This window comes from Bradyrhizobium sp. CCBAU 45321 (genome assembly GCF_028128975.1).
GTDB lineage: Bacteria > Pseudomonadota > Alphaproteobacteria > Rhizobiales > Xanthobacteraceae > Bradyrhizobium > Bradyrhizobium yuanmingense.
On sequence record NZ_LFKZ01000113.1, the window covers coordinates 1 to 53,309 of the forward strand.

At 58.0% G+C, this 53,309-nt stretch carries 35 protein-coding genes and 4 pseudogenes; 24 read left to right on the plus strand and 15 right to left on the minus strand.

The annotated features are described in order from the left end of the window. The first annotated feature begins 177 nt into the window (after window positions 1–177). Window positions 178–378, plus strand: a complete 201-nt coding sequence (locus tag ACM43_RS38625) for a hypothetical protein (protein ID WP_333919220.1) — start codon at window positions 178–180, stop codon at window positions 376–378. 23 nt (window positions 379–401) lie between these two features. Here ACM43_RS38625 and ACM43_RS38630 read toward each other — a convergent pair. Further along, a pseudogene (locus ACM43_RS38630) lies at window positions 402–560 on the minus strand (phosphoenolpyruvate phosphomutase); the annotation flags it as partial. A 719-nt stretch (window positions 561–1,279) separates the two neighbouring features. Here ACM43_RS38630 and ACM43_RS13655 point away from each other — a divergent pair. The 3 genes and pseudogenes from ACM43_RS13655 to ACM43_RS13665 all read left to right on the plus strand — a co-directional run. Further along, window positions 1,280–1,477 (plus strand): annotated as a pseudogene (locus ACM43_RS13655) (response regulator transcription factor); the annotation flags it as partial. 780 nt (window positions 1,478–2,257) lie between these two features. Beyond that, the gene (locus ACM43_RS13660; protein ID WP_036030656.1) at window positions 2,258–2,464 is read left to right on the plus strand and encodes a cold-shock protein; all 207 of its coding nucleotides are present in this window, start codon (window positions 2,258–2,260) and stop codon (window positions 2,462–2,464) included. Between the two features lie 820 nt (window positions 2,465–3,284). After that, window positions 3,285–3,569: a DUF4102 domain-containing protein gene (locus ACM43_RS13665; protein ID WP_036030658.1), complete on the plus strand. Its 285-nt coding sequence runs from the start codon at window positions 3,285–3,287 to the stop codon at window positions 3,567–3,569. A gap of 2,641 nt (window positions 3,570–6,210) precedes the next feature. Here the strand turns inward: ACM43_RS13665 and ACM43_RS13670 are convergent. Next, a complete protein-coding gene (locus ACM43_RS13670) occupies window positions 6,211–6,603 on the minus strand; it encodes a hypothetical protein (RefSeq protein ID WP_141697715.1) in 393 nt (130 codons plus the stop codon). A 71-nt stretch (window positions 6,604–6,674) separates the two neighbouring features. Here ACM43_RS13670 and ACM43_RS13675 point away from each other — a divergent pair, with 71 nt between their 5' ends. Continuing rightward, a complete protein-coding gene (locus ACM43_RS13675; protein ID WP_225115078.1) occupies window positions 6,675–6,878 on the plus strand; it encodes a hypothetical protein in 204 nt (67 codons plus the stop codon). Window positions 6,879–8,160: 1,282 nt separating this feature from the next. Continuing rightward, window positions 8,161–9,288 (plus strand): glycoside hydrolase family 28 protein, encoded by a 1,128-nt coding sequence (locus ACM43_RS13680; protein ID WP_271540649.1) that lies wholly within the window; start codon window positions 8,161–8,163, stop codon window positions 9,286–9,288. Between the two features lie 175 nt (window positions 9,289–9,463). Here ACM43_RS13680 and ACM43_RS13685 read toward each other — a convergent pair whose 3' ends face one another. After that, window positions 9,464–9,637: a hypothetical protein gene (locus ACM43_RS13685; protein WP_157786052.1), complete on the minus strand. Its 174-nt coding sequence runs from the start codon at window positions 9,635–9,637 to the stop codon at window positions 9,464–9,466. A 75-nt stretch (window positions 9,638–9,712) separates the two neighbouring features. Between ACM43_RS13685 and ACM43_RS13690 the strand changes: the two genes are divergently transcribed. Then, entirely contained in the window at window positions 9,713–10,717 is a 1,005-nt protein-coding gene (locus tag ACM43_RS13690; protein WP_271540651.1) for a pectinesterase family protein, read from the plus strand. Between the two features lie 464 nt (window positions 10,718–11,181). Continuing rightward, a complete protein-coding gene (locus tag ACM43_RS13695; protein WP_141697714.1) occupies window positions 11,182–11,547 on the plus strand; it encodes a hypothetical protein in 366 nt (121 codons plus the stop codon). 295 nt (window positions 11,548–11,842) lie between these two features. Here the strand turns inward: ACM43_RS13695 and ACM43_RS13700 are convergent, their stop codons facing one another. Then, window positions 11,843–13,672: an NEL-type E3 ubiquitin ligase domain-containing protein gene (locus tag ACM43_RS13700; RefSeq protein WP_036030724.1), complete on the minus strand. Its 1,830-nt coding sequence runs from the start codon at window positions 13,670–13,672 to the stop codon at window positions 11,843–11,845. 704 nt (window positions 13,673–14,376) lie between these two features. On the opposite strand from ACM43_RS13700, the gene ACM43_RS13705 reads away from it, so the two are divergent. Further along, window positions 14,377–16,095, plus strand: coding sequence for an NEL-type E3 ubiquitin ligase domain-containing protein (locus tag ACM43_RS13705; protein WP_036030727.1), 1,719 nt, complete (start codon window positions 14,377–14,379; stop codon window positions 16,093–16,095). 1,272 nt (window positions 16,096–17,367) lie between these two features. Continuing rightward, window positions 17,368–19,617, plus strand: coding sequence for a hypothetical protein (locus tag ACM43_RS13710; RefSeq protein ID WP_271540654.1), 2,250 nt, complete (start codon window positions 17,368–17,370; stop codon window positions 19,615–19,617). A 959-nt stretch (window positions 19,618–20,576) separates the two neighbouring features. On the opposite strand, the gene ACM43_RS13715 is transcribed toward ACM43_RS13710, so the two are convergent. The 4 genes and pseudogenes from ACM43_RS13715 to ACM43_RS13730 form a co-directional block, all read right to left on the minus strand. Next, window positions 20,577–22,175: a carbohydrate porin gene (locus ACM43_RS13715; protein WP_271540656.1), complete on the minus strand. Its 1,599-nt coding sequence runs from the start codon at window positions 22,173–22,175 to the stop codon at window positions 20,577–20,579. A gap of 1,650 nt (window positions 22,176–23,825) precedes the next feature. Further along, window positions 23,826–25,161: pseudogene (gene hemN, locus ACM43_RS13720) on the minus strand (oxygen-independent coproporphyrinogen III oxidase). Between the two features lie 1,749 nt (window positions 25,162–26,910). After that, on the minus strand, window positions 26,911–27,636 hold the full coding sequence (locus ACM43_RS13725) for an outer membrane protein (protein WP_036030669.1): 726 nt from the start codon (window positions 27,634–27,636) through the stop codon (window positions 26,911–26,913). A 481-nt stretch (window positions 27,637–28,117) separates the two neighbouring features. Then, the gene (locus tag ACM43_RS13730) at window positions 28,118–28,363 is read right to left on the minus strand and encodes a hypothetical protein (RefSeq protein WP_036030671.1); all 246 of its coding nucleotides are present in this window, start codon (window positions 28,361–28,363) and stop codon (window positions 28,118–28,120) included. A 663-nt stretch (window positions 28,364–29,026) separates the two neighbouring features. On the opposite strand from ACM43_RS13730, the pseudogene ACM43_RS13735 reads away from it, so the two are divergent. Both ACM43_RS13735 and ACM43_RS13740 read left to right on the plus strand, forming a co-directional pair. Next, window positions 29,027–30,114: pseudogene (locus tag ACM43_RS13735) on the plus strand (IS5 family transposase). Beyond that, window positions 30,114–30,458: a hypothetical protein gene (locus ACM43_RS13740; protein ID WP_036030673.1), complete on the plus strand. Its 345-nt coding sequence runs from the start codon at window positions 30,114–30,116 to the stop codon at window positions 30,456–30,458. Before ACM43_RS13735 ends, ACM43_RS13740 begins: the two are co-directional and overlap by 1 nt. A 418-nt stretch (window positions 30,459–30,876) precedes the next feature. Here the strand turns inward: ACM43_RS13740 and ACM43_RS13745 are convergent, their stop codons facing one another. The 7 genes from ACM43_RS13745 to nodD1 all read right to left on the minus strand — a co-directional run bounded on the left by ACM43_RS13745 (window position 30,877) and on the right by nodD1 (window position 38,362). Next, window positions 30,877–31,239 (minus strand): hypothetical protein, encoded by a 363-nt coding sequence (locus ACM43_RS13745; protein ID WP_036030678.1) that lies wholly within the window; start codon window positions 31,237–31,239, stop codon window positions 30,877–30,879. 1,514 nt (window positions 31,240–32,753) lie between these two features. Further along, entirely contained in the window at window positions 32,754–33,215 is a 462-nt protein-coding gene (locus ACM43_RS13750; protein ID WP_271540659.1) for an ABC transporter substrate-binding protein, read from the minus strand. A gap of 172 nt (window positions 33,216–33,387) precedes the next feature. Further along, the gene (locus ACM43_RS13755; protein ID WP_271540661.1) at window positions 33,388–33,891 is read right to left on the minus strand and encodes a branched-chain amino acid ABC transporter substrate-binding protein; all 504 of its coding nucleotides are present in this window, start codon (window positions 33,889–33,891) and stop codon (window positions 33,388–33,390) included. A gap of 299 nt (window positions 33,892–34,190) precedes the next feature. After that, complete coding sequence (locus ACM43_RS13760) at window positions 34,191–34,895, minus strand: MerR family transcriptional regulator (protein ID WP_271540678.1); 705 nt, start codon at window positions 34,893–34,895, stop codon at window positions 34,191–34,193. 124 nt (window positions 34,896–35,019) lie between these two features. Continuing rightward, window positions 35,020–35,229, minus strand: a complete 210-nt coding sequence (locus ACM43_RS13765; RefSeq protein WP_036030681.1) for a hypothetical protein — start codon at window positions 35,227–35,229, stop codon at window positions 35,020–35,022. A gap of 556 nt (window positions 35,230–35,785) precedes the next feature. Then, on the minus strand, window positions 35,786–36,778 hold the full coding sequence (gene nodD2 / locus ACM43_RS13770; protein WP_036030685.1) for a transcriptional regulator NodD2: 993 nt from the start codon (window positions 36,776–36,778) through the stop codon (window positions 35,786–35,788). A 639-nt stretch (window positions 36,779–37,417) separates the two neighbouring features. After that, the gene (gene nodD1, locus ACM43_RS13775) at window positions 37,418–38,362 is read right to left on the minus strand and encodes a transcriptional regulator NodD1 (RefSeq protein WP_271540664.1); all 945 of its coding nucleotides are present in this window, start codon (window positions 38,360–38,362) and stop codon (window positions 37,418–37,420) included. 832 nt (window positions 38,363–39,194) lie between these two features. Here nodD1 and ACM43_RS13780 point away from each other — a divergent pair. From ACM43_RS13780 to ACM43_RS13835, 12 genes are all read left to right on the plus strand, one after another. Beyond that, window positions 39,195–39,827 carry a NodA family N-acyltransferase gene (locus ACM43_RS13780; protein ID WP_036030691.1) on the plus strand — a complete coding sequence of 211 codons (633 nt, stop codon included), beginning with the start codon at window positions 39,195–39,197 and terminating at the stop codon, window positions 39,825–39,827. Further along, entirely contained in the window at window positions 39,824–40,483 is a 660-nt protein-coding gene (nodB, locus tag ACM43_RS13785; protein WP_271540667.1) for a chitooligosaccharide deacetylase NodB, read from the plus strand. The genes ACM43_RS13780 and nodB overlap by 4 nt, the downstream gene beginning before the upstream one ends. A 17-nt stretch (window positions 40,484–40,500) precedes the next feature. Next, a complete protein-coding gene (nodC, locus tag ACM43_RS13790) occupies window positions 40,501–41,877 on the plus strand; it encodes a chitooligosaccharide synthase NodC (protein WP_036030696.1) in 1,377 nt (458 codons plus the stop codon). 11 nt (window positions 41,878–41,888) lie between these two features. Continuing rightward, window positions 41,889–42,518 carry a nodulation methyltransferase NodS gene (nodS, locus tag ACM43_RS13795; RefSeq protein WP_036030699.1) on the plus strand — a complete coding sequence of 210 codons (630 nt, stop codon included), beginning with the start codon at window positions 41,889–41,891 and terminating at the stop codon, window positions 42,516–42,518. Window positions 42,519–42,531: 13 nt separating this feature from the next. Beyond that, window positions 42,532–44,241, plus strand: a complete 1,710-nt coding sequence (nodU, locus tag ACM43_RS13800) for a nodulation protein NodU (protein ID WP_036030702.1) — start codon at window positions 42,532–42,534, stop codon at window positions 44,239–44,241. A 1-nt stretch (window position 44,242) separates the two neighbouring features. After that, on the plus strand, window positions 44,243–45,163 hold the full coding sequence (nodI, locus tag ACM43_RS13805; RefSeq protein WP_074448273.1) for a nodulation factor ABC transporter ATP-binding protein NodI: 921 nt from the start codon (window positions 44,243–44,245) through the stop codon (window positions 45,161–45,163). Between the two features lie 3 nt (window positions 45,164–45,166). Then, window positions 45,167–45,955, plus strand: coding sequence for an ABC transporter permease (locus ACM43_RS13810; protein WP_036030707.1), 789 nt, complete (start codon window positions 45,167–45,169; stop codon window positions 45,953–45,955). A gap of 302 nt (window positions 45,956–46,257) precedes the next feature. Beyond that, window positions 46,258–46,815: a carbamoyltransferase N-terminal domain-containing protein gene (locus tag ACM43_RS13815; protein ID WP_271540672.1), complete on the plus strand. Its 558-nt coding sequence runs from the start codon at window positions 46,258–46,260 to the stop codon at window positions 46,813–46,815. A gap of 145 nt (window positions 46,816–46,960) precedes the next feature. Further along, window positions 46,961–48,073 (plus strand): nodulation protein NodZ, encoded by a 1,113-nt coding sequence (locus ACM43_RS13820; protein ID WP_081493063.1) that lies wholly within the window; start codon window positions 46,961–46,963, stop codon window positions 48,071–48,073. A 721-nt stretch (window positions 48,074–48,794) separates the two neighbouring features. Beyond that, on the plus strand, window positions 48,795–49,631 hold the full coding sequence (locus tag ACM43_RS13825) for an SDR family NAD(P)-dependent oxidoreductase (protein ID WP_036030714.1): 837 nt from the start codon (window positions 48,795–48,797) through the stop codon (window positions 49,629–49,631). 250 nt (window positions 49,632–49,881) lie between these two features. Then, window positions 49,882–51,630 (plus strand): nif-specific transcriptional activator NifA, encoded by a 1,749-nt coding sequence (gene nifA / locus ACM43_RS13830; RefSeq protein ID WP_420886580.1) that lies wholly within the window; start codon window positions 49,882–49,884, stop codon window positions 51,628–51,630. A gap of 497 nt (window positions 51,631–52,127) precedes the next feature. After that, window positions 52,128–52,991, plus strand: coding sequence for an electron transfer flavoprotein subunit beta/FixA family protein (locus ACM43_RS13835; protein ID WP_036030720.1), 864 nt, complete (start codon window positions 52,128–52,130; stop codon window positions 52,989–52,991). Window positions 52,992–53,309: the final 318 nt, after the last annotated feature.

Genomic DNA, 53,309 nt, shown 5'->3' on the forward strand with positions numbered 1-53,309 from the left:
GCCACGAACTTCTTGGCTGCCGTCCATCTCGCCGCCATCGTTGCCTATTGGATCAATTGAGTCCGAGCCCTAGTACGCCGAGCAGATCGGGCAGGGACTCGTCGGCCGGGCCGGCGACCTGGTGCGACGCCTGGATGCCCTACTGCGGGACGGCAGGCACCACAAGGCGACAATCGAATGGAGCATGACTTCGTTCAATCCGTGACGAATCAGCGCCGCGATCCTGGCCACGAGAACAAGATTCTCGGCGACTGCATCTTTTACAGCCTGCAGACGACCGCAGAATTCATCCAGGCGAGCGGAGGCCGCTCACCAATGAGCGAGTTCAGCTTCGGGAAGCAGCTGTCCTCAAGCGAGACGCGCGCCGCGCCAGCCTGACGAAGTTTGCGTGCGAGGAGGCGAGCATTGTTGAAACTGCCGAAGCTGCCATCCCCGTCAACGAGCACAGCTAGCTCTGTCGAGTCCACCATACGTTCGACGCTCTGGACGAGCTGGCTCCATGAAGCTTCATTGGCATCACGATAGCTCAGCGAGCTGGCAATCGACCGACCAGAGCCCAGAGCCCCTTAAATCCTGAGCGCTGGGCGATTGTGGCGGAAGGGCCATCATGGGCTTCTATCAAAACGAGAGCTTATCATTCGAGCAGTCCTGGGCACGAAGCATTTCCACAGGCGAGGGCCGCGCGCGTTGTTGACCTGCGGTGGACCGAACGCCTCTGGCTTGATGCTGCATGCCTAGATCCTGTAAGCCGACCTAGATTGCCACCAACGTCGCTGCCCATATTTTTTCGGGTGATGCCGCTCAATGAACAGCATTGGTAGTTTATTGGGACCGCAAAGGCTTGCATGATCGCCATAGGAGGCGCGCCGAACGCAAAGCTTTCGCTATGGGTTGATTGACATCGCGCCTAAGGCTGGCAAGAAGGGCTTTGGATGCAAAATGAATGACCTGGGTTCGCGAGCCCGTGCTACGCCTCGAGAGAGAATTCCCACAGTCCTTCGGGGGAGGAGTGCTTAGGGAAAGGGTGATATCCGGCTCACATAGATTTAGACGAAAATATCGACAGCCACGGATGTCGTAATGCTGCCGTCGGATTGACGACAATGTCGAAAGCCCGTCGATAGGGCTACAGCAGGATGGCAGCCTCGTGCGAATGGAGCGGCAATCGCCGAAGAACTTGTCCTGCCTCGCCGCCAGTTTGCTGGCGCCACTGAGTGGTATGGCATTTGCTGATGCTTTCCTGTTCTCTGGACTACAGGAGAAATTCATGGCGGATAGGCAAGAGGTTGTGCTGTCGGAACGGGAAAGACAGTGTTTGCGATGGGTCGAGGAAGGGAAGTCATCCTGGGCTATCGGAGTGATCCTGAAAGTGAGCCTGAACACCGTCAACTTTCATGTCAAGAATGCGATGCGAAAGTTGGAAACGACCAGCCGGACGCAGTGCGTCGTCAAGGCGCGGCGTTTGGGTCTTCTTTAAGCCGCGGTTTCGGTGGCGCTGTGGCGAATACAAGCAGACGTCGCGTGGCAAGTGTACAGCGATGATAGAGGTGCTGACACTATGAACAGTGCGTGCTTCCATGTCATCGCTGATTGCGACGGTGAGGCGCAACGTGGACAAGGTAATCAAGCCAACGGCGCACGCGCATCACACTCTTGAAAGCTGGACGGTCGGTCGAATTCCAATGTCCGTCCTCCCCTTACCGGCGTAGCGGTTCGATATGTGTCGGAAGCTGAAATCTGGTGATCATAGCGGCTGACGTGCTGAAATGGTGATCACCCAAACGCGGCTCGGACGGCGCGGGCCGCACCCTAAGACGGCAATGATGGTCGGCAGACGCATTTCCAAAACACGCTGCTGGTAGAAGTTGGACGAACTATGACTCTGCGCGCTCAACCAACGTTCGGGTGATTCCTCCCGAAACGTTGCTGGCTTAGTGACCGATACTTCGCGGACCATCAATGCAGACGTCGTGTTGTTGGATTATTGGGGCGTGTTCGATGCGTGCAACTCTCTTGTGAACCGTTCGCCGCGGCAACTGAAGCGAAGGTCAAATCGCCATCCGGGACCACAGGAATGGAAGCGAAGTGCGGTCGCGTCAGGGGCTTTCTATCGTTTGCATATTGGGCGACAGCTAGGCGATCGGACAGAAAAATGAGACGAGATCTTCGCATTCATGCCGCGATGTTTTTTGCCGCTGCTCTTGATGGCCGGAAGACTCTTCGCTAGATCACAACGGTTCACTATGGAGGTGCCGAGGTGGCAATGGGTATTGTGAAGTGGTTCAATCCGACCAAGGGTTATGGATTCATCAGGCCCGAGGATGGAGGCCCCGATGTCTTCGTGCACGTCAGTGCCGTGGAAAAGGCCGGTTACACCACTCTCGAAGAGGGGGCCCGCGTAAGTTATCAGCCCAAGGCGGGGCGTACGGGCAAGATCTCAGCTGAAGATCTCCGGGTTGGCTGATCGAAAGACGAATGACGCCTTGGACGAGAGCGGGGTCTCTGTCTCGGGTTGATGAGGATAGTTGTCAGGTAATGGTGAGGTCTTGCTGACGTGACCACTCCCCTTCTCAGCTGAAGCAACATAGCCGAGGCGTACGCCGTCCAGGCATTGGGATTGCGACACCGGTGAAGCGCTGCTGGCGCAGAGCCGTCAGTCCGGCCACAAATAGTTCTTGATGCGGGCTGGTAGAGATTGTGGTTCGAGTGCGGTGAATGTTTCATCACGAGAGCCGAGCTAAAAAGGCGCGTCAGCATAGCGCCGCACCGTCCTCTGCCGCAGAGTCTGGCGCGTCTGCTCTGCCTGAACTGCCTACTGAAGATGGTCCGGAATTTATTGCCTGGCATGCGCCGCCTGAGGCACGAACTCGTCCTGGACCTCCATCAAAGCCGTCAGGCTCGACGCGGAGGATTGTCTACGCTCTGCTCCTTCTTTCAAGGACAGCACCGCTACACCGGAGACCTCGCGAGAAGCTGACGGGCTTTGCCGCCGGCTGCAAAAAAGGCGACGCGCCAGTTGCCGCACTCGATCTTGCCGATCACGGGCTGCCATAATCCTAAACGCAATTGTTCAGACCACTGCCGCCAGCTTGCGAATCGATTGTGAAGCCACTCCACCATTCCACAGAGTGCCCGTGAACCGCGTTTCGTGGTGGTTTACGCGAATTCGACCCAAATATACTTCGGGATGGCTGCCCGCCTCAGCCCACGTGAGAGGCGTGCCAGATCGTGCCAATTCTTGGACTCACAGATTTATCGTTCAGTCACTGAAGCCCGGTTTGTATATGGACGGGAAGACGCCGGCCTTTGCCTTGCGCGTCCGCAAGAGGCGAAAAGCCTGGTCGTTGTCAAACAACCGCACCAAAGTTCGGCTGGGTCACTATTCTGACTTGAAACTTGCTGAAGCACGCCGCCGCGGCTTTGCCGCTCTCGGTACTCCCGTTGGGGAAAATGAAACGTCAATGACCTGGGTCAAAAACATGCTGCTCGATTTGAGGAAGCCGATCGCTAACGCAAGCGCCAAGGAGGGGAGAGACATCGAGAATGATGAGGGGCTAAGGCGCCCATGAACTCATTTTCGTGCTTTGCGTTACGACACGGATTTGCGCCTGCAGCATGATCGTACCATACGCTACTACCTTGCGAGTAATCAGCGGAATTCGGTTTATGCGCGCCGCGAATCGTCGCCCCTCTTGAGGCAGTCACTCTGCAACCTTAAGGTCCATTAGGGGTACAAAATTCCACTGCTGAGCAACTGACCCTTTGAATTGGTAGAGCCAAGTAGGATTGCCATTTTTCCTGACGCGGCTTTTGTTGTCGATGCACGGCTTAGTGTCGACGATACTCAGAATAGCAATTCCCATCGCTGCTTGGGATCGGCAGGGTTGTAGACTGCAAGCGTCAGCGCTACTTCCGGAGCGATGCGATCGCCTTCCTGTGCGATTGCGAGCTTACCTGCGCTTGAGTTCAACGTTGATGCGCGAATGTCGGCTTGCAAACGTTTTGCGTCCTGACGGACATGGAGACAGAACAAAATAGGAGACACTTCACAAGTATACACAGCCCAAGCGAGGTACAGCAGCCTTTTGGAAGAAAGGCACGGTCCTTGCTTGGGTGCAGTGAGCGTCACCGGTCTTGCAGGGGCTGTGATGCTGGGGCGGGCCTGATATGGTTCAAGACCATTTCGGGTCCGCCCCGTTACTGCTCGCGAGGCAACATGGAGCAACGCATTCGGGCGGCTTCAGCGGCTATCGCGTTCGCTCATGCGCTCGGTCGCGAAGTCCTCAGCGTGTACGAACATGAAGGCCGCAGGTACAATAGAATCAGAGTCCGCGTAACCGGGAGCATAACAAACGGTTACGACTTCGAAAGTGAATGCCACATCGCCGGTGCGCTACCGAGTGTATATCACTTCGGTGCGGAATCGCATTGGCTACTGAGGCCCAAGTGCCCAGGAGTCTACAGCGGTCTTGATTATTGCACCTCAACCTCCTTCTCCGTGAGAGTGACAGACAATGGTGTCCAGATAGTCGATTGGCGGAGGAATTCCTTCACATACAACGTCTGGTGGGTGGTCCGCGCAATAGAAGGAAGCCGACGATGGAAATTGTGCTAGCAATTGGCGCTGTACTCGTTTTCACCGCAATCACGGTCGCTTGCCTGTGGGCGCTTGGAGCCCGGCGTGGCTGAGTATCTTGGTGAATGAGCCCGATGGAAAAAGGGTTGTCACCATGCCGCTCCTTCTCGTTGAATTTCTGTGCGGTCCGGATTGGGCTGACGGACCCCCAAGCGGTCGTGCTGTTGTGGGTGTTGATTGTGTGCGAGTGCCGCCGGAACAAACGGGTGCGGACTGCTCGAAAGCTATACGGCTGCGTGGCCTAACTCGCGGCCCGCTCTCAGGGCCGCGCGTTTTTGAGCGGATCACTCTGGAAGCTTAAGGTTCAATTAATTCGGAGAGTAGGGCAGGTCAGCGGTTGGCGTGACAGCACCGAAACGCCCATCTTGAAGGCCATGATCTCACCGGCGCTTCCTTTGTAGAGTCACCATAGCTCAATACGTGCGCTAGATTGCGTCTATTCAGTGGAAGGGGCGCGCCGCTGACTTGAATACGCCGATGGCTGTCTTCGCGATGCTTTGTGATGCGCGTGATCTGGCGAGGTGCCATCTGGCTGACTCTGGTTAACTTCCAAAATCTACAGTTCGTCAGAAAGACGCGACACTCCCAGCTTAAGTAGGCCATTTCCCAATGGACCGCGAACGCGTGCGTTATTCTCGCTTGCTGATCGTCCCATGGAAGAACGGCAGGCAGCCACGACGGGCGGTCTCGCCCCAGTGATCATCGTGCGATTGCTCTCTCGTCGGTTTTCCTCGGCTGCTGATCCCACCAACTCTCCCGCTCGTTTTATCAATTCGAGCTAAGCCGCGGATAAAGGATTATGGATTCCGCTACCGGGTTCGCTGTCGGCTACAATTGCCTCCCTCAGTTCTTCGTCAGTGAAGAACTCGGGGACAAAAAATCGCGATCTGTTCTTTGACGGACGGTTGGCGTGCGCGACTTATTCCGCGAGACATGGATCTTCGGACGGCGGTCTCGCTCCCGCAATGAGCAGCTCCACCGTGCTCGCGAGTATCAATTGCGGGAGATTTCGGAGGTCTTGAGCCTCTCATCGGGCAAGCAAGCGAGAACGCGCGATGAAGAGTGAAACCGAAACGCTGTTGACATTCGAACATTGTCCGGGCTCCAGATCGGCTTGAGCTTGGCATATTCGGACGCGAGTGCTTGACTCACTCTAGGCTCAACCGTTCAATCTCCCACGCCATCCAAGATGCCCATGCTGACTGAAGGTGCGACAGTCCGTTCCGAGCGGCGCAGTTGCGTAGCATCGCGACGTAGGATGCAAGCGGGCCACGAACTGATCTTCGACCAGGCTGGGCCAAACGCGGCTTCGGAATTCAAGCGTGAGATCAGTATCGTGAACAGCCGTGGCACCAGATTGCGAGGAGCCTCCAACGCTCTTCTGCATTGGGGATCGACTGCCGATCGGCCGCACAGCACCGTCACTCTGGCGTTAACGCTCGCCACTGTGGCTCACGCCACAACGTCGTGCGCAAAAATGGTGGGAGCACTCTGGCCGAAATGGCTGCCGGAGTGAGCGCCGCTACAGGCTCGTGGTTGCGGCTTTCGCTGTCTTGCTCAAGACATCGGTTGTTTCAGTCGCGACAAATATTATTGCCGGCAGCCAGATGGCGCGAAAAAACTACATAATTCTGTCTATGAAAATGCTCGAGGGCATTGGCATGCCGGTTGCTTGAATGTGTGACGGCACCAATTTGGCCATGATATTCGTTCAGCACCCGATCCAGGTATTCAATGAAACGTGCCCACTTCATCGACGGCAGACGTCTCCTGATGCACGTTCCAAAACGGGCGCCAGCATCGCGAACTCCGCTACCTTCGGATTGCCGTTTGCTTTGCCGGCCAGAGTCCGACTGTCCTGCAACGGGCTCGCGACCAATGGCGGTCCTCAACAAGATGGCGCACACCGGGGTTAAGACGTTACGCTTCTGGACGATCGTTTGCGCCACCTTTAAGCCCTGGCTCAAGCGCCCGTATCGGCGAGATGCCAAGCCTGGGTTCTTGGAGCTAAGCGCCGGCCTTGCATCAGTGGTCACACATGGTAAATGAGCTGTTGCAGGACGATTGGGATGCTGAGAACATAGTCAGGCAGAAGGACGAGCTCAAGGTCAAGCTGCTTCGTGCCCAATCGGTCGTCGCCGAATGTAAAGCAGGATTGGCGGATTTGGAGCGGAGGCTTGAGGGTCGAGCGATCTCATTGCCGATCGATGAACGCCACCGCAACTCTGCGGCAAACAATTGAATACGTGACGCGCTACCGCGCGAACCGCGAAGCATCGATGATCCTGTTGGCTAGTGCCGCCGTGGCGTTTTCCAGGCGATCATGAGACCATTAAAACTGCCGTAACCCACGTTAACGGCGAGAATACCGACCGGCTTGGGAGGCATCATTTTTACGGACCGGGGCGCGCGAACTGGCGGCCTGCCGTTATGCGGGGCGTTTTGGTGATCGCGGTGCGTTGGGCCGGCGGATGGGGCGCGGAGTAACACCACATGCGGGACGTCTCCCTGCGGTGTTGACTAGAGCCTCCTATCTGGAGGGCTGCTCACGCACATGTCTGGATTGAACGTCAAGAGCTGTCCCCCTTACTCAGGGCCAGTTCGGTCGTTTTATCCATCTTCCCGGCCGTAGCCTCGTCAGCTTTTCGAAAGCTTCTCCGAATATGGATAAACCCATTGATCCTGGACGGTAGGCGGGCGTGCACTCGCACAATTTCGACTATCCAGTGCTGCCCCTCCACCATCGGTACAGCACGCCGGACTAAACGATCAGCAGCCGAAACTGGCGGAAGAAGATGCCTTTGAGCCGCAACTGAATACAGCGCGCGTGGCAGGCCTTGCCACGATGCCGCGGTCGCAATCCGCCGTCGAATGGTCTCGCGCGCGGATCATGATTACATTCACGAGATGGTGAGCGGTCCCAGTACTCGTCGGAAACTCTCACCATCTACGGCTGAGAAGTATCTTCAGATGCTTTAAGGTGGCGGATTTTCCCGGCGAGGGCGGCAGTCGCTCCAGGCCAGTGGTGACAGTACACTAAACCAGCTCGCCAACACGGTGTTCAAGGAGAACAAGCACGCAGGTTGGCTTTCCGGACGCTTCAAGAACAGCGCGGAGGGTCAGTAGCAGCAGTCGGGGTCAGGCGCGCGTCAGTGCCGCGGACTTCGGCGGGTACTGGGCAAGCACCAATTGCTCCCAGTGAGGCTGATGCGCCGCTTATCGAAATCGTTATCAAGAGCGAGCACTGGGCGCCGACGACTTTCTAGATGCAAAAAAGCCGAATCCGGCGACCCGCTTGATTGGCGTGAGAAGGCCGACCATTGACGAAGCTGTCGGATTTTGAACATGACGCTTCCTGTTTTTTGCGCATCTGCAAAGTGCTGCTGCGCAGGTGCACGGTCCGGGCCTCTGCTGCGTCTTATAAATGTCATCTTGCGCGCGCCAGTGACGCGCGCGGCTGCTAGATCGAGCCAGCGGCTCGACACCGATGGGGCGTGGATGCCTGACAAAGCACGAGGAGGTCGATGACAAAGCGTTTTCGCAACTTGGCCCTATTGTTCATACTCACCTCCATCGTTGTCTTCCCCACCGCGAAAGCGCAAGACCGCCGGACTATCACTGAGCCTGTTGCACCTCATACGGTGTGCGAACGCCTCGTGCCGTCTGGCAAGCAAGATACGACCACGTTGCAAAATGCCATCGACCAATGTCCTTCCGGGGCCGCCGTGTATTTAGGGCGTGGCGAGTTCCGGTCGGGCCCACTCGAGATGAAATCGGGTGTGACGTTATGGGTCGGACGCGGGGCGGCGCTGATCGCCATCCCCGAACCTGCTGCTTACGACAAGGGCCTCGGACAATGTGGTCGTATTGCGGAAAACGGCGGCGGTTGCCGGCCATTCATCAGCTTTTCCAAAACGAGCGGCGGTGGCATCTACGGAGAAGGCATCATCGATGGTCAGGGCGGCGCAATAATTGGCGGCGGCGCGGAAACCTGGTGGCAGCTAGCGCGCCGCGCTCAAGCCCAGGGCGGCAACCAGAACGCCCCGCGCTTGATCCAAATCGATCATGCGCAGGACATCACTTTCTCTGATGTCACCTTGCGCAACGCTCCCAACTTTCATGTCGCGATGAACCGGGTCCAAGGTGCCACGTTTTGGGGCCTCATAATCGATTCACCGGCGGATGCGCGCAACACTGATGGCATCGATCTTGGCGCGAGTCAGGATGTGACCATTACCCGCAGCTTGATCCGTACGGGTGACGACAACGTCGCAATCAAGGCCGGCGACAATGGCTCAAGCAGCCATATCTCGATCATTGATAATTATTTCGGCTGGGGGCATGGCATGTCGATCGGCAGTGAGGTGAATTCCGGGGCCAGAGACATATTGGTGCGTAATCTGACGCTGGATGGTACGACGTCCGGCCTGCGCATCAAGAGCGATGTTAGCCGAGGCGGTCTGGTCGAGAGCGTGACTTATGAGTACGTGTGCCTGAGGGGCAACCGGTGGCCGCTAGCTTTTGATACGAAATATGATCCGCGCGCACAAGGCACCGAGAATTCCGGTCTATCGGCGAATCGTTCTCCGTCATGTGCATGGCGACACCGGTGTGTTGCTGATGCGCGGCGTAGACGAGGAGCATGCACTTGACGTGACACTCGAAGATGTCCGATTTGCCGATTCCGCCACTTGGCAAGTTGAACATGCGAACGTCACCGCAAATAACTCTGACGTATCACCGCCGCTGCCCGGACGAGCTGCAAAACCGCTGCTGCGCGGCTCGGAGGTATGTTCCAGGACGTTCCGCAACAGCAATCGGTAAGCACTACATCCGGCGCCGAACTCGGGTGGTGAGTTCAGCATCTGGGCCAAGATTACTGGTGTTGACGAAGGTCAGCCTCATGTCCGGACTTGTTTGCAATTGTCTGACGGTTTGCAGGGCCAGGAATGCGAAGGTGACGTGGAGGTTCTGATTTGGCGCGAAAAATGTGTTGGCCATGCGCGGCGGCTATCCCGCCGAGAGAGGCTCTGTCGACTGCGTCGAGGTGCCGCTGACTCAACGAAGTGTAGGATCATGCGTATTTTCGTTCACCCTGCTGCACTTCTGACGGGATGTTTCTGCATCTCGTCAGCATACGCTCAGCCACTGTTCGTGTCGCATGCCGTAAATGCCGACTATCACTCGGTGCAGCAAGCCATCGACGCATTGCCGGCGGAAGGCGGAGATGTTCGGATCGCGCCGGGTATCTATCGTGAGAAGGTCAAAATCTCCAAATCCGGTGTTCATCTCTCAGGCACTGGTAGCAAGCCGGAGAATACCGTCATTGTGTATGGCGATGGCGCGATCAATGTAGGAGGAACCGCCCGGTCGGCGACGCTGGATGCCACTGGCGATGACTTCCGGCTCGAGAATTTGACCATCCAGAACGACTACGCTCTCAACCCGGCCAATCCACCCTCGCAGGCGGTTGCATTATCCCTTACCGGAGACAGGGACGTCGTTACGCGCGTCCGCCTGCTCGGCGCCCAGGACACGCTGCTTGCCGGCAAGGGTCCAAACGGCAGAATGTCACGTCAATACTTCTCGAACTGCTACATCGAAGGGCATGTCGATTTCGTATTTGGCAACGCCAAGGCCTGGTTCCGGAAATGTGAGTTGCACGGCATCGCCAATCAAGCGGTCGTCTTTACCGCTCAGAGCAAGGCAGCCCCTGACGAGGACAGCGGCTATGTTTTTGATCATTGCACTCTAAGTGCCGACCCTGCCGCGCGCGATATCGCGCTTGGCCGCCCCTGGCGGCCGTATGCCACAGTGGTCTTTCTGTCGACAAAGATAGATGCCCAGGTCATTCCGGAGGGCTGGCGCGAATGGGATAGGGGCAAGACCAACAACTTGAGCACGAGCTATTATGCCGAATATAGATCCTTCGGGGTCGGGGCTAACCCCTCAGGCCGCGAACTTTACTCCCATCAACTGACAGATGGGGAAGCCGCGAGATGGTCGCTGACAGCGTTCTTCGGGGGTGCCACGGATTGGCTGCCCGCGGAACCATATCGATGGAAGACAAAACAACGCTGACGGTGAGGGAACGACTGCGATCCTCGGATGAATGACGGAGAGAGCGGACATGATGGAGAGTGGTGTCCAGCAACCAAACTGCCAGGGGCGTGAGAGGGGCAGGGCTTCGGCTGACACTCCACGCTTAGAGGAGCTCGTTAAGACGCTCCATCGCTCGCGGCGGGATGCGATCATCCGCTTATCCCGCCCTTATTGGCAGCCTGTCCAACTACCCGTCGAAGATTGGTGCCAATGGGCGTAAATCGAATGTGAGGCCAACATCGCAGCTCGATTTAATCGAATGCACCAGCGAGCGCAAAAGGTCATTCTTCAGGCTCAGATGAAGGCAAAGTCGGCATAAATTTCTTGTCAGGCGCCGGTCGTCGGCATTCAAGATAACACGGTCAATCGACTCCTTCTTATGTCAAGTGCCGCGCAACATTTCCAAGTGTGCCGATGGCCTTTTTTCTTCTAGGAGAGCCCTGATGCAAGAGCATGCCTTCATCACGGCAAGCAGACCTGCATGGCGCGGTGACGGGGTTGTAGCGGCTCTTCCGTCGTCGGCGGGCTTGCCCAGCGAACCGATTCAAATGGCTCCGATAGCCGGGCACCGCCAGCGGCATATTGCTGCGGGCGTCTCGCGCGATCCGCGATGGCGTCTTTACGGGCGTACGCAAAGCGCTGTCGGCGGTGCCTTGAAGCTTGTTCCCGAAGGAAGGTCCCGAACCGTCTTGGAGCAGGATTACCAGCACATCGTTGATGACGGGCTGTTGTTCGATGTGCCGGACACGTTTGACGAATTAATGAGCCGCTGCGTGGAGATCGAAACGCGCGCGAATAAGCCAGCTTGAACTCTCATTGCAGGCGTGTCCGATAAATGTGTACTGGCGTGCTCCGCATGGAGAGTTGGTATGACTGACGATCCAGTCGTTGCGTATAGGATCCTCAGTAGAGAGCTAGCAGCCAGTCTACTCCAAGCCTCGACCTGACCTACATCAAACGGCAGCATGAGCGACAGGAGCAACGCCCGGTCTCTCGATCGGCACTCCGCTGCATTCGCTGCGCATTACGCGTTCCTCTCGGCCACCAACCGGCGCACCAGAGGAACGGCAGCAAAATTAACAGCATCCTACGGCAAAGGGGCCTTCAGAGCGCGAGGCCGTGCTCATTGAGCACCTTATCTCTTAGGGCGCCCTTGATCTCACGGGCGATCTCTTTGCGAATTGCGGCGCCCAACACTCGCTTGGCATCTTCGAGGAGGCCAGCTTCAGCCCCGGTCAGGCCTTGATCGGCGAGCTGTTGCTCCATTCGGCTGTCGAACTCCTTTCCCATTGCACCAATGAGCTGGTCCTGCGTCTTGGCATGCTCTTCAGGTGCGATGCGGCGAATCACATCCTCCCAAGGCTGCCAATCCATTGCCAAATAGTCGGCAAATTCGGCCGCCTCCCTCTCCCGCACGGATGTCTCTGCCCTGTCAACGTCAGAGTCGGTGACGCCGGAGACCTCAAAGAAGCGCATGTCCGGCGCGACGTGTTGTAGTCCCAGCCGCTCGCGCAGTTTGTTCTGATAGGCAAGAAAGACTTCAACGGCGTCGATGTCTTCTACGTTGTCGACCGAGGCGAGCGAGTGAGCCTTATCGCGCGCGATCGCCTCGAGCGCGTCCATGCGGAACATGACGCGCCCCAATTCGATGAGATCGGCAAGCCGTGCCTTGTTGTCATAGAGGCCGTTCTCGACTTCCGCGATGAGGCGCGCGGTCTGCATTCCGTTCCAGGTTAATGTTCTGCGGTCCTCGCAGCTCTGGTTGGCATCCCATGCCAGTTGAAAGTACTGGGCACGCAATTGCGGGTTTTTTGCCGCCTGACGCAGATCATTGGCCACCGATTGCCGGAACCCTTCATTGCCAGAGCTGACGGACTCGAACAGCTTGGCGAGGAAAAGCCCGTATTCCCGAGCGCCCGGCTCTTCTGCAAAGTTCTGCCAAGCGGCAAGCACCTCCCGATCGTCCTCCTGTGGATTGCCCTTCAGCCATTCTGCAACTGTTTCAGCGAGAGCGTCCGCCTGCTCATCGTCTGTCGCGGACGATTCACTTTCGTCGTCGTGCGAAAGGTGGACAGTCGGGCCGACATAACCCTCCGCGCCTAGGATTGTACTGAGGTTCGCCAGCACCTGCTCAGATAGCGGATTTTCAGTCAGAACTAGGGTGCCACCATCGCCCAAGGCGGTCAGCAGGTTCTCGGGCAGACTGTTCAAATGGTTTTGGCTTACGTCGAGAAACCGGAGCGAAGCTGGGAGAGCCGGCGGCAGATCCGTCAGTTGATTTTGGCTTACGTCGAGAAACTCGAGCATAGCAGGGAGCGCCACCGGTAGACTCGTCAGCTGATTATCGCTGACGTGGAGAAATTGGAGCGAAGCAGGGAAGGAGTCGGGTAGGTTCAGCAGCCGATTGTGGTTGGCGGAAAGAAATTGGAGCCCGGCAGGTAGGACGGCAGGTAGGCTCTCCAGCCGGTTCGAGTTCACGTCGAGGCCTCTGAGCCCGCCCGGGAGCGCGGGCAGGCTGCTCAACTGATTGCCACTAACATCAAGACGCTGGAGCGAAGCCGGAAGTTCGTCAGGCAGATTGGTAAGCCGATTGAAGGGCACATCGAGCACGACGATCTCGCTTGGAAGTCTGGGCAGACTGGTAAGGGACAGCGACTGGAGATCCAGCATGGCGTCTTCACCCAGAGCATTGACCCGCCTTGCCGCTTCGTCCCGGTCCTCGAGGAGACCCACGTGCTGTTCAGAAGCCCAATTCTCAAGGGTCTCGTCTGCTTCGGTCACCGCATGAGTTGAATGCCCGGAGTTTGCTGCGAAACCCGTCACGAATGCATCCCACTGTGCCGCCCCCCGCCCGTCTTCCGCCCCCTCTTGTTGGGAAGATGCAGAAGGAATGCCTCCGTCAGGCCGAATTTGCCCTGTCTCAAAAGGATCCATTTCACCTCCCTTACCACACCGGGCCAACTCAGCCCGTGACGACACCATCTAGGACCTAGGACACTACTCTTTCGACAAGCTGACGGCCCTATCGCAGTTACCGCAGCGATGGCATCGAAGCAGGCATAATTTCGGTGCAACGATTTGGAACAGTGAATCCATGGCGGTCCGTTAGCTCCGCCTACACGTTTCCGCACCGACGCGGCAGCGGCTTAAACATCGAGCCCGGGGCGCGGCAACGGTGCGTTACGTCAATGGCAGGCAGGGGTCCCTTTTCGGCCGAGTCCGTGAAGAACGACGAGCGGCAGGCGCTCGAATACTCACCTCCGCGGCCGCCCTTTCACTTGCCAAGGCAATCGGTGCAACGCTGGTCTTTGCTACGGGTGGCAAACCGAGTGACTTGGGCGTTTTTGCAGCGAGACTCGTCAGCTGATCGACAGGTGGCCGTGCTAGCGGCAGAACGCTTTCACGTTAGCGGTCCTCTGGATCTATCGGCCAACGGAATGGCAGCAAACGTTGCAGCAGCAGCGATCCATTCGCCGCCTCCAAATCGTGTGAAGCTGAGCCGCCTTCGACCAGGGCGGGCCGCCGCGGGCGCACGTGCGCCCGCTCGAATGATTATTGCGCCAGCGCGCAAACTCCTGCTCCGCGGCCTTGCGCAGCGGCACGCGGATTTCTTAGTTTCTGACGAGGGAGATAAGGTGATGGACACAGGACAGGCACAGCGGAGCGCAGGTTCTGCCCCGGATAATTTTGAAGAAGGGGAGCGGGAAAGCTACCTCGGCGGCTTCAACCGCGCCTTGGCAAATTTGGTCGAAAGCTTGACAGGGTATCGGACCCCCAGCTCCGCGCGCGCGCGGATCCTGGACGAGTGGGTTGGCGAAGAGGGGCAGGGCTCAGCGGAGAGCCGCGGACAGGGGCGCTCGCGAATCAGGGCTGCGGACAACATGCGCTCGCACTTGGTCGATTTGTCATCCCTGTCCTTAACCGCTTTGCCCGACGCCCTGCCGCCGAGACTGCTGAACCTCCGCGCCATGCACAACGAGCTAGGCAGCCTGCCCGCTAGCCTCCCACCTGGTCTCCACGAACTTTTTATTAGCCACAACCGGTTGACCAGTTTGCCGGACGCTCTTCCGGCGAGCCTCTATCGCTTAGAGGTGAGCGATAACAGGTTGACGAGTCTCCCAGATAGCCTCCCGGCGGAGCTGGGGATCCTGAACGCAAACAACAACCGACTGACTAGGTTGCCCGACGCTCTCCCGAGCAGCCTCACCTCGCTCGAGGTTAGTGGCAATCAGCTGACCGAACTCCCCGAGTCTCTCCCTTGGCGGCTCGTTGAGCTCGATGTCAGCAGCAATCAATTGGCCAATCTCCCCGAAACCCTTCCGAGCTGGCTTGAATCGATCGATGTCAGCGGTAACCGGCTGACCAGCCTGCCCGAGGATCTCCTACCGGGGAGTTTGAGCCATCCGCTGCAGAACGTCGAGTTCGGTAATAACCCATTCCCGGACGAGGTCCGCGCTCACCTAGCAGCACCCCATCTTGAGCAACTGCCTCTGGACGAGGCTGCCGCGCACTGGCTCGGGGACGATCCGACGGCGCTAGCCGAGTGGCAGCACTTTGCGGATGAGCCTGGCGCCCAAGACTACGCCCGGTTCCTAGAAAGGCTACGTGGGACCGTCAACTATGGCAATCACGAGTTTCGGCAGGCCGTGGCGGACGATCTGCGGCAGGCGGCGACCAATCCGAGATTGCGCGAGCAGTTTTTCACACAGGCTTCCGAAGCCAACGCGAGTTGCGAGGATCGTGTTACTCTGCACTGGAACGGTATGCGGACCGCGCGCCTTAATGCTGACGTCGAGGAGGGGTTGTATGATGATAGGCTCGGCCAACTCATCCAGCGCGGCCGCGTTGCGTTCCGCCTGGACGCGCTGGAAGGCATCGCGCGCGACAGGGTCAACGCGCTCCTCACTCTCCACCCGGACTTAGACGACGTTGAAGTCTACTTGGCCTATCAAAATCTTCTTCGCGAGCCGCTGGAGCTGATTCACGTCGCCCCTGACATGCGCTTTCTGACGGTTTCTCACGTGACATCCGATGATGCGGCGCGCGCACTGGACTCGGTTCGCGAGCAAGAAGCGAACCAGTTTACTGACTACATGGCAACCCGCTGGCAACCGTGGGAGACGGTGCTGAGGCGAATCGCTCCTGATGAATATGAAGCGATGCAAGTCCGGCTCGTCGAAGCCATGGGCGAGGAGTTTCAAACCCGCTTGGATCAGCGACTGGCCGAGCACGGTCTTCTAGGCGATCCGGATGCCGAGCGGGTGCTCGGAGCTCAAGTCCGAAACGAGCTCGCCAGCGAGATCAAACGCGATGTCATGCACCGTGTGCTGGCCGAGCGTGGCGGCCTCGAACTCTGAGGTCTCCTCACGCCGGAGATATATCTATCAATGCTCTGTGGCGGAGCCAAAAAGTCGATCGTCAAAGCCTCGCCAATTGCCGCGAAGGTGCTTTTGCAGGTTGGAAAATGCGGGCCTTTCGGTCTTGCCGAGCGATGAAAACGCGCGCGCAAGGCGAGGCATATCTGCGTCAGCTCCACAGCTCCTCGGGACCAGAGCTCCGTCAGTCGGAAGTTATTGAGCAGACCAGACAGGCCGCTGCGCCGGCCAACCAGCTGGTTTGACGTGGGAGTTAACTGTTCGTCAGATCTAGTTGACTTCGAGTCCTTCCAGCGAGATCCATCTGGGCAAGCAGTGTTGGAGTACCGTATTCGCAGCTTACGATGGCCAATCCGTCATGCGGGCGAAGTCCTGCACGCGCTTGATCGAGGCGCTTCCGAGACTGCACGACAAGCCTTGCGGTTCCGCAGTCAAGGGACGAATGAAGCCTGCCGGATTTTCATTTGCCGAGCTGGCCTGCCAAGCTCAGCCTCGAACTGCGCTGCCTGTCCGCTCCCGAGCGCCGAGAGGCGCTCGGGATGACTGCTGAGAACTCAGGACAACCTGCACATCTTCTTGAAAAAGCTGTCTGGGCGATTTGATATCTGAACCCGCTGTTCCTCTCGTCTAGGCGACTACGCTCCCTCAAGGGCAGCCCTATGTGATCCACGTCTTCCGGAAAGCGGGGGATACGCCGTAAGCCTTCGAAAGGGACGTTCTGCATTCGAGCGAAAGCGCCGGACCTCGTAAACCGCAGTAGGCCAATTCGGTCCCTCACAAGCGCAGCCGAAAGCAACAAATGGAAGTCCAGGTCACCAGAACGCCCCCGGTCTGCGTCAAGGAGAGGTCGCTGTCCGCCGTTGAAGAGCACCCGCAGGATAAGCTCAGCGCCAAAGTTGATGCGAAGGAGGAGAAGATGCTCGTCACGCATGACCTTAGACATTCTTAGCGGCTGAGTGAGTTCCGGGCCTGATGCTTGAATTGCTCACACGATCGACAGGACGATCCATTGGTATCATCGGCTTACAAAATTCGCCGACTGGAACAGGCCGGGCGAAGAGGTGCGAAAAAATTGGAGCGCCTGTCGCCAGGCGGTGGCCGATGCGAGGCCGTCAATCGCGCAGCAATGTCCTGATCTCGTCAGCTTTTCGAAAGGCTGCGGCTACAACAATCCACAATCTGTTTCTTGCTAGACGATCTGCTACGAGGCCGTACCGATTGCTGTCCGGCCTGTACAAACATGAGGAGAGCAGGGTGGATCCGGTTGACCCATTCTTCGATTCAGGAGCCTGGATGCGGGAGTACGCCGCCCTGCAAGAGCGGACCGCGCAGCGAGGAGACAACCAAAGGGAGCGCCGTGGTTTTGAACGGCGGCTGGAGGATTTGAGTCTCGATCCGTCAGATGAAAGCAACTCAAATTCGCCTGATCGGGCTCCCGCAGGAGGGGGGCGAGCAGTCCGGCGGGAGGATTTCGGCGGTTCGATGCGGGTGCCGCCGGACTCCGCTTTTAGGGAGAGTGCGCTGGGCGGCACGCGCCGGAGCGTAGACATTCCCAGCTTCCAGCTTCCCGCTTCGGCGCAAGTGCCGCAGTCCGGCTTGCGAGATGATCCGTTCAGCAGCGCGCGCTACAGCTTTCCAGACGCAGAGTCTGCCGCGTCGGCCAAGAGCGGAAAGAGCGGCGGATTATGGTCACGCTTCAAGTCGGGAATCGGCAAGGCTTTTGGCGGGAGCAGCAGCGAAAAGTACTCGCGCAATGCGGGACAGGGGGATGCCTTTTCCACGACCCTTCGCATTGACTATGCTCGCCAGCCAGGCCGGACGCGCGCTGTCCCAGAGGAGGACGAGGTGCTGATAAGAGATTTCAGAAACAAGGCGGCGGGTAACCTCACCGACGGCACGATCAAGAATGCCGCAGCCGATTTGCGCCATTTGAGCGCGCGCCTGAGCACGGCCGGAAGGCCCTCAATTGCGGATCGAATTCAACGGGAATCAGAAAACGCGCAGCAGGACAACCCGGAGGTGGAAAACCGTCAGCTGGAAGCTGAGCTGGATGAGGATGTCGATACCTACGCAAAGGACAGAAGCAGACGCATCAAAGCGGCCTTGAAGAAGCTCCGCGAGGTCGGTGCCGGAAACGCCCTGGCGCCTGATCTCCGCCGACTGGCCCCTCACCGCGCGGACGCAATCCTCATCGACATGTGGTCGGCGGCGGAAAAGGCGGCGCACAGGATCGAGCCGGAGACGATCGACAGGCAAGCTCGCCGCATGTATAGGCTAAGTGAGTGGCTGCAGACGCATGATCGGCCGGCAATGGCTGGCAGACTTTCCACCCCAGCGCTTGACCGGGACGTCGAGGAATACAGGCGCGAAACCAAGGACGGCAAGATCAAGCCTGATCTAGTCAAGCTTGGCCAATACGAGCAAATCCTGGAGGCGAACAGGGCGCTTGGATTGCGGCCTCCTGACGATCCGGGCCAGCCTTCTTGGGAAGCTGCTCGACAGCCGCACTCAATGCAGGAGCCTCCTGCAACGCCAGCCACCCCGAGCGCGGGAGCCTGGGATTGGCTTGGCGAGCAGATCCACGGGCCCACCACATCGATGCGAGCGCCTAGCGATTGGCAGGCCGGTTCGTCGCAACAGCTTCCCGCAGCCCCGGCAACGCCGAGCGCGGCAGCCCGGGATTGGATTGGCGAGCAAATCCACGAACCCGCCTCACCAGTGCCAGCGCCGCACTGGGCCGCGCAAGCTCATCCGCCGCTCGAGCTTCCTGCTACTCCGGCCACCCCGAGCCAGGGAGCCTGGGCCTGGCTTGGGCAACAGATGCAAGAACCCGCATCGCCGTCATCGGTAAGGCCCCGATCGTCAAACATCTACGGCGGTCTCGACTCCTTCGTTGATCTGGATCCACCCACACCGCACGACTTGCGTGACGATGCGCGCTCTGCGCCAGCACCTGAATTTGCAGTCACCTCGTGGTTCGCAGGACCGCCGGGGCCGGCTCCGGAGCTGCGGGATATCGGAGCGATCGTTGGCGCCGACTGGCGCCACGGCTCCCAGGCGGCTTCAGACGTGTTGATCGATGTCTTGAGCAATATCAATCTGCTGCCAAACCAGTTCGGGCCAAGTCAGTTTGCGATCAATGGGGAGCACTATTCCGCGACTGTCGGGCCGGAAGGCCCCATGGATGTTCGCCTGATCCACCACGCGCGCGCTGGCGGGATAAACGAAGCTGGCCCATCGCAGCCCCTCTATCGTCCCCCGCAGATCGTCAGGGCCGCGCGACCCGACGAAGGTACAGTCGATCTTGGGTACTTGATTCGGGGCGGATGGGAGCACCGGGAGCGATTCCTGCCCGATTACCTTGTCCGCGTCCTTGAAGGGCAGCGCATCATGCCCGAAGTTGGGCGCCCGACCTATTTCGATATCCGTGGAGTGCCTTATAGGGGCGAGTTGGTGGAAAGCGAGGGACGCCGGCGCGTTCGCGCCTATCCCGAACGTGGCTGAAGAATCAAACTTGGCTGCATTTCCAATTGCTCGGCGGGCAGTTCGCGCGCGGCCTTCGCTCACGTCGCGCTTGATGGGCCATGCAGCCAGTCGATGTAGATTGCAGAGCTGAGGCGTGACGTTGGCGATGGTGCTGGCGGTCGGTTTATCGTGCTACAACTTCAATGCTCGTACTCAGACACGAGGTTGGTCTCGAAGACGACTGTCTCTCGCCAACGCCGTGTGCACCCCGATCGATAGGGCCCTCCCGCAACGCTTACCCGAGGGTTCCTCCCGAGAGCCCTGCTCTGCGTCGATCCCCCCTCGAGAACTGCTCCTCATCACAGTAAACTCTTCTGGATCAACGAAGAACGAGAGGCCAAGGGATGCTTCCATTGCCGCTGAAGCTCGTCACGTAAGTCCTTTCGAGCTGCTGAAGCTCCTGCGAAGGGACGGAACACGGCAAGGGTATGGATTGGTCGCCCAGATGATCCAGTAGGCAGCGAAGCTGCTCTTAAGAAGCTGCTCTGGACCGACAAGGACCTGTCCTTCGTGGAGAGCCGACGGTACGGGCGTATTATCCTGCCCACCCTGATGCTCCTCTTGCCGATTAGCCTCGTGCGGCGCGCGGTCCTGCACAGGGGCGCCATCGATCCGTGTCCGTGGGTGTGGCGTCCGGATTGATGAGAGTCCGGTTCTGTGGGGGAAGGATTGAGATTAGCGCGAGTGCGCCTTGAACGCACGATGGGCACGACGCCCCCGTCGAGCGAAAGGTCCGTAGATACTTTAATGCTTCAACGAGTCTGTTGCTATTCGCGTCCCCGCTGAACTCGCGCACGTCACCGCCGGGTCAGCGACTTTCCGTCAAGCCGAGCAACAATGCCTGGCTAGCGCAGATGCGGCGGATCCTTTCAAAGAGATCGCCAAGCTCAAGTCCCTCGGGTCACGAGGAGTTGGTAGCACAATGGCGGTTGCGATGATCAGAAGAATATTAACGTAGATAGCAACAGATTGAGCGCGTCTTTAGTCTGGGGTGTGTGCGTGATGCTTGTCGGGTTATGAATGTATGACAGTCCGACCCCTGCATATATTCCCGGAGCGAGATGGGCGGTATATGTTGCGGTGATTGCTGTTGTGTCGCGATGCGCAAGCTGCCCTTTGGCGAGGGCAGCATCCACCGCAAATTTGCTCCAGCTCGTGTTGCTAGCAACGAGTGCAATCAGATCACTGGGCCGACTGTCAAATGCTCCCCTCGCGTAAAGACGAAGCTCAGAATACCGGCTGATCCTGTTCAGGTCCGGCGGAGCTTCCATGATGGAGAAGCCGCCATAGATGCCGCGAGATGGGATCCCATCGGGGTCGTTCTGCCAGAACTGCCTGTCCGCAGCGATGTAGTGAAAGTTATTCCCGCTTTCCCTCCCTCGCTTGGGATCCGTCAAACTCGTGTACCGGCTGGTGTTGAAACCAACGCCCGCCCGCAGCCACGTATCGGGTACGCCGGGAGCTGCCTTGCTCTTGTAGCCGGCTTCATCAATGAGAAGAATGCCTGCATGGGGCGTGCTCCAGTTCAAGCCCGTGGGATTCTCCGTTATCTGGACATAGGGACCATCTGGACTAACTGAGCGCTGGACGGAGACCTTGTTGTACAAGCCACGGTCAAAATTGTACTTCAGGTTGACCGCGGGCGTCGGTGCGGCATTAGTGCTCATGCCCCCCTGGAACAAGGCAGACATGTTCGATCCTGTAATCCCTCCGAACAATGTGCCGGTGAATTCATTTTGGTTTCTGAGATAGCCGAGTTTAAGCTCTAGTGTCTTGTCGAAGAAAGTCTGGTAGTAGGCGAGCGTATTGAGCCCCACTCGATCTGGTCCCGGGCGATCCCACGTCCAGTGTTGCTGCTCGGCCCCTATGACAATTTGTCCGTCGGAAATGCCAAGCCGGCTGAGATCGTAGGTGACGATCATGAAGTTTGCCGACGCGAAGGTCGGATTCTGGCCCATATAGAGCTGGTTTGCGATAGTACTTCTGGCGGCATTCGGCAGCAGGTTGTTTGCAAAGCTGTTGTGTGTCCAGCCGATGTAACCGATGCCGACATCTGCAAGCGCCGATCTAACGCCGCCCTTGTCCTGATCGATCGTGTCCACAGCGCCGGGTATGTTGAACCACACTCCTTTTTCACGCAGATTGTCGTACCGTGCGAAGGGATCGACCGTCTTTTGCGTTCTAGTCTGAGTAGCTCTGTCCGCACGAGCGCGCTTTTCGAAAGGCGCGCCGGGATTTGGTGCTGGCGCCGGGGCACGAGGGCTGGTTGCCAGGCCCATCCGGAGCTTTTCGGCCGGATCAGAAGCCTTTCGTCTTTTGCTGGCCTGATCCACAGGGTGGCTCCTAGGATCAAACCCGCTGGCGGTTTGTGCCAGTACGGAATTGTCGACCAGATAAGCTGCGAGCGAAACTGCGATAACAAGCCAATGTTGCTTTCCTCTCGGCTTTAAATTAAAGGAAAGTGCTTTGGCCGCCGGGTATCCCCACGGCAAACTCGTCTCAAGAAAGCGATCACGCACGGCGCAGCTTGCTTTCATCTTTCCCGGCCATGAATAGATTGCGCTGCGGCCTGATTGGCGAACGGTAAGCTCTCAGGGTTTTCTCGTTCGAGGGCGAGGACGGCGAGCTGGATCTCGATTGTTCCGACAAGAACCATCCACGCCTTGTAAAGCTGTTAGCTCGCGACGTGATGATCCGCTTCGCAACCACGGCTATGAACGAGGCCGGTGCGCCGAGAGCCAGCCCCGAGCGTTGGTTCATCAAGATGCTAATCACGAGCGCGCAGCGCCTCGCTGCAATGGGCACGAAAGCGTTGCGAATCTCCACTTTGCTCACCGTGAGTCAGCCGATTTGGCGGTGAGACCAGGCTTCACGAAGCGCTTCATCGGCATCGTTGTCACGGAAAGACGAGACAATCGCCAAGCTCGCCGAGGCGCGCCTTTGAATTTGCGCGTCCGGCAATCACACCAGAAGGTCTAACCGGATGGCCCAGGAGGCCGGAGGGAACAGCCATACAGCGGCTTTGCCGCCTATCTGCGAGCACGTTGCTGGCTCTGTTACCGCGGTTGTCAGTGCAAAATCTGTGTTGCATCGGAGTCCATAACGTGCGCGGCGTTCGTTGGTCACGCTTGCCATCTATCCGTCATCTCAAGCAACCCGCCGGAATTGGGAGTTGAACAGTTTGCAATGATAGCTAGTCCGATCGGCCATTGCGGGTCGGCCGTTCAGCCGTTGTGCCTATGTGGCGTGTCCCGGATGAAGTTTGTGATGTCGTCAAGGCCTGAGGCGAGGCTGCTCTATCCAACACAATGCAGGAAGCCGCGGACGATTTGCATTCGTGCGACGCTCGAGAAAATCTGCAAGATTCTTCTGAATGAGCAAAATGCTGGGCCATCGCCATGGCCAAACGACGACCACCAATGCTCGCTGCGGGACTCTATCATGGAGAACGAGCGCAAATTGTCGAGTTGCTGAAGGGGATAGCATCGAAAGCAGGAGCAGCCGATCGGGAAGGTGGCCGAAATTGCTTATTGTGGACGCTAGTAGCCCTTAGAAGCGCGTCAGCATCGTAGGCTCTCACGTCGACAAAGAAACCTGCTGGGAGGGATGTTGAGGGAGGAGCAATGGAGTCGATTGCTCAAGCGGCCGGTTCAGACGTGCGGCCGCTCCTGCATAGGCCGTCAAGACGGAATCTCGCGGTTTTGGTGCTGCCGCTTGTCCTCGTCGGCTCGCTTCTGGCGCGTGGCTTTGGGCCATCTTGAATAATTTGTCGAGTCGCCAGAAGTGCAGGAGGTCGCTTCAAAGATGAGCCCGTCACCACGGGAGACAGGTTCAGTCCGAGATAAGGGAGGCGCAACAGAAAGCTGACGATGAGATCGCGGAACTCAAGCGCCGGGCCGTTGCCCAGCGTGATGACCTGAAAGGGATCCTGGATCAGATCACGATCCTGACCTCGCGAATCGACTCGCTGCAGAGTTTAACTCCTCTCCCATCTGCTGCTCCCGCGACTGCTTTGTCGGCAGCCCGGGCTGTTCAAGCAGCGCCAGGAAACCCTTCGGCCGGTCCAAACCAGAAGGGCCTGTTTCTCTCGGAGGCGCGCCAATGATCGCAGGACCGAAGAAAGCCGAGCCTTGAGGCCGAGACTGCTGCAGGTGTACTCGAGTCTTCAACTCCGCTCGAGGCGTGGCTTAGCTAATGGGGGTACGGTCGAGATAAGTGTCGAATGCGGCAGCAACCGCACGAACGACGAACCGATGCTCCTGCTTGACCCGAATTAAACCCCCTTCAACGTCCACTATCCCGTCTTCGGCAAGCATTCCCAGCCGGCCTGCAGAATTGAGAAGAGGAATCGGATCAAATCCGTGAGCAGCACAGATCGCTGGTATGTCGGCGTGCAAATCGCACATTAGACGCTCGATGATTGCGGCGCGGAGGCGATCTTCGGTCGACAGACAATAGCCTTTTGAGGTTGCCAGGCGGCCGGCTCGAACGTGTTCGTGATAGGAAGTGGTTGCGATCTCGTTCTGCACATAACCCTCACGCAAACGGCCGATCGCGGAAGGACCTAAGCCGATTACGGTTTTGCAGGTATCAGCCGAATAGCCGAGGGAGTTGCGGCGCAGTCGACCAGCTTTCTGCGCTAGGGCGAGCTCGTCGTTGGGCAGGGCGAAATGGTCGAGCCCGATCTGGTGGTAGCCGGCCGAGACCAGAGTATTTGCAATGGCCGCGGCTTGCTCAGCGCGGGCAATATTGTCCGGCAGCGACCTCTCATCGAGCTGGCGTTGACGTTTCATATAGGAGGGGACGTGAGCATAGCCGAAAACTGCAAGCCGGTCTGGCCGCATGGCCAGAGCTGTCCGCGCGGTGTCCACGCAGGACCGCACCGTTTGATGCGGTAGTCCGAAGAGAAGGTCGAAATTGATGCGGTTTATCCCATGCTGGCGTAGAGTTTCGACGACAGAAGCCGTCAGCACCTCGCTCTGCGCGCGGTTGACCGACCTTTGAACTATAGGATCGAAGCTTTGCACGCCGATGCTCGCGCGGCTGACCCCGGCCGCTTGTAACGTTTCGACCATCTCGGGCGTGACCCCACGCGGATCGATTTCTATGGCGATGGTAGCTGATTTTTTGAACGCAAAGCAGTGGCGCAGGAGTTCCATCAAGGCGAGAAAATCGCTCGGTGCAATGGTCGTCGGCGTCCCGCCGCCAAAATGCACGTCGCTCACCGGCAGAGCGCGCGGCACTTGCTCTGCGACCAAGCCTATCTCCTCTCGCAACTGCCAAGTAATTGCGGACCGGTCGCTCGCTGCGAGTGAGGCTTGTAGGGAAGCCGCGATACCAACAGATAGAGCGACAGAACGGAACGTGGATGTAGAGCGATACGGGCTCGTCGGGCGGCAGTCGCCTCAGCCATGTCTCACAAGTCTCGGCACCGACCATCGCGGAGAAATCCGGTACGGTTGGATAGATGGTGTACCAAGGCAGGCGAGCATCGCAATACTTGTTCAGAAGGGAGGTCTGCAAGTCCTAACTTTCCAATGCTCAGGCCAGCATAAAGCTGACGAATACCCTCTCTAATGTCTTTGCGATATGTCAAACCCGCCTAGTGGTTTCTGAGATCTGGTCCCGTTTTCGATGTTACTGCAAACGCGGCTTAGGGGCAGGGTGAGGGAGTGAGAGTCGCTCGTTGGCGGCTATCTGAACGTTTAGGATATGAATTTCTCATGCGAGCACGGTCGAAGCGACTAGACGTGCCCGACGAGCCTGCGCAACGTTCAATCGCTCATACGAGGGCACGTCGTTTCCGCATTCGCTGAGGGCTGCTCATTCTGCGACGAAAACAGGGATTGCAGGTCTCACCAGAAGCAGCTGAGCTGGCGCAGATTTTCAAACCGGTTTTTCCAAGCAAAAGCCGATTTGGTTGCTCACAGGGTTCAAAGGATGCCTCCCGTCAAAGGCCGGCGTGCCACGGAAAGACAAGTTGCTTGCTGGATGAGAGCGAGAGGAGCGCAATAGTACAACGTGACGCGACGTGCGATTCAAGTCTGTCGGCGCAGCCGACGAAAGCTCGCTTTGATCTCTAGTATCGAAGCATAAGCCTCAATTCCGCCACGCTGCTTGTCTCATTGCCACAAGCATCATCACGGATGTACTGATGATGTTGGGGCGAACCCGGCGCACTTTCAGCCCCCCGGCCGAGTGCGTCGGGGCGCCTTGGTTCGGCGGCGTCTGGTTCCTGTCTAATGCAGCTCACCAACTCACAACGGTTGTGGACGTTCTGCTGATGGCAAAGCGAATTCTGGCCAGATACATCAGATGTAACACTATCTGTATGGTCTATTCTGCGTGACCAGCTGGGTAGTTTTCTTTGGAACATAGCCTTTGCAGCTATCGATCGCTGCCAGACGCGCATATCTACTCCGTTAGCCTTCATTCGCGTCGCGTCGATGTGATGCACCTGCAGCTCTCAGTGTCACATAGGGCGCCCGGTCAGGCGTCGACCATCCAGTCACTATGTTCTCGATGCTGCGAGCTCGAGCCGTCTATGCAGGATCGGGGTGGAGAGCTTGCGGCTTTTCATTGCATGAATGCGTTCCCATCCTGGTATTCCAGTCCGGTCACAATGGATTGAGGAAGTTTGTGGTTCGGTAGACCAATCGAGCCTGCAGATGCTCTTGCGCGAATGCGAGCTGAGCCTACCCAGGCGTCGAGGAGATTGCGGCAACCGCTTGATCAGGCGAAAGTGGGTGCCCCACCCGACCTCTGTTGTACAATGCAGTGGCATACCAACGAAAGTTATTAGCAACAGAAATGCAGTACCACCCGCCTCACCAACGCTCGCATAGAGCAGCGAGATGATCGCGAAGAGCGGAGGCTAAGCTCTTGGCCGTTTTCCACCGAGCCCTTCATAAGTTGTGCATCAGGTGCGGCCTAGTTGTGTTCCGCAAGGGGCTTAAGTGGGATGGCGCGGCCGGAGCTGCAGTCAGGTCAAGGTCCTTAACGAGCGTCGTGTGTAGACCGTCCCATCAACTGCCGAACTTTGTACTTGACTGGGCTGGAATAGGGCTGCGCTTTTGGCCCTGAGAGGGCCGGACTCGAGGGGCCGCCGAGGTAAGCTGCATTTCTTGCTGTAAGTCACCTCGTGTCCCTGCTTCGCAAATGGTGCTGTCGCCTTCCCTACCAATGTCATGATTGCCGTTTTTGTGGGATCAACTCGCGAAAGAACCCCGACCGCAGGCCGGGGTTCCGATTCACGCAGCCGCGTGGAGGTCTCTATCTAGCAAAGGGCGAGCCAAACTTGTAATTGAGCCGTGCCGTGATGAGATCGACATCCTGGTGGACGCGATCCGTACCAAGAGCCGCTGGGAAGCTGATGTTGCTGCGCTGCATGAACAAGTGGTTATACTCGACGCCAGCTGACCAGTTCGGCGTGAGGCTGACTTCGGCACCGGCGCCCAGCACGCCACCCCAACGCACATCACTGCTTTTGCCAATCTCGGTGCCAGTAGCCAACGAGTTGACCTGATAGGTGTTGCTGGTCACCGCAGCACCACCCTTGCCGTATAGTAGCACGGCATTGAACGCGTAGCCGATATGGCCCGTGAGTAGACCGAATGCATCTGTCGTGGTGCCAACGGTGCTTGCCGGAAAGGCGGTGCTGATATTGGAGCCGCTGAAGTCGGCCCAGTTGCCCTGACCTTCGATGCCGTAGACCATGTTGAAGATGTGCCAACGATAGCCAATCTGGCCGCCAATGGTCCCGCCGGTCGAATTATGGCAGCCCTCGGGAGTGGCGCCATTAAAATCCCAGCAATTGTGGCTCGTTCCCCAGCCGCCATTTGCACCGATATAGTAGCCGGACCAATCTGTAATCGGGGCCGCGGCCGGCAGCGGTGCCGCTTTGACCTTGACAGGCTGCCCGGCCAAGTCCGTGCCGAAGGAGGGAGTGGCCGCAACGAATGCGCCGATGCTTGCAGTCAGAATCAGAATGTTTTTCATTCGAGTGTCGTTTCCTTTCGGTGCCCCCCGGCGCCGTGCGTTTATCAATATGAACGCGAATTGCTGTAACTGCCGCACAACATGTCTTGGAAAGAAATGTGTCCAATCGTACGCGGCGTTAGATTGCGGAGCGCGCAAAATGCCGCTGCTCCACATCCATCGAGACGCTGCGGCCCGGCAGTGGTGCCTCGCGGGGCCCTTCTTTGGACACGAGCCGTTCATGATGACGTCGATGCGACTGCAAAGTTGGGAGGTGCTTGGCTCCTTCTGTTGCAAACCGGCAAACCGAGGCCGCGCTTACACACTTCGTGTATGCTGACGGCTCAGGCAGATCGGTAATGAAGGCCTTGATTGCAGGCGCGCCGGGCAGAGCCTCAGTAGAGGAAAGTCTGCTCGACCACGCTCTGACCCGATTTCTACGCATAGACCCGTTAGATGTGTTTACCCAGCCAGACGCTCCCAGCGGTACGGCTGCAAGCGCTCATTGCTCCGTCGACGGCGCGAGTTCAGCACGCAAGTTGCGTATCGCCTCATTTGCCAGATTGAGAGTATTCCGTTCGCCTTTTCTTATCGAACACTCAAGGTAAGTGCGCAATCGTCTATGAAGGACGGCCTTGAGATTATGTGCCAGCAAGGGATCCTTCTCGACAAAGCCCCAAGCCTTGTCAAATGCGACGCTCACGACAGCATCTGGCACCTGCACTTGGTCGGAAGAAAACTGATCCATCTAAAACACTCCTCGACATCCTGACACAAGGGAGTACCCTCCCAAAAGCTAACCGAGATTTCGTGACGTGTAGCAAGCAAGACATCAGCGTGCAGACCCCCCATCGAGCTGCTCTCGGGCTTCAGGGAAGTTTATAGATCGTTGTTGAAAGTCGGATGACCGAATGTCGTATTGCCAGGCGCAGTCGAATAATTCTGAAAGGAGTAAAACGCAGGATTCGAGCGCGCTTCTTTACCGTAGTGCGCTGTTGATTGGCGTCGACAATAAATTGTGGATATTCGTCCTGCAATCGGAAGATCCGCGCCAGGCCAGTCACGACTAACCGGACGTGAGCGGCCCAACCGCAATATGGTGATCTCGGAAGCTATGTGAGGTTCTCGGATACGGACAGGTGGTGCGCGCCGCGTCTCAGCGCCACCAGTGCGCGGCGGACAATATCGTGGTGCCTCGCGGAAAGATTGCTAACGTGCGGAGAGGCTGATCGCCCTGTTCCGAGCATTAGCTTTGAAGGGTACCACACATCCAACATGTCGTAGCTGCCTTATCTGGTAGATCTTGATCGGAAGAAGAAGCACCACATCCCCTAGCAGGCCGTTGAAAAAGGCGCTCGCCGCCGACCGGCGGCCGTGATTCATTGGCTCCGACGAGATTCGGAGATGGTGCGTGCGCGGCGGCGACTATCGAGCGGGCGAGCTGTTCAGCTACGTCGACCTGGAGGCGCGGGTGCGGGATAATCATCCGCTACGAGCGATCCGGACGATTGGGAACGAAGCGCTGTCGGCGCTGGAGCGCGAGTTTGCCGCGCACTATTCGCCGATTGGGCGGCCGTCGATCCCGCCGGAGAAGCTGCTGCGGGCGATGCTGTTGCAGGCGTTTTATTCGATCCGCTCGGAGCGGCTTCTGATGGAGCGACTGGAATACGACCTGCTGTCCGTTGGTTCGTCGGAATCGGCCTTGACGACGCAGCCTGGGACCATTCGGTGTTCTCGAAGAACCGCGACCGGCTGCTGGAAGGCGACATCGCGGCCAAGTTTCTGGCGGCGGTGCTGGCGCAGCCCAAGGTGAAGAGGCTTCTGTCGAGCGATCACTTCTCGGTCGACGGTACGCTGATCGAGGCCTGGGCCTCGATGAAGAGCGTCAAGCCGAAGGATGGCTCCGGCGAGCCGCCAGCGCCCGGCGGCGGGCGCAATGCCGAAGCGGACTTCCATGGGCAGAAACGCCCGAACGACACCCACGCTTCCACTGATCCCGATGCCAGGCTCTATCTCAAGCGGAAAGGCAGGGAGACCAAGCTGTGCTTCATCGGGCACGGGCTGATGGAGAGCCGCCACGGCCTGCTGGTCGACGCTTGCCTGACGCAGGCCGACGGGCATGCCGAGCGAGTGGCCGCGCTGCACATGATCGAACCACATGCCGACCGGCCGACGGCGATCACGCTTGGCGCCGACAAAGCCTACGACGCAGAAGACTTCGTCAACGAACTGCGCTCGATGAACGTGACGCCGCATGTTGCACAGAACACCAGCGGCCGTAGTTCCGCGATTGACGGACGAACGACCCGGCACGGCGGCTATGCCGTCAGTCAGCGCATCCGTAAGCGCATCGAGGAGGCATTCGGCTGGATCAACACGGTCGCCGGGCAAGAGAAGACCAGCTTCCGTGGCCGTGATCGCGTCGCATGGGCCTTTACCTTCGCTGCCGCCGCCTACAATCTGTTGCGACTGCCCAAGCTGATTGCGGAGACCGGCTGATGGCCAAGGTGCCCGGCTTCGCCAAGGCCTGTGTCGGCCGCTGGCGCATCGTCGAGATGGACGTCTGGGACAGCGACTTCCTTGATCTTGTCGAAGAGGCGCATCTCACCTTCCAGGGCAAGTCCGATGGCGAAATCGCCTTTGGGGCTCTCAAGGGCTTCCTGGACGTGCGCTACGGCACCCGCGACGGATCGGCCTGCGCCGAGTTCTCATGGGAAGGGCACGACGAGAATGATCCGGCCTGTGGTCGCGGATGGGCTATAATCGGCACTGCGGGCAGGCTCGTCGGCCACTTCTACATCCACAATGGCGACGATTCAGCCTTCGTTTGCGAACGCGGCTGAGTTCTTCAACAGCCTCCTATGGCTGCTTTGGGAATCGTATCTGATACATGTAGCGAGTTCGAAGGTCGGCGCAGGGAGCGGTCGGAAGCGGCGATAGCCGTCCGGTGTCTCGAACGTATGTGTTGGGTTGCGCTTCCGCGCTACCAGCTCTTGGTGGCCACAGGCGTCGAGGAACAGCAAGGTCTTGCTAGATCCGAACGTAATTGCGTCGTCCGCGGCGCGAGATAAAGCGAGCCTTGCTCTCGAACGTCGTCACGAGCAGTTGCGATATAGAAAGCCAGCGGAAGCGACCCGCTTGTGGGACGGGGAGCCCATAAGCCGCATACCTCCATCTGGTGCGGACGACATTGGCACGATTGTCAGTCCAGCGATAAACGTTCGGTCAGCGCCCTCAACCCAGAAAAAGCCAAATGAAAGTTCAGTCCGCCGCCGCACGTGAAAAAATCAGCTTGGCGATCGTCATTCGATTGACGGAAGTTCGGAGCGCTGCCGGTAATGCTGCCACAGTCTGATCGAAGAGGCGTCCCAAGAACTGAAGGTCCTCGGGCTGGTAAACGCCACGGTCTCGAAACAGTCGCATTCGTCCGTCACCGGTGCTCGTATCACCACGCTGGCCGAGCTCCAGCTCCGCCGTAATCATTTGGCCTATGAGTGCATTGAGCAGTCGGATCGCTTCGAGCTCGTTGCCTTCTTCGCGCATGAGCGCGGCCACGATGTCGAGTTGCAGGTCGATGCGATCCTCGAGATCCTGTATGCGTGAATTGGAAGGGTCAAGTTTCACGGTATTTCTCCAAAGTGGTGAAATGCAAGACAGGCGGAATAAGGGTAGTCGTTTCCCGTTCGCCAGACGCCGGATGCGTCGGCCGACAAATCGCTGTTGCACAGGAGGTGCGCACGCTCCCCAAACAGGGCGGCACACATGTCCCGCGACAGGATCGCAAAGGGGAAGTGGGCGTATATGGAAAAGCCGACAAGCGTTGTAGATGGCCCGGAAGTCTATTGGACCGTAATCGAGCCGTCCGGCGTGTCGGATAACTGCAGTGACTCCAGTCGGGGTCACACAGGTGGTTGTACTGCCTTGCTTGGAGCCGCGGCGACCCGGCTGGATTGTTGATGCTATCGGCTCTGGTCAGAGCGAAAAGTCCGGCCCGCACCGGTGCAAAGGACAGTTCACCTGCCCGAGTTCTATGCTGCGGACGCATTTACCTTCGCCGAACAGTGCGCGTGAAAGCTGTCTTCTTAGAGCCGCCAAGTATCATCGCAAAGGCGAGAGACGACAACGTGATAGGCTGCGCGCCCGCCTGCGGTTGCTCATCGCACTGCATTGGTGCCCCGCGTGTTTCGCTGTCAAACATTGCGTGATGCAGCCACGACAGACGCGAATTGAGCTGCGACCAACCTGCAAAGAGCCATTGTCACGAGACATTCGTGGACTGTTCTTTCCGTAATCCGGCGTCGACTTATGCGGTGTTTGGGTTGAATTAGTACAATCGAAAGTGTTGATGGGATGCATCCAGTTCGTTGATAGCGCCCGCGAGCAGCCTCACCGCCTTCATGGGAGCCGGTTAACTGGTTTTTCCCGCGGTCTGGGCTCAGAGCATAAGGGATGTCGGGCAGGGTTGCTGATCCGTTGATCACCGATCATGATTGACAAAGAAAAGTCGCAGGGCTGCACGTTTGCGAATAGCTTTGAAATGGAGCCGAAGAAGCTCTGCCGTAGTCCCGAGCCGAAGAGACAGACATGCAATCTCGGCGCCGACGATCCACCAGCTGTGGTTACCCGCAATACCCGGCTATAGCCTATGTAATGGGCCCTGATTGCTTCATGCCGTCCCGCTCTCTCTTCCCTGCGTGGATCCGAGCTTGCGCGATATGATCGGTACAGGAGAATGCGTCAATGGCGATCCGGCTATCAGTTTGATCGAAGTAGCGAACGCGGCCCCCATCTGAGCCATTGCGTGACTGTAAACTCGTTGGCTTCGCGTTCCTCGTCCTGAACCTTCAATCGCTTGGCGCAGAAAGGTCATGCCTTCAGACCCGCCAGAACTGTAGTCGACCGCTCAGCGGTCCTGTGCTGCCGGACGGATCAGGACAACGGGGCTGCTAATTGTCTATCATCGGACGTAGCACCTCCGTCAGCTCGACCCTAGCTAGCTCTGCGAGCGCCGCCGCGAACGCGAAAAACGCTCCGAAAGCAGCAAGTATTAAAGAGCTAGCGAGTATCGCTGCGATAACGTTCTGAGGGCGTCTCGTCATTCGTGATACATTGCGTTTGGAGCCGGCGGTGCGTGCCAATCAGTACTTCTTGACACGTTCAACACGGCCGTCGCGCCAGCGGTAGACCAAAAATCCAGAAGCCGAGTTGTCTCCCTTTTTGTCGAACCGGACCGGGCCAATTACGGTGTCGACCGGCCGTGAACGAAGTGCGCTGGTGACCCGCGTAGCATGGAAGGAGCCGCTCCGGTTCACCGCCTCTGCCCAGGCTTGCACAGCTGCATAGGCGTATAGTGTGTAGCCTTCACCGGACAGGCCGGAAGCTTTGAGTCCGGCGACCACGCCGGCCGCCTTGGCACTCCCGGCGGGATTGGGCATGAAGGTAAACAATGTGCCATTCCCAGCGCTGCCGGTAATCGCCCAGAATTCAGAGGTCATCAGCGGATCGTTTGCCATGACTATGAAGTCTGCTTTTGAATCTGATGCCTGGCGCACAAACAATCCGATTTCCGTATGATAGCCGCCGATATAGGCGACGCGCACTCGATCTTTTTCATTCTTGAGACTAGCGCTCTGAAGTCCCGTTCACCTGCAACATAGCTTTGCCGACTGACTTGTCGTCCGAATCGATGAAGCTGGGCTTCGACCACGTCGGCAATGCCCTTTCCAGCAGTGCTCTTGTCGTCGAGCACCGCGATGTTCTCGTTGGGATGGTTCACGTGAATGTACTCGGCGGCACTGTTCCCTGTTGGTCGTCGCGGCCGGAGATCCGAAAGACAGTCTTAAGGCCGCGCTCTGTTAGCTGAGGAGTTGACGAGCCTGGTGACACCTGAACGATGCCTGCTTCAGCGTAGATGTCGGAGGCCGGGATCGACGAAGAGGAACAAAAATGGCCAACCACCAACAGGACGCGCTCTGTCGCGAGCTTATTCGCAACTGCGACAGCTTGCCTTGGATCGCAGGCGTCGTCAGCGACCCTCAATATAACTTTGGCATTATCCGGAAGTAGGCCCCAAGCGTTCAAGTCCTCAACCGCCGCAGCTGCACCATCGCGCATTTGCGCGCCGAACGCGGCGCTGCTTCCAGTCATTGGGCCAGCCACGGCGATCTTTACTTCAGAACCGCGCGCAAGCGGGGCGGCGAGAGCGCAGAAGAGAATCGCCGCACTTGCAACAGAAGCGCGCTGCGTATTTGCAATTGTATAGCCTTCAATGCTCACTGAAGTGATCCCAAGTGGTTGTGATCAGACACCCCTGCAGGTCAAGGCTGCTCCAAGCCGAACGTGCGTTGGTTCGACCAGCTTCCAATTTCCGTAGAGTCTACAATTTGACGTTACGTGCGGATCAAGCCGTTTTAAGGGGCATGGGTGCGTCAGGAGCGCGCATCGGCGGGCCATGACCATTTGTTCGCTTAAGCTCGTAAAGCTTTCAGCCCGCATCAGAGCGCGGCCGATCAACCTAGCATTGTCAGGTTGCCTTCAACCGACGTGTGGAAACGGCCATGAACGGGTCAGTACGGCTAATCCTCCAACCCGCCAAGGGCGAGATCGAGATATTGCATCAGGCAGGGATCCCAACCAGCCAGAGCGCGGGGGGCGCTCAGTCGTGCAAGTACCTTCAGGATCATCGAAACGCGTGAATCGGCGCCGGCGATTTCGCTGATCAGCAAGCGTGCTGCAACTGCGACAGCCTTTGCGCGCTCACCGCAAGGGGGCTCGCGCCGATCCATGCAATCGCGAAGGTCGTCACGGATTCGCCGCCACCGGTCCTCGCGCTCTGAAGCTAAATTGCAGATGCATGGGGACGTTTGACTACGCGTCTCGACTCGCGACATGGCATTCAGAGTGGCAGGCAGCTCATCCACACTTACTTGCGCCTCGCCGTCGATGGTCATGTTGCGCAAACGGTCGCGCAACAGAGTTGCTCGAGCGACTTGAAGTTCTATGCGCTCTAAATGTTTGCGCAGCAGGTCCGTGAGAGAAGTCGTGCCCTCCATGGCTTTACGGATCTCGACAAGTGAGAAGCCAAGCTCGCGCAGCGCGCGAATCTGCTGAACCCGCTGCAGGCTTTCGCGGTCATACATCCGGTGGCCGCCGTCAGTACGCTCTGTGGCTGCTAGGAGTCCTGTGTGCTCATAATGGTGCAGCGTGCGTACCGTTACTCCGGTCGCCTCTGCAAGTTCGCCAATGCGCCATCGACGCCTTCTTGGTGTAGGTTTGTTCATGTTGTTCAATTTTGAAGCCTACAACCTGACGTCACGTATGATTCAAGCTGCTTCTAAGCGTCAGCCTGAATCGTCTTCCATTCTCCAGCGCGAGAGTGGTGACTATCCTTAGAATGGCGGCGGATCAACCCTGAGGGGAAAGGGTGATCAACAAGTTCGCAAGGCATGCCAGTTGAGTCTCGCCAGCCACTGTACGCTCCAGGATGAGCTTGGCGATTGCCGTGCGATTCTCTGGACTCCGCATCGATGGGGGTAGCGCGTCGATGGCGCTGTCATAAAGTCGTCCGAGGGCAGAAAGCTCTTCTGGATCGAACACGCCGCTGGATAGCTTCAACCTTCAGCTCCTTGTTTGAATTGGGTCCAGGGCAGCGCAGGTCGTCAAGACGTTTGGCTGCGGTAGGGCCAAAAGAAGTCATACCTGCGGCGCAGAGCGATGGGGATGCTGTGTACTGTAGAGTGATGCCATAGCGCCACACGCGAGCGCGGATGCTTGCTTCGTCTTTATGATCGACGACCTCTATGCTCACGATGCATTTTGTTGCGACTCCAAAGAAGCCGATCGCCTCCATTCATCGGGAGCAACTACTAACCCGGAGAGTTGACGAGAGGATCCCGTGCCGGTCCTGCCTTCTCGAGAGACGGGATTGGCGGCCGCCGTTGCAACGTAAACGCCTGGCCTAAGCGCGAACCTGCTGCTCCGTCTCTAAAGCCAGGCCAACACTCTGCGTTTGTGACATCTCGCCTAACCCCAACGCGCGAAAGAAAATCAAGAACGTCTCAAGGACCCCGCGCGCCCGGAGGGTCTTTGTCCCGGGACGAGGAGAGCAAGGCAGGCAAAGAAATAGTGTGTAAGTGTTGGAATTTGAGGTTCGTAGACTTCACGAACGTCCTTACGGCAACGGCGAGACGGATTGTGCGAATTTTCCGGCACTGCCCGCTCCTTCCGGAGTGCTGGTGACGGGGGGCTCTTGTGCAGTTGCCATGCGCGTGGCCTCCTCGAACAATATCTCCCGTATCCACAGGCTTTCCGGGTCATTGTTGTGAAGTGCGGGCCATTGGACCGCTTCAGTGAAGGCGGGGAATGGATCCGGAAGCTCGACAATCTGAAGAGGCATCGTCTTTTGGAAATGCCTCACGAGCCCTAATGGCATCGTGCCTATGCGGTTCGTCCCAACAAGGAGGGGCGGGATCATGCTGAAGCTCTGCACGAGAATGTCGATGCGCCGAGTAGGACCGAGATCGATTAAAAATGATTGCTCAACTGGCGCGTGGGGCGCGCCTCCGTGCTTAACTGCAACGTGACCCATCGACACATATCGATCGAATGTAAGCCCGCGTTGTAATTCCCTGTTCGTGCAGCAGCCTACGCAGACGAGTCTCTCCTCAAATAGGGCCGCCCTGGGGTGCGCGCTGGACATGAGAGAATCTGGCAGGATAACAAAATCGACTTCGCCGCGGCGGAGGAGCTCCTCGTGCTCAGCGGTCGGCGCCGCCAGTTCGAAGCTGACGGTGGGGGCTTCTCGTGTGACGCGCTCCACGACATTTTTTAAGAATACAACTGTTATGAAATCAGAAAGGGCGATCCTGAACCGCCGGCTCGATCGAGCTGGATCGAAGACATCTCGCGCCATAATTGAGAGTTCAATGTGCATCAGAGCCTGGCGTACAGGAGCTGCGAGCCCTTCCGCGCGCGAGGTCAAGACAAGTTCGCGCCCCCTCATCCCAAACAGTTCATCGCCAAAATATGTGCGCAACCGGGCAACGGCTGCGCTCATGGCCGGCTGACTGAGATTGATGCTACGCGCCGCTGAGGTGAGATTGCGCTCAGTTATCAGAGCATCCAGCGCAACGAGAAGATTTAGATCCAGACCTTTGAAACGCATCTCTTCTTATCCGGCGCAAACGTCCTTGCTGCGAAAAAGCGTGCGGTGGCGGCTGCGTCTGGAGCAATCGTCCTGGCTCGCCCGAATGGACATCGGCTCAACCCTGCCATCACGACAAGAAGCTCGCGAAATGACCACAAGAATGGACGGCAAGCGGTAAGCCGATCGGCCGTGGCGGGAAAGCTTCAGGAACCTCCAAGCTGATCCGTCTCGCCGGTTTCGGCCGACCACGTAGCTGGTCCGTTCAGCTCGCTGATGGCAGATCATCCCAGCGTCCGTGAGCGCCGTGAGGTCCCCAAAGCGCTCCGTCGACGGCTGCGTCGTGCAGCGCTAGTCGCGACGGTCAACCTACAACCTGACGCAATGTGCGATTCAAGCCATTTTATGGGCCAAGCTAAACATTTGTAATGGAGGTGTGTTCTATCCGCGACAGTGCCAGGGGGAGCCCTGAACGCGGCGCGAGCCCATCAAACAACACCTGGGAAGTCACCACGCTTAGAAAAGTCTTCGCAAACGGATCGCTGCATTGTGAGGTCGTGGCAGTGTCTCGCCAGGAGACGCGGAAGCGAGGAAGGGACCGAGCACGTCGAAGGGCCTGTAGCGTGCTTGGGATATTCGGAGTCGCAGCTTGCGGTAAGCCTAACAGCGCCTGCGAGTTGGAGGCTTTTGCTCACTAGATGCCATGTTGGATGCCTCCTCGAGCAATATCCGCCGCATCCAGATGCTCGCGGGATCGGTATTGTGGAACGAGGGCCACTGCACGGCCTCTGTGAATATGGGTAGGGGGAGAGGCGGTTCGATGATCCGCAGTGGCATCCGCTTTTCGAAGTGTCTGGCCAGTCGTAAGGGCATCGTGCCGATACGGCTCGTGTCTAACAATATGGGCGGAATCAGGCTAAAGCCCTGCACGACCACCTCAATTCGTCTCCTCAGACCGTGCTCAAGCAGAAACCATTCTTCCAGGTTCGGTCTCAGTGCCCGTCCGAACTTGGCAGTAACGTGCCCCATCGAGATGTATTTCTCGAACGTAAGCTGTCGGGATAGCTGTTTGTTCGCGCGGCATCCCACGCACACGAGGGTCTCGTCGAACAGCGTCGCCTTAGGGTGCGCACTCGACATGAACAGTTCCGGCAGAATGAGAAAGTCGACTTCGCCCCGACGGAGCAGCTCATCGGGTTCATCGGAAAATGGCAGCAATTCGAACCGCACGGCGGGAGCTTCTTGTGCCATGCGGTCCACAATTCTGCGGAAGAAAACGATCGTCATGAAATCTGAAAGAATGACCCTGAAGCGCCGACTAGACTGAGTCGGGTCGAACGCGTCGCGTGATATGATTGAGAGTTGGATGTGCAGCAGGGCCTCGCGAACCGGACCTGCAAGCGCCTCCGCGCCAGGTGTCGGGACAAGCTCTCGACCTCTCATAGTAAATAGTTCATCGCGGAAATAGGTGCGCAGCCGTGCGATCGCAGCGCTCATAGCGGGCTGGCTGAGGTTAATTTTGCGAGCCGCCGCTGTGAGATTGCGCTCCGTCATCACGGCATCGAGCGCAACGAGAAGATTTAGATCAAGTCCCTTGAACCGCATGTTGTGAGTCTATCCATCGTGTGGATGTGTTCTATCGAAACAATCGATTTTACCAAATTGCGGGATGTTGAATAGCAAACTGAAGTTTGAAAAAGTAACCAGGCACACCACAATGGTTTATGGTCGTTCAGGTGAGCTCAGAGGAAAGCTCCTGGACGTGCGAGCGCGCCGCCGAGTCCGTTTCATGGGCGTCTACAGGCGCGGCATGCGAGCCGTGTTGCGTCTCCGTGCGAAGTGCGCTCGTTTGGTCGGCAAGCGAGGTCCGATAAACCTTGGTATGGGGATGCCATCCGTTTCCATATTCGAGGTTTACCCGCGTACACTTGAGAGCGCATTCAGCATCATTCTAGTGTCAGGGAATAGCGGCAGGCGCAGATTGCGGATGCCAAGAATTCCAGGCGCCTTTCCAAATGGCTCGCCTGTCCAGTGCATTTGGGGCGTGTCGAAGATGTATGAAAGCCAGTTTGACTTGATGCCGATCCGAAGCGCCGTCCATGAGGGCCGCGCGTCGATGGCCTGCCCTCAGAGATCAAAGCGACGGACATCGATGCGACAGGAGGCGCAAAAGCTCTTTGGTGCAGACAGGTTCTGGCTAGTCGAATCGCATCGTGGGCATCTTCCGATATATGGCGCGCAAGGCATTGGCCGGATGAGGAGCGCGAACCGAGCGCTCGCTGCCTCGCGAGCATGGCGCCAGCGGCGCTGTGCAGGCGAGCGGTGCCGAGCCCCGACACAGCAAGTCCGCGCATCTCGGTATTGATCGGCGGTTCGGCGACTAACGAGTTCACGTGAACGTCTCGCTCTTAATTCCATTGGCGCAAGGAAGCTTGCCATGAACATTGCCGTGTCCCCGGCTGCGGAACGTTCTTCTACGCGCGCTCAAGTGCAGTGGAGCCTTCGTTGGGAGAACGAGCTGCGGCTCGCCGATCATGCCGAGCTCGCGGAGTTTTTCCGCAAGAGTTATGGACCGACGGGTGCGTTCAATGCGCAGCCTTTTGAGGGAAGCCGAAGTTGGGCCGGCGCAAGACCGGAGCTCCGTGCAATTGGTTACGACGCGCGCGGGGTAGCGGCCCACCTCGGGCTACTACGTCGCTTCATCAAAGTTAGTGAAGTCGATCTCCTCGTAGCAGAACTGGGGTTGTATGCGGTGCGTCCGGACCTCGAAGGGCTCGGAATAAGCCACGCAATGCGCGTGATGTATCCCGTACTGCAGGAGCTTGGCGTTCCATTCAGCTTTGGCACGGTTCGGTCGGCGCTTGAGAAACATATGACGCGACTGGTCGAAAGGCAGGGGCTCGCCACCCTGATGCATGGCATTCGCGTCCGCTCCACGCAGCCGGATGTCTATCCCAATTTATCGCCGACCCGCATCGAGGATGTGATCGTGGTGGTGTTTCCGCTGGGACGCTCAATAAGCGAATGGCCGGCCGGGACTTTCATCGATCGGAACGGGCCAGAGTTGTGACAGAGCGTTCCACCCCATCCACTGTCCGCTGCGACTACGCTGACGTGAGCGGAAGTCGAGCTGTCTATTTGACCTTTGACGACGGGCCGAACCCGTTTTGTACGCCAGAGGTGCTCGATGTGCTGGCGCAACATCGGGTTCCGGCGACATTCTTCGTCATCGGCACGTACGCGATCGAGCATCCTGACCTCATCCGACGAGTGATTGCGGAAGGGCATGAGGTTGCGAACCATACGATGACCCATCCTGATCTATCCAGATGCGGACCTGCGGAGCTACAGGATGAAGTGCTGACCGCGAGCGAGGCGATCCGTCTGGCGTGCCCGAAGGCCTCGCCCAGGCATATGCGAGCGCCTTACGGCATATGGACGCAACAGGTGCTCGGAATGACTGCGAGCGCTGGTCTCACGGCTCTGCACTGGTCGGTCGACCCGAGAGATTGGTCCCGCCCTGGGGTTGATACAATTGTGAATTCGGTGCTGGCGAACGTTCGCCCGGGCGCAATTGTGCTCCTGCACGACGGGTATCCACCCGATGAGGATAGACTGTGCACCGATACAACGCTGCGCGATCAGACCACGAAGGCGCTGGCATCTCTGATTCCGGCACTACAACGGCGCGGGTTTGTAATCCGTCCACTCCCTCAACTTCACTAAACAAGAACTGACACCCTATGGACCTGCTCGCGATAACCAGTGCTGCCGCTGTTTCGAGTTATGCGCTACTCTCGACTATCTATAAGAGTGTGCAAGCGCTTTATGCCCAGCCGACGATCAACTCACCGCTACAGGACAGCCTCGGACAAGCCGAGGTGGTCCTTCCTACTGTGGACGTCATCGTGCCGTGCTTCAACGAGAATCCAAACACGCTTGCCGAATGTCTGGAGTCGATTGCCAGTCAAGACTACACCGGAAAGATGCAGGTCTATGTGGTCGATGACGGGTCTGCAAACCGCGACGTAGTCGCGCCTGTACACCAGATATATGCCAACGATCCGAGATTCAATATCATCTTGTTGGCCAACAACGTCGGAAAGCGCAAGGCGCAGATCGCTGCAATACGCAGCTCATCCGGGGATCTGGTTCTCAACGTCGATTCCGACACGATTCTTGCTGCCGACGTCGTCACGAAGCTTGTATTGAAGATGCATGACCCGGAAATCGGTGCGGCGATGGGTCAACTCATAGCAAGTAATCGCGACCAGACCTGGCTGACCAGGCTGATCGATATGGAATATTGGCTCGCGTGCAACGAAGAGCGCGCGGCACAGGCGCGCTTCGGTGCCGTCATGTGTTGCTGCGGCCCATGTGCAATGTATCGGCGTTCCGCACTCACCTTGCTTCTTGATCAATACGAAGCGCAATTCTTTCGTGGGAAGCCGAGTGATTTCGGCGAGGACCGCCATCTAACGATACTCATGCTCAAGGCGGGGTTTCGAACCGAATACGTCCCAGACGCGATAGCAGCCACCGTCGTCCCGCACAGTCTTGGGCCATATCTGCGTCAGCAGCTCCGTTGGGCGCGCAGTACCTTTCGAGATACGTTTCTTGCATTGCGCCTGCTGCCAGAGCTCGATGGTTATTTGACCCTAGATGTTATCGGGCAAAATCTCGGCCCATTTCTCCTTGCCGTTTCAACACTTGCTGCGCTTGCACAGCTCGTGATTGGCGGCTCTATACCCTGGTGGACGGGACTGACGATTGCTGCAATGACTATGGTCCGGTGCAGTGTGGCAGCAATTCGTGCTCGCGATTTGCGGTTTATCGGCTTCTCGCTCCATACACCGATCAATATCTTTCTATTACTACCATTGAAGGCCTATGCGCTTTGTACATTGAGCAATAGCGATTGGCTATCGCGAAAAGTTACCAATGTGCCGGCGGAAGAGGAGAAACAGCGTGTGATCCTGCGCCACAATGCCGGACGAGGTGCGGTTAGTGTAGGGGTGGGGCCTACTGCCATTCATAAAGCGGGGGTATCGCACCGTCCATCGAGCCTGGCGGCCATGGAGAGTGTTTCCGGTCGCGAACGCTCGACTGCCTACAAATAAGTGGTCGTCTCATGAATCTGGACGCGAACCATCAGCTATTAGAGCGAGAGTTAGCTGTCGACGACCCATGGCGCCTTGACAGTAGTTCGTTCGAGCAGGAGCGATACGCGCAAATGCTCCGGATGTCGTTTGGCAACGGAGATGCTGCGTCTGCCCTCGAAGTAGGATGTGCAGCCGGTGCATTCACGGACATGCTGGCGCCGCTATGCGAGCGACTTACCGTGGTGGATGTCATGCCGCAGGCAATCGAGCGAGCGCGACTGCGAACCAGTAAGTGGTCACATATTACTTGGGTGACCTGCGACATTCAGCGGTTCTCGACCACTGAGCAGTTCGATTTGATTGTCGTGGCCGAGGTTCTTTACTACCTCAAAGACGTGAGCGAAATGCATGCGGCTATCCGCAACCTGGTGAGTATGCTTGCGCCAGGTGGCACTCTGATTTTCGGGTCTGCGCGTGATGAACTATGTCAACGCTGGGGGCATGCTGCTGGTGCCGAAACTGTGATCGCTCTCTTTAGCGAGAGCCTACCGGAGGTCGAGCGTCGGCACTGCTGCACCGGATCGGCAAACGAAGACTGCTTGATCGTCCGGTTTCGGAAGCCGGGCGCCTCGTCAGAACAATCGAACGTCGGTCAATAGGCCAGGAGGACGTATGCGCATCTGCGGAATAAAGCTGACACATGACGGAGCAATTGCTGTCGTCGAAGACGGTCGGCTTCTTTTTTGTGTTGAGCAAGAGAAGCGCGACAACAGTCCACGCTATCAGTCCGTCGACAATCTCGATGCAGTCGTGTGCGCCCTGGCGGAGCATGGCCTGGAGCCGCGGGATATCGATCAGTTCGTCATTGACGGCTGGGACGGGGAGAGTGAATCGCAGTTCCAGCTCCTAAGCGGAGCGGTGCAGGTCGCGCTAAAAGGCGCGCCATATGTCGAGCGTCATGCTGAGGGCCTCCTTGATCCGGTCGACGGCGTTGGCCTCCTCCTCGGAGGCAAGGAGTTTCCATATAAGAGCTACCCGCATGTCACGGGCCATGTCGCGTCAGCATATAGCACCAGTCCCTTTGCAGCCGCGGGAAAGCCCTCGTTCTGTCTGGTATGGGATGGCTGTATCTTTCCACGTCTTTACTATGTCGAACCGCGCGGGGCTCGGTTCATTGGATCGCTGTTTCCGATGATTGGCCACGCCTATGCTGCCGCGGGCCTTCACTTCGGGCCATACCGGCAGCCGAACCGCTCCAGTTGGGATCTGGGCATCGCCGGCAAGCTGATGGCTTACATCGCGCTTGGCTCCGTCGATGAAAGCATCGTGGAAGTGTTTCAGGAGCTTTATGAAACACGCTTGGCGGCCGACACGGAGCAGGCTCGACGCTACCGCGAAGACATCAACAATGCGGAATCGTCTCTTGCAGCTATGCACGCGTTCTTCGAGGCAAGCGCATTGCGCCTGGCCACCAAGCGAGCGGAGGACGTCCTCGCCTCGTTCCATGTGTTTCTGGAACGTCTTCTTGTTAAGGAAATCGCGCTGCTCCTGCTAAGATATTCGTCGCTTCCGGGAGCGCGAAATCTATGTGTCGCCGGAGGTTGCGGTCTCAATATCAAATGGAACAGCGCGCTTCGCGCGACAGGATTGTTCGATGATGTCTGGGTGCCGCCGTTTCCGAATGACAGCGGCTCGGCAATCGGCGCGGCGTGCGGCGCCATGGCAGCGCAGGATGGCTTCGGGCCATTGCAATGGTCAGTTTACAGTGGTCCTGCCCTCCAGGAGAGCGAGGTGCCGCCGGACTGGGACGCCGCACCTTGCAGTCTGAGTGAACTTGCGTCGATTCTTGCCGACAATAAGCCCGTCATCTTTCTTTCCGGGTGCGCCGAACTTGGGCCGCGGGCGTTGGGGGGTAGAAGCATTCTTGCAGCCCCAACATGCCCTTCAATGAAGGATCATCTCAACGACATTAAACGTCGCGAGCACTTCCGACCAGTGGCGCCGATCTGTCTCGAGGATCGGGCGCCGGAGATCTTCAGCCCGGGCACGCCAGATCCTTACATGCTGTTCGATCACCAGACTCGGGCGAATTGGCGCGACAAGGTCCCGGCGGTGGTCCACCTTGACGGCTCGGCGCGGCTGCAGACAATTTCCCGCAACTCTCCTCACGAAATTGCTGCGCTTCTCGTCGAATTTGAGCAACTCACGGGCATTCCGCTGCTCTGCAACACGAGCGCCAACCTCCACGGACGAGGATTCTTTCCGGACGCTGCGGCAGCTTGCCAATGGGGGCGTGTCGACCATGTTTGGTGCGAGGGCATGCTCTGGAGCAAAACGGTCGCCAAGAAGCCATCGTCCACGGAACGACTTCTGTCAGCCTAAGATGAATATGTCCACTGTGGCGATCGACCTTGCCGATGTAAAGAAGTCATTTGGCGACAAGCTTATCGTCAACGACCTGTCGTTCTCGGTTGCGCGCGGAGAGTGCTTCGGACTGCTTGGGCCGAATGGAGCTGGCAAGAGTACGATTGCGCGCATGCTCCTCGGCATGATTTCGCCCGACGGAGGCAAAATTACAGTCCTCGATGAGCCTGTGCCTTCCCGCGCTCGTGCGGCGCGTGTGCGCGTCGGGGTGGTGCCGCAGTTCGACAACCTTGAGCTCGAGTTCACAGTTCGAGAGAACCTGCTTGTGTTTGGCCGCTATTTCGGCATGAGCGCTCGCAGGATCGAGGCGGTTGCGCCCGCCCTGCTTGAGTTTGCGCGCCTTGAAAGCAAGGCGGACGTGCGTGTCTCCGAGTTGTCCGGTGGCATGAAGCGGCGGCTGACGCTGGCGCGTGCCCTGATTAACGATCCAGATCTACTCGTGATGGACGAGCCGACCACTGGGCTGGATCCGCATGCACGCCATCTGATTTGGGAACGTCTGCGGGCCCTGCTTGCGCGTGGCAAGACGATCCTATTGACCACTCACTTCATGGAAGAGGCCGAACGCCTGTGCGATCGGCTATGCGTGCTTGAGAGTGGATGCAAAATCGCCGAAGGCAAGCCAGACGCCTTGATCGACGAGCATATCGGGTGCAACGTGATCGAGATCTATGGTGGTGATCTCAATCAACTCCGGGAGCTGATCCGGCCTTATGCGCGGCATATCGAAGTGAGTGGAGAGACGCTTTTTTGTTACGCGCGATATCCGGAGCAAGTCCGCGTGCACCTGCGCGGGCAAGCGAACCTTCGCGTACTGCAGCGTCCCCCGAATCTCGAAGACGTGTTTTTGCGGTTGACCGGGCGCGAGATGGAGAAATGAGCAATGGATGATGGTTACGCGTCGTTGATGCCGGCTAACGCGTACAACTGGATCGCGGTATGGCGACGAAACTTCCTGGGATGGAGGAAAGTCGCGCTTGCATCGCTTCTCGGCAATCTCGCAGACCCCATAACCAATCTGTTGGGCCTTGGCTTTGGCCTCGGACTCATCGTGGGACGGGTTGAGGGGACTTCGTACATTGCCTTTTTGGCGGCCGGTATGGTCGCAATCAGCGCGATGACATCAGCGACCTTTGAAACCCTGTATGCGGCCTTTGCTAGGATGGGTGTCAAGCGCACCTGGGAGGGAATTCTGTTCACACAGCTCACGCTCGGCGATATCGTTCTAGGTGAGTTGGTGTGGGCCGCCAGTAAGTCCGTTCTAGCCGGGACAGCAATCGGGATTGTCGCTGCCGCGCTGGGTTATGCATCCTGGACGTCCATTCTTTGTGCGATACCAACAGTCGCCCTTACGGGCCTTGTCTTCGCCAGCCTGGCAATGGTCGTCATATCTCTTGCGCCAACTTACGATTACTTCGTGTTTTACCAGTCGCTCGTCCTTACGCCTATGGTGTTTCTTTGTGGCGCGGTCTTTCCGACGAGCCAACTGCCCGACTCATTTCAGCATTTTGCCGGCTTGTTGCCGCTCGCACATTCGGTCGACCTTATTCGTCCAACGATGCTTGAGCGCGGCGCCGACAGTGCTGCCCTGCACGTAGGTGCGCTCTGTGTTTACGCGGTCTTGCCATTTTTCGCGTCGACAGCACTATTTCGGCGGCGCCTGCTGCGTTGACGTGAGTTGAGCGAAAGGAAGAAAGTCAATCGATGAAGTGTCATCAGCCCTTCCGCGGTAGCTCGCGAGTGACCTGGTCTGTTACAGCGGCTTCTGCAACGGCCTTAAGAGGCCGCGATCGAGCCAGCTCTATGGCCGCCTGTTCGGTCCATCTGCATCGGACGCCAGCACCCTATTTCTGAGCGCCTGTCGCTAGTCGCCGAGACAGACCTTGCAAACTCGTGTTGTGCTGTCTGGCCCGCGCACCGGCGGAGCGTGACTGTACAGGTTAGTTCGGTGGGACGGCAGTTGGCCTTCCCGTCATGACGATGGAGAACGGGATGTTGTGCCCGGGACTGAGTGGTGACCTTGACAGAATCCATGAAAGCTCTCCGGAGCTGCCGAATGCATTTGTTCACGATGGCGCTGCGGTTCTTGTGCAGGATGGCCGCGCAATTGCTGCTCTCGAAGAGGAGCGTCTCAACTGTGTCAAGCACTCCAACAAGTCTCCCAGCAACTCGATCCGATACTGCCTGTCTACCGCAGGAGTCGAGCTCGGGGAGATCGACCGCATCGCGTTCTACGCGACTGAAGCCTGTTGCAAAACCATGCTCGAGCGTCCTGTTGTTTCTCGGCCCGTTACGTTGGACGCCAAACTGTTGCGGCGCAGCTGCTGGCACGGGAGTGTGGGGCAGAGATCGATCCGTCTCCGACTTTCCTTCGTGAATCACCACGAAGCGCATGCCGTGAGCGCGTTTGCCATGTCCGGGTTCGAGCAAAGTCTCGTCCTTGCGATCAACGGCGGCGGCGAGTGTCTCTCAGGCTTATTGGCGGTAGGATCTGACACGGGAGTTGCGCAACTTGATAGCCGTAAGTCATGAGCATGGCCACGCTCCTATGCCTGCATGTGAGGGGACCAGTCCATCCGACGCACAGGGAGCATTGGGCATCGGACTTCGGGCAGGTCGATGCAACACCGCTGACAGAAAGTGTTGAGAGAACGCGGCCATCACGGGTAGCCCTGCTATGAAGTTCTACCGACGCAGCTCGCCGGCACCGCGATTTCAGACCGTGACGCCGGGCGAGAAGAGACGGGAGATGTCTGTATCGATGTCTTTTGTCCAACCAGGAGCGCGCGAAAAGGCAATCGAGATGGTTAGCGGTGCGATGAATGATCGGTTCGTAGTGTCCCGGCGACGTACGGGTTTTGGCGACTGTCTGTGGTCCCTGGCGGCAGCTTGGCGTTTTGCAAAGCAGACAGGGCGCATGCTAGCCATCGATTGGCGGGGGTCTTGCTATCTTGATGAACCATTCACCAATGCCTTTCCGGTCTTCTTCGAACCGGTCGAAGACATTGCCGGCGTGCCGGTGATTTGCGACGACGACATCAACAAACGTTCGTTTCCGGGACCATTCTTTCCGGCATGGTGGAACAAGCCATCTATCGATTGCGTCTACCGCCCGGACGAGCAGATCTTCCGGGAACGCGACCAACTCGATCAATTGTTCCAAAGTCAGAGAGATAGTGACGCTAACACGGTTGTGTGTGATGCCTGCCTGATGTGGCGCTGCGATCAGGAGGCGGAGCGAGAGATCTTTCGGAGTATCAAGCCGCGAGCGGCAATTCAGGCTCGGATTGATGCCATCTACCGCAAGCACTTTGAGCCGTACAGCGTGATCGGCATTCATGTCAGGCATGGCAACGGTGAGGACATTATGGGGCATGCTCCCTACTGGGCGGACGCGGAGCGCGCGTTTCGACAGATCTGTAATGCCATTGACAAGGCGAGGGCGTTAGCACATGCGAAGCCTGTGAGGGCATTCCTGTGCACGGACAGCGCGCTCATCCTTGAGCAGGTTTCGGCAATATTCCCCGATGTTTTTGCGATTCCAAAACAGTTCCAGGCGCCTCACGCCGGCCCGTTGCACAACGCCGCCCTCGGAGCCGAAGGTGGCTTTTCTGCCCTCACTGAGATGTATCTCCTTGCGCGCTGCGACACGGTGATCCGTTTTCCCCCAACGAGCGCCTTCACGCGCTATGCGCGTCTCTTTGCTCCACGCGTTATAGAATTCGAGTTGAACGATCCGAGCAGGTTGATCTTGGTCGAAGACAACTCGCAACAGCTCGTGGCTTCATGAAAGTTGTAGCCCGCTTGATCGACCTGATTGTCGCTCTTTGCATCCAAGAGTACTGCCAGTTCTTGTACAGGCGACAATCGTCTGCCCAACGTGATGCTGTTGGCGAGAACTTGCAGCGAAGAGCAGAACGAAGCGACGCGGGGGTGCCTTCGCTTGAGCCGTGACGTCGATAACAACCGCCCTAAAGTGCTGCGCAGCGTTAAGCAGACGGAGCACGTCGTCGTCCTTCGGTCAGCTAAAAATCGGAGCTGATCAGTGCTCGAGCGTGGATGAACATATCAGTTCGCCAGCTCGTGCCTGGAGCGAACCCGTCCAGCGATATCCCCAACTCTGCCCAGGGGGTGCGACAAACGGAATCGACGATTGACGAATCTGACGTGCGAGGCTGGTACGTCAGTTTTGGAGTTAGCGCGGCAAAATGTCCGTGGTCGCTCTCGAGCGGTCGTTGGTTTCGGCGAGGCGCCGACAAGCCGCAGCTCATTCGGTTGCGCGATCAAGAAAGCGAGCGCGGCCCGTCCCCTGTGATGAAGCAGGCGAGTGTGCTAGAGAGCTTACGTAGCTGATTTGCCATCGTTGTCACAAAGCACACCCACGGCTGTCTGAAATCGGCCAAGTGTTCGGCGTGCGCGACGTTAGGACGCAAAGCGGAGGTGATTTACCTGCACCGCGGTGGCGCAAATCCTGCTAATCGTCCGCTGGCTTAACAGTAGAGGAGGCGGCCTTGGGTCTCGATTTGCCGAATGACAATCTGATTAGAGAGCCACTGGCCGAAACACATTTGGGTTGCCTCGTTTACGCCGATAAAGCGCGTGATGATCGTAGAGAACAAAAGACGATGTTGCTCACGGGGGCATCGCGCGGAATTGGTCATGCCACTGCCAAGCTGTTCTCGGAGGCGGGCTGGCGTGTCATTTCTTGCGCGCGCCAACCTTTCGACAGCGAGCGCTGCTCCTGGGAGGCAGGGAATGACGATCATTTCCAGATCGACCTCAGCAATCATCGAATGCTGCCGCGTGCGATCACCGAGGTCAAGAAGCGCTTGGCTGGTGCGCCCTTGCACGCGCTGGTGAATAATGCCGGGGTCTCGCCGAAAACGCCCACTGGCGATCGGATGACGTCGTTGACCACGTCAACCGAGACCTGGATGGGGGTGTTTCATCTTAATCTGGTAGCTCCGATCCTGCTGGCGCAGGGTCTGTTTGACGAGCTAAGAGCCGCGTCAGGATCAATCGTAAATGTGACTTCAATAGCAGGCTCACGGGTGCACCCATTCGCCGGTAGCGCCTATGCGACCTCGAAAGCGGCGCTTGCGAGCCTCACCCGCGAGCTGGCCTATGATTATGCGCCGCATGGCATTCGTGTGAATGCGATCGCGCCCGGCGAAATCAAGACCGACATGCTATCGCCAGACACGGAAGCCCGTCTCGTGCCAGGTATCCCGCTGCGCAGAGTGGGGACCCCGGATGAAGTGGCCAAGGTCATCTTCTTCCTGTGCTCGGATGCGGCGAGTTATGTCACGGGAGCCGAGGTGCCGATCAATGGCGGGCAGCATTTGTAAAGCCGCCGCTCTGGCGACGCAGCTGACGTGTCCTGCAGCGGCACGTATGTTCTCCACTGACGACGCGCACGATCCGCAAAAAGTGAAACGAGGGCACATTGCAAGTGTGGTGTCGTGCCATAATAAGGTGTCACGGTTCTATGTCATCTCCTCAACACGTGGGGCTAGATCAGAGAGTGACATGCAAAACGAAGCTCGCCAATCCCAACATGGCTCCACGGAGGATAATCAAGACAACGGAGACAGGCTCATGCTGCACATCCCATCCTCGGGCGAACGACCTGCCTCGCAACCGGAGCCGGAGCGTGATCCCTCGGGGCAGCCGTCGTATGAGAGCGCGCTGGCCGGCATCTTCGAAATATCGAAAATAGTCAGCGCCCCTGGTCGGCTCGAAGTCACGTTGGCCAAGGTCCTTGGCCTGCTGCAATCGTTTGTGCAGATGCGACACGGCATCGTCTCGCTATTCCACGATGACGGTATCCCGGAAATTACCGTTGGCGCCGGCTGGAGCGAAGGCAGTGACGAACGTTACCGCACGTGCCTGCCGCAGAAAGCAATTGCCCAGATCGTAGCGACAGACGGGCCTCTTATTGTCGAGAGCGTAGCCGGCGAGCCAGCCTTCAGCGCTGCCGACCGGGAGTTTCTCGGCGCCTCCGACAGCGTGCGCGTATCGTTTATTGGGGTTCCTATTCGTATTGAGGCGAGGGTGGTTGGTACGCTGACGGCAGACCGCATCCAGGACGATAGTTCCAGTCTTCGGCTCGAGTACGATGCGCGACTGCTGGCTATGGTCGCCAACTTGGTGGGACAAACAGTCAAGCTACATCGCTTGTTGGCCTGCGATCGCGAACGATTGTTAGTGGACAAAGACCAGCCACAGAAGATTGTTGAGCTTGAGGTGGCCGCTCGCGAGCGCAAGAAGCTTCACGCCCACGGGATCATTGGCGACAGCGCCGCGCTAAGCGCTCTGCTCGAGAAGATTGCGGTTGTAGCCAAATCGAACAGCACGGTTCTGCTGCGGGGCGAATCCGGCACCGGCAAGGAGCTCGTAGCCAAGGCCATTCACGAGTCCTCGTCCCGCGCTAAACGACCGTTCGTTAAACTGAATTGCGCGGCGCTGCCAGAGACGGTCCTGGAATCGGAATTGTTTGGCCATGAGAAAGGTGCCTTTACCGGTGCGGTCAGCTCGCGCAAGGGGCGCTTCGAGCTTGCTGACAAAGGGACGCTATTTCTGGATGAGATCGGAGAGATCTCAGCTCCGTTCCAGGCGAAATTGCTGCGAGTTCTGCAAGAGCAGGAGTTCGAGCGCGTCGGTAGCAATCACACGATTAAGGTCGATGTTCGAGTCATAGCTGCGACCAACAAGAACCTTGAAGAGGCTGTGGCAAGGAGCGAGTTCCGCGCGGACCTCTACTATCGTATTAGCGTAGTTCCCTTGTTGTTGCCGCCGCTGCGCGAAAGACGCACTGATATTCCGCTGCTAGCCCGAGAGTTCCTCAGAAAGTTCAACAGCGAGAACGGCCGTACGCTCACCCTGGAGGCGAGTGCGATCGAGGTACTGATGAACTGCGGGTTTCCGGGAAATATTCGCGAACTCGAAAATTGCATCGAGCGAACAGCGACGCTGTGTACCGGGCCGTCGATTGTGAGAAGTGACTTTGCATGCTGCCAAGGCCAGTGCCTTTCCATGATGCTCTGGAAAAGCACATCGAATGACAAGACCGACGTGGCAGTACCCATGCAGCCGATGCCTGCAAAGTCCATCATTCCGCTAGCTCAAACGACATTGCCACCGCAGTCTGTCTGCGGACCGGCCCCACCGGCACCTGCCGGCACAGTTCTCGTTGGTGGTGCAAGCATGACCGATCGCGAGCGTGTCATTGCGGCCATGGAAAAATCTGGCTGGGTGCAGGCCAAGGCAGCGCGCCTACTCGGACTAACCCCGCGCCAAATCGGCTATGCGCTGCGAAAATACGGAGTTGAGATAAAGCGGTTCTGAACAACCACATCCGCCGGAACTTCTGCTGCCAAACAGATCGTGTCCGAAGAGGCAATCTACGCAGTCTGCAGGGAATGGGCCGGCCTGCGGCGACGACGTGGGCGCGCGCGCAACATGGATTTGTGCGCCATGAGTTGGAGCCTCACCTGCGGGCCATACAATGGCGAACCATCGGTAGCTCGAACATGTAACAAGCTATCATCCCTATTTTGCGGACGAGTGAGCGGCAATGCTTAACCGTCGATCGGCCCGATGCCCGCAGGTGGTTCGCGGCAGTTATCCTGCGAGCATTCCTTGCGTCTCTCGGCTGGCGTGACGAGCGGAACCGCCTTGTCGGTGCCCTGACTTGTGTCGGCATTCGTTCGTCAGGAAGAGCGGGCTGGAGCGACTTATAGCCCGGTTTAAGCCTTTGTGACAGCGAGCCGATTCCAGAACGGCAGCGATGGTACAACACTTGCTCTTCTCTTCGTAGCTATCGCAACTGTTGGAGCAACATCGTGCACAATGTCGTCTGCATCAAACAGGTACCGGACTCGGCGCAAATCCGTGTTCACCCCGTGACCAATACAATCATGCGCCAGGGAGTGCCGACCATCATCAACCCATATGACCTCTTCGCGCTCGAGGCCGCGCTGGAGCTGCGCGATCGGTTCGGCGGCGAAATTACCGTGCTTACCATGGGACCGCCATCGGCAGATGAGTCCTTGCGAAGGGCGCTGGCTTATGGTGCCGATCGCGCCGTCCTACTCACCGATCGCTGCTTTGCGGGCTCCGACACACTGGCCACAACGTACGCACTTGCAACCGCCATCCGAAAAATCGGTAAGGACTATGGCCCGACGAATCTCATTTTCACGGGAAAGCAGACCATCGATGGCGATACTGCGCAGGTTGGGCCCGGCATCGCAAAGCGAATGGGCGTAGGGCAGCTGACTTACGTTGCGAAGATCAGATCCTTGGACCTCGCCGCTCAAACGATTGAAGTGGAACGACGCTGCGAAGGTGGTGTGCAGGTGTTGCAAACCAAATTGCCGTGCCTCATCACCATGCTTGAGGCGACGAATCAGATCCGGCGCGGCGCGATGGCGGATGCCTTGCGTGCCGCGCGCGCCCAAATCGTGAAATGGAGCGCGCACGAAGCCGGTGTCGAAGACACCTCCAACTGCGGCCTCAAAGGCTCACCAACGGTCGTTAAGCGTGTGTTCGCTCCCTCTGCGCGGGCCGAGAAGGCGTCGCTGGTTGAGGCCGCTGAGCAACCGGCGCAGGCGTTGATAGACGCAATTTTCTCGCTTCAACCGAAGCTCGAAACCGATCTTGCGGCACTTGCTCGTGAGGCTCGATCTGGAGAGTCCAGGCCATGATGGTAGATACGCCCAGGAATGTATCAACGCCGCACCCGTGTCGAAGAGCGCGCAACATGTAGGACGCATCTCGGCCAGCTACCAATAGGGTCTGCCTATAGCATCCGTCGATCTCGCGAGCAGCTGGGTCCGCATGTTCCGTAGACCAAGTTATGGCTACGATCGATGCCGGAGTCGCGCGGAATTGTCGGGGCAAAGGTCAAAGGGGCCTGCGCATGTTCCAGGGTCACCGTTCGGTCGTGTTCGAGGGCGTGGAAGGCCATTGCTTCTCACGTAACGGTCACGAGCGAAGACTGAATAATCAGCGACCCGGGTCAC

What these genes read in the sequence shown, in the direction of transcription:
- ACM43_RS38625 (WP_333919220.1), top strand. Translation starts at nt 178, where the DNA reads ATGGAGCATGACTTCGTTCAATCCGTGACGAATCAGCGCCGCGATCCT.
- ACM43_RS13665 (WP_036030658.1), top strand. Translation starts at nt 3,285, where the DNA reads ATGGACGGGAAGACGCCGGCCTTTGCCTTGCGCGTCCGCAAGAGGCGA.
- ACM43_RS13675 (WP_225115078.1), top strand. Translation starts at nt 6,675, where the DNA reads ATGGTAAATGAGCTGTTGCAGGACGATTGGGATGCTGAGAACATAGTC.
- ACM43_RS13680 (WP_271540649.1), top strand. Translation starts at nt 8,161, where the DNA reads ATGACAAAGCGTTTTCGCAACTTGGCCCTATTGTTCATACTCACCTCC.
- ACM43_RS13685 (WP_157786052.1), bottom strand. Translation starts at nt 9,637, where the DNA reads ATGGCCAACACATTTTTCGCGCCAAATCAGAACCTCCACGTCACCTTC.
- ACM43_RS13690 (WP_271540651.1), top strand. Translation starts at nt 9,713, where the DNA reads ATGCGTATTTTCGTTCACCCTGCTGCACTTCTGACGGGATGTTTCTGC.
- ACM43_RS13695 (WP_141697714.1), top strand. Translation starts at nt 11,182, where the DNA reads ATGCAAGAGCATGCCTTCATCACGGCAAGCAGACCTGCATGGCGCGGT.
- ACM43_RS13700 (WP_036030724.1), bottom strand. Translation starts at nt 13,672, where the DNA reads ATGGATCCTTTTGAGACAGGGCAAATTCGGCCTGACGGAGGCATTCCT.
- ACM43_RS13705 (WP_036030727.1), top strand. Translation starts at nt 14,377, where the DNA reads ATGGACACAGGACAGGCACAGCGGAGCGCAGGTTCTGCCCCGGATAAT.
- ACM43_RS13715 (WP_271540656.1), bottom strand. Translation starts at nt 22,175, where the DNA reads ATGAAAGCAAGCTGCGCCGTGCGTGATCGCTTTCTTGAGACGAGTTTG.
- ACM43_RS13725 (WP_036030669.1), bottom strand. Translation starts at nt 27,636, where the DNA reads ATGAAAAACATTCTGATTCTGACTGCAAGCATCGGCGCATTCGTTGCG.
- ACM43_RS13730 (WP_036030671.1), bottom strand. Translation starts at nt 28,363, where the DNA reads ATGGATCAGTTTTCTTCCGACCAAGTGCAGGTGCCAGATGCTGTCGTG.
- ACM43_RS13740 (WP_036030673.1), top strand. Translation starts at nt 30,114, where the DNA reads ATGGCCAAGGTGCCCGGCTTCGCCAAGGCCTGTGTCGGCCGCTGGCGC.
- ACM43_RS13760 (WP_271540678.1), bottom strand. Translation starts at nt 34,895, where the DNA reads ATGAACAAACCTACACCAAGAAGGCGTCGATGGCGCATTGGCGAACTT.
- nodD2 (WP_036030685.1), bottom strand. Translation starts at nt 36,778, where the DNA reads ATGCGTTTCAAAGGTCTGGATCTAAATCTTCTCGTTGCGCTGGATGCT.
- nodD1 (WP_271540664.1), bottom strand. Translation starts at nt 38,362, where the DNA reads ATGCGGTTCAAGGGACTTGATCTAAATCTTCTCGTTGCGCTCGATGCC.
- ACM43_RS13780 (WP_036030691.1), top strand. Translation starts at nt 39,195, where the DNA reads ATGAACATTGCCGTGTCCCCGGCTGCGGAACGTTCTTCTACGCGCGCT.
- nodC (WP_036030696.1), top strand. Translation starts at nt 40,501, where the DNA reads ATGGACCTGCTCGCGATAACCAGTGCTGCCGCTGTTTCGAGTTATGCG.
- nodS (WP_036030699.1), top strand. Translation starts at nt 41,889, where the DNA reads ATGAATCTGGACGCGAACCATCAGCTATTAGAGCGAGAGTTAGCTGTC.
- nodU (WP_036030702.1), top strand. Translation starts at nt 42,532, where the DNA reads ATGCGCATCTGCGGAATAAAGCTGACACATGACGGAGCAATTGCTGTC.
- nodI (WP_074448273.1), top strand. Translation starts at nt 44,243, where the DNA reads ATGAATATGTCCACTGTGGCGATCGACCTTGCCGATGTAAAGAAGTCA.
- ACM43_RS13810 (WP_036030707.1), top strand. Translation starts at nt 45,167, where the DNA reads ATGGATGATGGTTACGCGTCGTTGATGCCGGCTAACGCGTACAACTGG.
- ACM43_RS13815 (WP_271540672.1), top strand. Translation starts at nt 46,258, where the DNA reads ATGACGATGGAGAACGGGATGTTGTGCCCGGGACTGAGTGGTGACCTT.
- ACM43_RS13820 (WP_081493063.1), top strand. Translation starts at nt 46,961, where the DNA reads ATGAAGTTCTACCGACGCAGCTCGCCGGCACCGCGATTTCAGACCGTG.
- nifA (WP_420886580.1), top strand. Translation starts at nt 49,882, where the DNA reads ATGCTGCACATCCCATCCTCGGGCGAACGACCTGCCTCGCAACCGGAG.